This window comes from Acidovorax sp. ACV01 (assembly GCF_014851495.1).
GTDB classification, from domain to species: Bacteria; Pseudomonadota; Gammaproteobacteria; order Burkholderiales; family Burkholderiaceae_C; genus Acidovorax; species Acidovorax radicis.
Genome location: NZ_JACUZT010000002.1, coordinates 791,207 through 848,877 on the forward strand (window position 1 = coordinate 791,207; position 57,671 = coordinate 848,877).

Annotated in this window: 45 protein-coding genes (2 of these 45 running past the window's edge); 23 read left to right on the forward strand and 22 right to left on the reverse strand. The window is 64.8% G+C overall.

The genetic code is table 11. The features are described from left to right. The 4 genes from IB243_RS08175 to IB243_RS08190 all read left to right on the forward strand — a co-directional run. Positions 1 to 201, forward strand: the end of a protein-coding gene (locus IB243_RS08175; RefSeq protein ID WP_192426178.1) for an alpha/beta hydrolase. The gene continues 678 nt to the left of window position 1, outside the view; 201 of the gene's 879 nt are visible here — the last part of the coding sequence; its start codon lies off the left edge, out of view; it ends in the stop codon at positions 199 to 201. Between the two features lie 492 nt (positions 202 to 693). Further along, positions 694 to 1,947, forward strand: coding sequence for an efflux RND transporter periplasmic adaptor subunit (locus IB243_RS08180; protein ID WP_192426180.1), 1,254 nt, complete (start codon positions 694 to 696; stop codon positions 1,945 to 1,947). Positions 1,948 to 1,975: 28 nt separating this feature from the next. Then, positions 1,976 to 5,209 carry an efflux RND transporter permease subunit gene (locus IB243_RS08185; protein ID WP_192426182.1) on the forward strand — a complete coding sequence of 1,078 codons (3,234 nt, stop codon included), beginning with the start codon at positions 1,976 to 1,978 and terminating at the stop codon, positions 5,207 to 5,209. 109 nt (positions 5,210 to 5,318) lie between these two features. Then, the gene (locus IB243_RS08190) at positions 5,319 to 6,815 is read left to right on the forward strand and encodes an efflux transporter outer membrane subunit (protein ID WP_192426184.1); all 1,497 of its coding nucleotides are present in this window, start codon (positions 5,319 to 5,321) and stop codon (positions 6,813 to 6,815) included. 350 nt (positions 6,816 to 7,165) lie between these two features. Here the strand turns inward: IB243_RS08190 and IB243_RS08195 are convergent, their stop codons facing one another. After that, positions 7,166 to 8,338 (reverse strand): pyridoxal phosphate-dependent aminotransferase, encoded by a 1,173-nt coding sequence (locus IB243_RS08195; protein WP_192426186.1) that lies wholly within the window; start codon positions 8,336 to 8,338, stop codon positions 7,166 to 7,168. A 78-nt stretch (positions 8,339 to 8,416) separates the two neighbouring features. Between IB243_RS08195 and IB243_RS08200 the strand changes: the two genes are divergently transcribed. The 3 genes from IB243_RS08200 (at position 8,417) to IB243_RS08210 (ending at position 11,312) form a co-directional block, all read left to right on the forward strand. Continuing rightward, entirely contained in the window at positions 8,417 to 9,853 is a 1,437-nt protein-coding gene (locus IB243_RS08200; protein WP_192426188.1) for an NAD-dependent succinate-semialdehyde dehydrogenase, read from the forward strand. 227 nt (positions 9,854 to 10,080) lie between these two features. Next, on the forward strand, positions 10,081 to 10,635 hold the full coding sequence (locus IB243_RS08205; protein ID WP_010464037.1) for a MarR family winged helix-turn-helix transcriptional regulator: 555 nt from the start codon (positions 10,081 to 10,083) through the stop codon (positions 10,633 to 10,635). Then, positions 10,632 to 11,312, forward strand: coding sequence for a GNAT family N-acetyltransferase (locus IB243_RS08210; protein WP_192426190.1), 681 nt, complete (start codon positions 10,632 to 10,634; stop codon positions 11,310 to 11,312). Before IB243_RS08205 ends, IB243_RS08210 begins: the two co-directional genes overlap by 4 nt. A 304-nt stretch (positions 11,313 to 11,616) precedes the next feature. On the opposite strand, the gene IB243_RS08215 is transcribed toward IB243_RS08210, so the two are convergent. From IB243_RS08215 to IB243_RS08230, 4 genes are all read right to left on the reverse strand, one after another. Continuing rightward, entirely contained in the window at positions 11,617 to 12,585 is a 969-nt protein-coding gene (locus IB243_RS08215; protein ID WP_010464039.1) for a porin, read from the reverse strand. A gap of 283 nt (positions 12,586 to 12,868) precedes the next feature. After that, a complete protein-coding gene (locus IB243_RS08220; RefSeq protein ID WP_192426192.1) occupies positions 12,869 to 13,474 on the reverse strand; it encodes an IPTL-CTERM sorting domain-containing protein in 606 nt (201 codons plus the stop codon). 298 nt (positions 13,475 to 13,772) lie between these two features. Beyond that, positions 13,773 to 14,690 carry a helix-turn-helix transcriptional regulator gene (locus IB243_RS08225; RefSeq protein ID WP_192426194.1) on the reverse strand — a complete coding sequence of 306 codons (918 nt, stop codon included), beginning with the start codon at positions 14,688 to 14,690 and terminating at the stop codon, positions 13,773 to 13,775. Positions 14,691 to 14,747: 57 nt separating this feature from the next. Further along, complete coding sequence (locus IB243_RS08230) at positions 14,748 to 15,047, reverse strand: hypothetical protein (RefSeq protein ID WP_192426196.1); 300 nt, start codon at positions 15,045 to 15,047, stop codon at positions 14,748 to 14,750. 758 nt (positions 15,048 to 15,805) lie between these two features. Between IB243_RS08230 and IB243_RS08235 the strand changes: the two genes are divergently transcribed. Then, positions 15,806 to 19,729, forward strand: coding sequence for an IPTL-CTERM sorting domain-containing protein (locus IB243_RS08235; protein WP_192426198.1), 3,924 nt, complete (start codon positions 15,806 to 15,808; stop codon positions 19,727 to 19,729). Positions 19,730 to 19,941: 212 nt separating this feature from the next. On the opposite strand, the gene IB243_RS08240 is transcribed toward IB243_RS08235, so the two are convergent. The 9 genes from IB243_RS08240 to IB243_RS08280 form a co-directional block, all read right to left on the reverse strand. Then, entirely contained in the window at positions 19,942 to 21,150 is a 1,209-nt protein-coding gene (locus tag IB243_RS08240) for an FAD-dependent oxidoreductase (RefSeq protein WP_192426201.1), read from the reverse strand. Positions 21,151 to 21,155: 5 nt separating this feature from the next. Beyond that, positions 21,156 to 21,569: an FdtA/QdtA family cupin domain-containing protein gene (locus IB243_RS08245; protein ID WP_192426203.1), complete on the reverse strand. Its 414-nt coding sequence runs from the start codon at positions 21,567 to 21,569 to the stop codon at positions 21,156 to 21,158. Beyond that, positions 21,569 to 22,585, reverse strand: coding sequence for a glycosyltransferase family 2 protein (locus IB243_RS08250; RefSeq protein WP_370540323.1), 1,017 nt, complete (start codon positions 22,583 to 22,585; stop codon positions 21,569 to 21,571). The genes IB243_RS08245 and IB243_RS08250 overlap by 1 nt, the downstream gene beginning before the upstream one ends. A gap of 30 nt (positions 22,586 to 22,615) precedes the next feature. After that, on the reverse strand, positions 22,616 to 24,793 hold the full coding sequence (locus IB243_RS08255) for a TonB-dependent siderophore receptor (RefSeq protein ID WP_192426207.1): 2,178 nt from the start codon (positions 24,791 to 24,793) through the stop codon (positions 22,616 to 22,618). Between the two features lie 114 nt (positions 24,794 to 24,907). Beyond that, the gene (locus IB243_RS08260; RefSeq protein ID WP_192426209.1) at positions 24,908 to 27,049 is read right to left on the reverse strand and encodes a TonB-dependent siderophore receptor; all 2,142 of its coding nucleotides are present in this window, start codon (positions 27,047 to 27,049) and stop codon (positions 24,908 to 24,910) included. Positions 27,050 to 27,212: 163 nt separating this feature from the next. After that, positions 27,213 to 27,947 (reverse strand): TonB-dependent receptor, encoded by a 735-nt coding sequence (locus IB243_RS08265; protein ID WP_010464047.1) that lies wholly within the window; start codon positions 27,945 to 27,947, stop codon positions 27,213 to 27,215. A gap of 191 nt (positions 27,948 to 28,138) precedes the next feature. Continuing rightward, positions 28,139 to 30,361 (reverse strand): TonB-dependent siderophore receptor, encoded by a 2,223-nt coding sequence (locus IB243_RS08270; protein WP_192426211.1) that lies wholly within the window; start codon positions 30,359 to 30,361, stop codon positions 28,139 to 28,141. A gap of 31 nt (positions 30,362 to 30,392) precedes the next feature. Further along, positions 30,393 to 30,647: a hypothetical protein gene (locus tag IB243_RS08275; protein WP_192426213.1), complete on the reverse strand. Its 255-nt coding sequence runs from the start codon at positions 30,645 to 30,647 to the stop codon at positions 30,393 to 30,395. After that, positions 30,644 to 31,873, reverse strand: coding sequence for a PepSY domain-containing protein (locus tag IB243_RS08280; RefSeq protein WP_192426214.1), 1,230 nt, complete (start codon positions 31,871 to 31,873; stop codon positions 30,644 to 30,646). The genes IB243_RS08275 and IB243_RS08280 overlap by 4 nt, the downstream gene beginning before the upstream one ends. Positions 31,874 to 32,507: 634 nt before the next feature. On the opposite strand from IB243_RS08280, the gene IB243_RS08285 reads away from it, so the two are divergent. From IB243_RS08285 to IB243_RS08300, 5 genes are all read left to right on the forward strand, one after another. Beyond that, positions 32,508 to 33,278 (forward strand): hypothetical protein, encoded by a 771-nt coding sequence (locus tag IB243_RS08285; RefSeq protein ID WP_192426215.1) that lies wholly within the window; start codon positions 32,508 to 32,510, stop codon positions 33,276 to 33,278. A gap of 122 nt (positions 33,279 to 33,400) precedes the next feature. After that, positions 33,401 to 33,601, forward strand: coding sequence for a hypothetical protein (locus IB243_RS27100; RefSeq protein ID WP_225584800.1), 201 nt, complete (start codon positions 33,401 to 33,403; stop codon positions 33,599 to 33,601). 505 nt (positions 33,602 to 34,106) lie between these two features. Further along, positions 34,107 to 34,640, forward strand: coding sequence for a GNAT family N-acetyltransferase (locus tag IB243_RS08290; RefSeq protein ID WP_192426216.1), 534 nt, complete (start codon positions 34,107 to 34,109; stop codon positions 34,638 to 34,640). 66 nt (positions 34,641 to 34,706) lie between these two features. Continuing rightward, on the forward strand, positions 34,707 to 35,273 hold the full coding sequence (locus tag IB243_RS08295; RefSeq protein WP_192426217.1) for a GNAT family N-acetyltransferase: 567 nt from the start codon (positions 34,707 to 34,709) through the stop codon (positions 35,271 to 35,273). Positions 35,274 to 35,755: 482 nt separating this feature from the next. Next, positions 35,756 to 36,235, forward strand: a complete 480-nt coding sequence (locus IB243_RS08300; protein ID WP_192426218.1) for a helix-turn-helix domain-containing protein — start codon at positions 35,756 to 35,758, stop codon at positions 36,233 to 36,235. Positions 36,236 to 36,469: 234 nt separating this feature from the next. Here the strand turns inward: IB243_RS08300 and IB243_RS08305 are convergent, their stop codons facing one another. The 7 genes from IB243_RS08305 to IB243_RS08335 form a co-directional block, all read right to left on the reverse strand. Continuing rightward, entirely contained in the window at positions 36,470 to 38,629 is a 2,160-nt protein-coding gene (locus IB243_RS08305) for a TonB-dependent siderophore receptor (RefSeq protein WP_192426219.1), read from the reverse strand. Positions 38,630 to 38,854: 225 nt separating this feature from the next. After that, positions 38,855 to 39,187 carry a DUF3325 domain-containing protein gene (locus tag IB243_RS08310; protein WP_056411776.1) on the reverse strand — a complete coding sequence of 111 codons (333 nt, stop codon included), beginning with the start codon at positions 39,185 to 39,187 and terminating at the stop codon, positions 38,855 to 38,857. A gap of 3 nt (positions 39,188 to 39,190) precedes the next feature. After that, positions 39,191 to 40,960 (reverse strand): PepSY domain-containing protein, encoded by a 1,770-nt coding sequence (locus tag IB243_RS08315; RefSeq protein WP_192426220.1) that lies wholly within the window; start codon positions 40,958 to 40,960, stop codon positions 39,191 to 39,193. Further along, complete coding sequence (locus IB243_RS08320; RefSeq protein WP_029414101.1) at positions 40,957 to 41,265, reverse strand: hypothetical protein; 309 nt, start codon at positions 41,263 to 41,265, stop codon at positions 40,957 to 40,959. The genes IB243_RS08315 and IB243_RS08320 overlap by 4 nt, the downstream gene beginning before the upstream one ends. A gap of 443 nt (positions 41,266 to 41,708) precedes the next feature. Continuing rightward, entirely contained in the window at positions 41,709 to 42,185 is a 477-nt protein-coding gene (gene bfr, locus IB243_RS08325) for a bacterioferritin (RefSeq protein ID WP_057227055.1), read from the reverse strand. Positions 42,186 to 42,375: 190 nt separating this feature from the next. After that, positions 42,376 to 44,424: a carbohydrate-binding domain-containing protein gene (locus tag IB243_RS08330; RefSeq protein ID WP_192426222.1), complete on the reverse strand. Its 2,049-nt coding sequence runs from the start codon at positions 44,422 to 44,424 to the stop codon at positions 42,376 to 42,378. A 271-nt stretch (positions 44,425 to 44,695) separates the two neighbouring features. Beyond that, positions 44,696 to 45,496 (reverse strand): FTR1 family protein, encoded by an 801-nt coding sequence (locus IB243_RS08335; RefSeq protein ID WP_192426224.1) that lies wholly within the window; start codon positions 45,494 to 45,496, stop codon positions 44,696 to 44,698. A gap of 414 nt (positions 45,497 to 45,910) precedes the next feature. On the opposite strand from IB243_RS08335, the gene ahpC reads away from it, so the two are divergent. Together ahpC and ahpF are read left to right on the forward strand one after the other, a co-directional pair. Then, positions 45,911 to 46,486 carry an alkyl hydroperoxide reductase subunit C gene (ahpC, locus tag IB243_RS08340; RefSeq protein ID WP_057269860.1) on the forward strand — a complete coding sequence of 192 codons (576 nt, stop codon included), beginning with the start codon at positions 45,911 to 45,913 and terminating at the stop codon, positions 46,484 to 46,486. Positions 46,487 to 46,805: 319 nt separating this feature from the next. Continuing rightward, entirely contained in the window at positions 46,806 to 48,422 is a 1,617-nt protein-coding gene (gene ahpF / locus IB243_RS08345; protein WP_192426226.1) for an alkyl hydroperoxide reductase subunit F, read from the forward strand. Between the two features lie 319 nt (positions 48,423 to 48,741). Here ahpF and IB243_RS08350 read toward each other — a convergent pair whose 3' ends face one another. Beyond that, complete coding sequence (locus IB243_RS08350; protein WP_192426366.1) at positions 48,742 to 49,689, reverse strand: GlxA family transcriptional regulator; 948 nt, start codon at positions 49,687 to 49,689, stop codon at positions 48,742 to 48,744. 106 nt (positions 49,690 to 49,795) lie between these two features. On the opposite strand from IB243_RS08350, the gene IB243_RS08355 reads away from it, so the two are divergent. The 8 genes from IB243_RS08355 to IB243_RS08390 form a co-directional block, all read left to right on the forward strand. After that, entirely contained in the window at positions 49,796 to 50,596 is an 801-nt protein-coding gene (locus IB243_RS08355; protein ID WP_192426228.1) for an SDR family oxidoreductase, read from the forward strand. Between the two features lie 80 nt (positions 50,597 to 50,676). Continuing rightward, a complete protein-coding gene (locus tag IB243_RS08360; RefSeq protein ID WP_192426230.1) occupies positions 50,677 to 51,561 on the forward strand; it encodes an alpha/beta fold hydrolase in 885 nt (294 codons plus the stop codon). Positions 51,562 to 51,611: 50 nt separating this feature from the next. Then, the gene (locus IB243_RS08365) at positions 51,612 to 52,796 is read left to right on the forward strand and encodes an acetyl-CoA C-acetyltransferase (RefSeq protein WP_192426232.1); all 1,185 of its coding nucleotides are present in this window, start codon (positions 51,612 to 51,614) and stop codon (positions 52,794 to 52,796) included. A 232-nt stretch (positions 52,797 to 53,028) separates the two neighbouring features. Continuing rightward, positions 53,029 to 55,263, forward strand: coding sequence for a TonB-dependent hemoglobin/transferrin/lactoferrin family receptor (locus IB243_RS08370; protein ID WP_192426367.1), 2,235 nt, complete (start codon positions 53,029 to 53,031; stop codon positions 55,261 to 55,263). A 42-nt stretch (positions 55,264 to 55,305) separates the two neighbouring features. Continuing rightward, positions 55,306 to 55,653, forward strand: a complete 348-nt coding sequence (locus IB243_RS08375) for a hypothetical protein (protein ID WP_056173802.1) — start codon at positions 55,306 to 55,308, stop codon at positions 55,651 to 55,653. Next, positions 55,650 to 56,786 carry a hemin-degrading factor gene (locus IB243_RS08380; RefSeq protein ID WP_192426234.1) on the forward strand — a complete coding sequence of 379 codons (1,137 nt, stop codon included), beginning with the start codon at positions 55,650 to 55,652 and terminating at the stop codon, positions 56,784 to 56,786. The genes IB243_RS08375 and IB243_RS08380 overlap by 4 nt, the downstream gene beginning before the upstream one ends. Beyond that, on the forward strand, positions 56,776 to 57,660 hold the full coding sequence (locus IB243_RS08385; RefSeq protein ID WP_192426236.1) for a hemin ABC transporter substrate-binding protein: 885 nt from the start codon (positions 56,776 to 56,778) through the stop codon (positions 57,658 to 57,660). Before IB243_RS08380 ends, IB243_RS08385 begins: the two co-directional genes overlap by 11 nt. Positions 57,661 to 57,665: 5 nt before the next feature. Next, on the forward strand, positions 57,666 to 57,671 hold the beginning of the coding sequence (locus tag IB243_RS08390; protein ID WP_225584847.1) for an iron ABC transporter permease. It continues 1,068 nt past the right edge of the window; 6 of the gene's 1,074 nt are visible here — the first part of the coding sequence; its start codon is at positions 57,666 to 57,668; its stop codon lies off the right edge, out of view.

Genomic DNA, 57,671 nt, shown 5'->3' on the forward strand with positions numbered 1-57,671 from the left:
CCGATGCACGACGAAGCGCTGGCCTACGCCACCCGGCTGGAGGCCGCAGGCCTGCAGGTCACCCGCCATGTTTTCTCCAAAACGGCGCAGTGGCCCGATGCCTTGCTGCAGACCGGGCAAAACGAATGCCCTTGCGCAGCGGGTGCGCAGGAGCAATTCCGCCTGTTTTTTGAAGCCACCCGATGTCCGGTGCCTTCCTGAGAGTTTGTTCCCAGCAACCCGGGCCGCAGAAAGTCGTTGACCTCAACTTTGGTTGAGGTTTGATACTGCGGCCTTCCCGCCAACCACCTGGTTTTCAACGCTGATTTTTCCGGCCTCACCGTGCCGGAGGGAGAAGCCTTGCCCACGCCTTTCTGCAAGCCGTGCCCGCCTGGGCCCAGACGGCAGGCAGGGGCGATTGATGTCAACGATAGATACGGAGGAAATCACAGCATGAAAAAACCATGGGGCCACTCGCCGCTCCGCAACCACGGCTGTCACAACACGCAGCGCAGCCACGTCTTCTGACATCGGTATGGACATGGCCCGGTGGTGTGCTGTAGGGGCCTTGACTTTTCCACCGTGTCATTGCCGAGACTGTCCCTCCATCCACGGCCCTGACACCTGTCGGCACAACGCCCACGCACCGGGGCGTGGCAAAAAAACCTCCACCGGCTCGCCCCCACAAGGGAAGCCTTAACGATTGAAACGACCATGAACTCCAATCCTTTCTCCAAGAGCCGCCCGCTGGGCCTGGCCACCATTGCCACCGCAGTGACGGCCACCGTGGCCGCCATCATCCTTGTGTTCCAGGCGCCTGTTGCCCAGGCCGATGGCACCCCTGCTGCGCCACCGGCCATGCCGGTGTCGGTGGCGGCCGTGCTGCAAAAAAACATAGCACTGTGGGACGAGTTCTCGGGCCGCCTCGAAGCCGTGCAGCGTGTGGATGTGCGACCGCGCGTCTCGGGCGCCGTGCAGGCCGTGCACTTTCGCGAAGGCTCGCTGGTCAAGCAGGGCGACCTGCTGGTCACGGTGGACCCCGCTCCTTACGCCGCCGAGGTGGACCGCGCCGAAGCCCAGGTGGTCGCTGCGCAAGCCCGTGTGTCGTACACGCGCAGCGAACTGGAGCGCGCCACACGCCTGCTCGAAGAAAAAGCCATTGCCCAGCGCGAGCACGACGAGCGCCTGAACGCACAGCGCGAAGCCGATGCCAACCTGCGCGCCGCCCAGGCCGCGCTGCAGACCGCCAAGCTCAACCTAGGCTACACCCAGGTGCGCGCCCCTGTCGCGGGCCGCGTAGGCCGCATCGAGGTCACCGTGGGCAACCTGGTAGCCGCTGGCGCGGGCGCACCCGTGCTGACCACGCTGGTGTCCGTGAGCCCTATCTACGCCAGCTTTGATACCGATGAGCAGATCGTGGTGAAGGCCCTGGCCGACCTGCAAAGCGGCCAGCGTGGCAATAGCGCGCGCCAGCTCATCGAGCGCATCCCCGTGCAGATGGGCACCGGCACCACGGGCGGTACGCCGCACGCCGGCCGCTTGCAGCTCATCGACAACCAGGTGGATGCCAAGAGCGGCACGGTGCGTGTGCGCGCCGTGTTCGACAACGAAGACGGTGTCCTGATGCCCGGCCAGTTCGCCCGCATCCGCATGGGCCAGGCCCGCAACACGCAAGCGCTGCTGATCAACGAGCGTGCCGTGGGCACCGACCAGAACAAGAAGTTCGTGATGGTGGTGGGCGAGGGCAACAAGGCCGAATACCGCGAAGTCACCCTGGGCGCGCCGATTGACGGCCTGCGCGTGGTCACCTCAGGCCTCAAGGCTGGCGAGAACATCGTCGTCAACGGCCTGCAGCGCGTGCGCCCCGGTGCCGTGGTGGCGCCCCAGTCCGTTCCCATGACCGCCAAGGCCGAAATTGCGGGCGATCGCAAGGAAGCCAAGAACGCTGCCAAGTCGCCAGCGGCCTGAGCCAGAGCGATTGAAGGAATTTGCATCCATGAATCTATCCCGCTTTTTCATCGACCGCCCCATCTTTGCCGGGGTGCTGTCGGTGCTCATCTTCCTCGGGGGGCTCATCGCATTGCGCGGTCTGCCCATCTCCGAATACCCTGAAGTCGCGCCGCCCTCCGTGGTGGTGCGCGCACAGTACCCAGGCGCCAACCCCAAGGTGATCGCCGAGACCGTGGCCACGCCGCTGGAGGAATCCATCAACGGCGTGGAAGGCATGCTCTACATGGGCAGCCAGGCCACCACCGACGGCGTGATGACGCTGACGGTGACCTTTGCCCTGGGCACTGATCCCGACAAGGCCCAGCAGCTGGTGCAAAACCGCGTCTCTCAGGCCGAGCCGCGCCTGCCCGAGGAAGTGCGCCGCCTGGGCGTCACCACCGTCAAGAGCGCGCCGGACCTGACCATGGTGGTCCACCTGGTCTCGCCCAACAACCGTTACGACATCGACTACCTGCGCAACTACGCGGTGCTCAATGTGAAGGACCGCCTCGCCCGCATCGGCGGCGTGGGCCAGGTGCAGATCTTCGGAGGCGGCGACTACTCCATGCGTGTGTGGCTCGACCCGCAGAAGGTCGCGCAGCGCGGCCTCTCGGCCAGCGACGTGGTGACCGCCATCCGCGGCCAGAACGTGCAGGCTGCCGCCGGCGTGGTGGGCGCATCGCCCGGCCTGCCTGGCGTGGACCTGCAACTGTCCATCAACGCCCAGGGTCGTCTGCAGACCGAAGAAGAGTTCGGCGACATCATCGTCAAGACCGGTGCCGACGGCGCGGTGACGCGCCTGCGCGACATCGCCCGCCTGGAGCTGGGCGCGGCCGACTACTCGCTGCGCTCGCTGCTCAACAACGACCCCGCCGTGGGCATGGGCGTGTTCCAGGCGCCGGGCTCCAACGCGCTCGACATCTCGTCCAACGTGCGCAAGACCATGGACGAGATCCAGAAGAACATGCCCGAAGGCGTGGAGTACCGCATTGCGTACGACCCCACACAGTTCGTGCGCGCATCGATCAAGTCGGTGATCCACACGCTGCTCGAAGCCATCGCCCTCGTGGTGCTGGTGGTGATTTTGTTCCTGCAGACCTGGCGTGCCTCCATCATCCCGCTGCTGGCCGTGCCGGTGTCGGTGGTGGGCACGTTCGCGGTGCTGCACCTGCTGGGCTTTTCGATCAACGCCCTGAGCCTGTTCGGCCTGGTGCTGGCCATCGGCATCGTGGTGGACGATGCCATCGTGGTGGTGGAGAACGTGGAGCGCAACATCGAGGCGGGCCTGACCCCGCGCGAGGCCACCTACCGCGCCATGCGTGAAGTCTCCGGCCCCATCATCGCGATTGCGCTGGTGCTGGTGGCCGTGTTTGTGCCGCTGGCCTTCATCAGCGGGCTCACCGGCCAGTTCTACAAGCAGTTCGCGGTCACGATTGCGATCTCCACGGTGATCTCGGCGATCAATTCGCTGACCCTGTCGCCTGCGCTCAGCGCACTGCTGCTCAAGGGCCACAACGAGCCCAAGGATGCGCTCACGCGCGGCATGGACAAGGTGTTCGGTGGCCTGTTCCGCGGCTTCAACCGCCTGTTCCACCGCGGCTCCGAGGCCTACAGCGGTGGCGTCAAGCGCGTCATCGGCCGCAAGGCACTGATGTTCGTGATCTACCTCGCGCTGGTGGGTGCCACGGTGGGCCTGTTCAAGATCGTGCCCGGCGGCTTCGTGCCCGCGCAGGACAAGCAGTACCTGATCGGCTTTGCGCAGCTGCCCGATGGCGCCACTCTGGACCGCACCGAGAACGTGATCCGCCGCATGGGCGAGATCATGAAGGAGAACCCGAACGTCGAAGACGCGATCGCCTTCCCCGGCCTGTCGATCAACGGCTTCACCAACAGCTCCAACTCCGGCATCGTGTTCGCCACGCTCAAGCCCTTTGCCGAGCGCACCCGTGCCGACCAAAGCGGCGGCGCCGTGGCGGGCCAGCTGAACCAGTCGTTCGGCAGCATCCAGGATGCGTTCATCGCCATGTTCCCGCCGCCACCCGTGGCGGGCCTGGGAACGACCGGCGGCTTCAAGCTGCAGATCGAAGACCGCGCGTCGCTGGGCTTTCAGGCCATGGACGGCGCCGTGAAGGCCTTCATGGCCAAGGCCTACCAGACGCCCGAGCTGGCCGGCCTGTTCACCAGCTGGCAGGTCAACGTGCCGCAGCTGTACGCCAACATCGACCGCACCAAGGCCCGCCAGCTGGGTGTGCCGGTGACGGACATCTTCGACACGCTGCAGATTTACCTGGGCAGCCTGTACGCCAACGACTTCAACCAGTTCGGCCGCACGTACAGCGTGCGTGTGCAGGCCGATGCGGCCTACCGCGCGCGGGCTGAAGACGTGGGCCTGCTCAAGGTGCGCTCTGCCACCGGCGAGATGGTGCCCCTGTCGGCGCTGATGAAGATGGAGCCGAGCTTCGGCCCCGAGCGTGCCATGCGCTACAACGGCTACCTGGCCGCGGACATCAACGGCGGCCCTGCACCCGGCTACTCGTCGGGCCAGGCCCAGGCAGCCATCGAGCGCATTGCCGCCGAGACGCTGCCCCAGGGCATCACCTTCGAGTGGACCGAGCTGACGTACCAGGAAATCCTGGCCGGCAACTCTGCCGTGCTGGTGTTCCCGCTGGCCATCCTGCTGGTGTTCCTGGTGCTGGCCGCGCAGTACGAAAGCCTCACGCTGCCCATTGCCATCATCCTGATCGTGCCTATGGGCATCCTGGCGGCCATGACCGGGGTGTGGCTGAGCAACGGTGACAACAACGTGTTCACGCAGATCGGGCTCATCGTGCTGGTGGGGCTGTCGGCCAAGAACGCGATCCTGATCGTGGAGTTTGCGCGTGAGCTGGAGTTTGCCGGGCGCACCCCTGTGCAGGCCGCCATCGAAGCCAGCCGCCTGCGGCTGCGCCCCATCCTGATGACCTCGCTGGCCTTCGTCATGGGTGTGCTGCCCCTGGTGCTCTCCACTGGTGCCGGCGCCGAGATGCGCAGCGCCATGGGCGTGGCGGTGTTCTCCGGAATGATCGGGGTGACGGCTTTTGGCCTGTTCCTCACGCCCGTGTTCTACGTGCTGCTGCGCAAGCTGGCAGGCAACCGCCCGCTGGTGGAGCACGGCACACATGTGGCGCCCATCTCGCACGCGCCGGGTAGCGGTGGCACCGCCCACCCTGTGCTGGCCGCGCCGCGCAAGGAGCACGAATGATGCCCTTCACCACGGTGACAACAACGACCTTTGTGGCCCTAGACGCTCGCTCCACGATGTCCACGCCGCTGAATGCGGCGGGTGCATCGGACCGGGCAGGAGACCAACCATGACCGATTTGCTATTGAAGAAAAACTCCACCGACGGTGCCCTCGCAACGCGCAAGCGCAGCCTGCTGGCGCCCCTGGCCGCCGCCCTGGTGCTGGCTGGTTGCATGACGCAGCCCGTGGCCCCCGCGCCGCATGCGGGTGTGCCCGTGCCCACCAACTTCACCGCAGGCGGCGACGCACTGCCCACGGCGCCCTGGACGGTAGCCGCCCCCGCCGAAGCGCAGCCGCGCGGCGAGTGGTGGCTCGGTTTTCAAGACCCGGTGCTGGCCGATTTGATCCAGCGCTCGGGCAACGCCAACACCAGCATTCAGCAGGCCGCAGCGCGATTGGCCGAAGCGCGCACGCTGCTGCGCTCGGCAGACGCCGCGCGCTCCGTCCAGGTCGGTGCCTCGGCAGGTGTTTCTCGCCAGGGGGGGGCCAACACCACCGGCAGCGCGGCACCCGCCACGCTGGGCACGGCGGGGCTCAATGCCTCGTACGAACTGGACCTGTTTGGCCGCCTCTCGCAAACCAGTGACGCTGCACGTTTGGACGCCGACACGCGCGAGGCCCTGCTGCAAAGCACGCGCTTGATGGTGCAGGCCGACGTGGCGCAAACCTATCTGCAGCTGCGCGCCGTGCAGGCCGAGCAGGTGCTGGTGCAAGAGAGCTTGTCTGCCTACGAAGGCACGCTGCGCCTCACGCAGCGCCGCCTGCAGGCGGGCGACGTGGCCGAGCTGGATGTGGCCCGCGTGCAGACGGAAGTGGCGGCCACCGAATCCGAAGCATTGGCCCTGCAACGCCAGCAAGCGTTGTTGACCAACGCGCTGGCCGTGCTGGCGGGCGAGGTGGCCAGCGGCTTTGTGCTGCCGCCCGCCACGGGCGACGCCGCGCTGCCCGTGATCCCGCCGGGCGTGCCTGGCACGGTGCTGGCGCGCCGGCCCGATGTGTCGGCCGCGCAAACCGCCGTGCTGGCCGCGCAAGCGCGCGTGGGCGTGGCGCAGAAGGCGTGGTTCCCGGCCGTCACGCTCACGGGCAACGCGGGGCATGCATCGCCGGAGCTGGGTGATTTGTTCAAGTGGTCGGCCCGTGCCTGGGGTGTGAGTGCGCTGCTGTCGCTGCCGATCTTTGACGGCGGCCAGCGCGATGCGCAGATCGAGGGGGCGAAGGCCCGGCTGGAAGCTGCGCTGGCGGACCACCGGGGCCAGGTGCTCAATGCGTTTCGTGACGTGGAGGATCAGTTGACCTCGCTGCGTCTGCTGTCCGGCCAGGCCGAGGCGCAGGGGCGTGCGGTGACTGCGGCGCGGCGGGCGACGCAGTTGTCGGATGCGCGGTATCGCAATGGCTTGGTGAGCCAGCTGGAGTTGCTGGACGCGCGGCGCAGTGAGTTGCGCAATCGGCGGCAGGAGCTGCAGGTGCGAACGGCGCAGTATGTGGCGACGGTGGGGTTGATTCGGGCGCTGGGTGGAGGGTGGGGGGATCAGCCTGCTGTGAAGTTGGCGCAGGTAGCTCAGTAGTTGTATTTTGGGGACTTTCCGAGTGTTTTTGGCTGCTAGCGCTTTTGAAGTAAGCGCTAGCAGCTATTGTTTTTATAGTGCCCCAAACCCAGCTCGCCCCCGCCCGTTCGGGCTGAGCCTGTCGAAGCCTTGGCGCTGATCGTGCCGCGTGCTTGGGTTCAGTGCGGAGGCCGGGCGACTCCCGGCCTCCGCCCTTTTCAAAGGCACGCGGCCAGATCAGCACACGAGCCCAGGCTTCGACAGGCTCAGCCCGAACGGCAGAAGCAAGAACCAATAGCTATAAAAATAATAGCTACTTACGCCATTCCCACAAGCGCTAGCGGCAAAAATCGTTCAAAAATCTCTCTCCATCACCCCTTCAACCATCCCCTCAACCTCCCAACCCCTTCCTCCAACCTCCCCACATCCCGACTCGCAAAACACCACCGCAGCCACCCCGCCGCTTCACCCCCAAACGCGCTGCCCGGCGCCAGCCCCAGCCCCGCCTCCCGCACCAGCCGCTTGGCCAGCGTTAAACACTCGTCATGCCCGTCGATGTGGAAGAACGCATACATTCCCCCACGCGGCGTGGCCACCGACACGCCTGGCACATCGGCCAGCAACGGCACCAGCGTGTCCCGGCAGTTGCGTAGATGGTTCACCAGCGCGGGCGTCACCTCATCCGTGCGCTGCAGCGCCACCGTGGCCCCGCGCTGCACAAACACCGGCGCGCACGAGGTGTTGAACTCGATCAGCTTGCCCACCGCCTGGGTGAGTGACGGCGGCAACACCAGCCACCCAAGGCGCCAGCCGGTCATCAAAAAACTCTTGGAGAAGCTGTGCGTCACGATCAGCCGATCCTCGGGCTCGGCCACGTCCAGAAAGCTGGGGGCCGCGCCATTGGCCGTGTCGCCCGCGTAGTACAGCCGCTCGTACACCTCGTCCGCCAAAATCCACGTGCCCGTGCGGCGGCAGTGCGCCAGGATGGTGGCTTGCTCCTCACGCGTCAGCGTCCAGCCCGTGGGGTTGTTGGGGGCGTTGACGACCAGCAGGCGCGTGCCGGGTGTGATGGCGGCCAGCAGCGCATCCATGTCCAGGCGCCATGCGCCGTGCACGTCGGCCACCAGCGGCACCGTGCGCACCTGTGCACCCAGAATGCGCGGCTGTGCCACCAGGTTGGGCCACACGGGCGTCACCAGCACCACTTCGTCGCCCGCGTCCACCAGGGTCTGCACGGCCACCATCAGGCCGCTCACGCCGCCGGACGTCACTGCGATGCGGTCGAACCACGCATCGGTGTGCTGCTGCGGGTGCAGGCCGTGCATGTAGCCCGCAATCGCGTGGCGCAGTTCGGGCAGGCCCAGGTTGTGGGCGTAAAAGGTCTCGCCCTTTTGCAGCGACGCAATGGCCGCGTCGCGGATGAAATCGGGCGTCACCTCGTCGCTCTCGCCAAACCAGAACTTCAGCACATCGCTGCGCCCCAGGCCCTCGTTGGCCACCTCGCGGATGCGCGACTCTTCGAGGCTTTGGACTACTTCTCGCATGCAATCTCCTTGAAATACACAGCCATCATCGCAGGCGTATAGTCGTTTTTTTTGATTTTTTGGCTGACCCCAACGCTCATGACCTATCCCAACACCCAGCTCTTCATCGCAGGCCAGTGGCAAGACGCCGCCGAAGGCAAAACCCTTGCCGTGTTCAACCCCTCCACCGGCAAAGAAATCGGCCGCGTGGCCTATGCCACCAAGGGGGATCTGGACCGCGCATTGGACGCCGCACAAAAGGGCTTTGAAGCCTGGCGCGACATCCCCGCCGCCGAGCGCGCCAAGACCATGCGGCGCGCCGCTGCACTGATGCGCGAACGCGCCGATGCGATTGCCGCCATCATGGTGCAAGAGCAGGGCAAACCCCTGGCCGAGGCCAAGGTCGAAACCATGGCCTCGGCCGACATCATCGAATGGTTTGCCGACGAATCACTGCGGGTTTATGGCCGCATCGTGCCTTCGCGCAACCTCAAAGCCACGCAGATGGTGCTCAAGGACCCCGTGGGCCCCGTCGCCGCGTTCACGCCGTGGAACTTTCCTATCAACCAGGTGGTGCGCAAGCTGGCCGCCGCGCTGGGTGCGGGCTGCTCCATCCTGGTGAAGGCACCCGAAGAAACCCCCGCCAGCCCGGCCGAGCTGATCCGCGCATTTGCCGATGCCGGCGTGCCCGCTGGCACCGTGGGCCTGGTCTATGGCGACCCGGCTGAAATCTCCAGCTACCTGATCCCGCACCCCATCATCCGCAAGGTTACGTTCACCGGCTCCACGCCCGTGGGTAAGCAGCTGGCCGCGCTGGCGGGCAAGCACATGAAGCGCGTGACCATGGAGCTGGGCGGCCACGCGCCGGTGATCGTGGCGGAGGACGCTGACCTCGAGCTGGCCATCAAGATCTCCAGCGGTTCCAAGTTCCGCAACGCAGGCCAGGTCTGCATCTCGCCCACGCGCTACCTGGTGCACGAAAGCATTCGCGCCGACTTCGTGGCCGCGTTCGCTAAGTACGCCCAGGGCCTGAAGGTGGGCGACGGCCTGACTGCAGGCACGCAGATGGGACCGCTGGCCAACCCCCGCCGCATCACCGCCATGGCCGATCTGATGGCCGACGCCGTGCAGCAGGGCGCCACGCTGGTAACGGGTGGCGAGCGCATTGGCAGCGAAGGCAACTTCTTCCAGCCCACCGTGCTGAACGACGTGCCCCTGTCGGCCCGCATCGTCAACGAAGAACCCTTTGGCCCGGTGGCCGCCGTGCGCGGGTTCACCAAGATCGAAGACGCCATTGCCGAGGCCAACCGCCTGCCGTTTGGCCTGGCCGGCTACGCCTTCACCACCTCGCTGAAAAATGCACACCTGCTGGCGCAGCGTCTGGAAGTGGGCATGTTGTGGATCAACCAGGCCGCTGCACCAGCGGCTGAGCTGCCGTTTGGCGGGTTGAAGGATTCGGGCTACGGCTCGGAAGGGGGCCCGGAAGCCATCGAGGCGCACCTGAACACGCGCCTGGTGTCGATCATGAACGTGTAAGGAGCTGGATGCCCGGCACGCCTGGGCTGCGCGCATCTCCGCAGCCTGGGTAACTCAGTCAGGGCCTGCGGGCGATCTTTTAGGAGCATTCCTGTGAGATCGTCTGCAGGCTTTTGTTTTTGTGCGTTGGAAATCAACCTGGCAGGAAGTGCCAAGGCAGCTGTGAAGAAATCCGTTGACGTAGGCTGTCAAATGCATATCATGATATATATCTAAGGCAATAAACCATGATCGAAGACGTCGTCAAGGAACTCGGATTCCTCACTCTGGGCACGCGCTTCAAGCGCATAGGCGAGGCGCTTCAGGCGCAAACGCAGTCACTGCTGACTGAACATGGCATCGATATGCCCGCAGCGCATTTCCCGCTCTTGGCGGCACTGGACTGGCATGGCGCACTGGGCGTGGGCGAGCTGAGCCAGGCCGTCGGCGTCAGCCAGCCCGTGGTCACCCGTTCCTTGAAAGGGCTGGAAGACAGCGGATTGGTGCAGTCGGAGGCGGTGGAGGGCGATCGGCGTGTGCGCCGCGTAGCGCTCAGCCCGCAAGGCCAGGCACTGGTCCAGCGGGCGCAACGCGATGTCTGGCCCGTGCTGGAAGCCTCGGTCGCCCAGGTTTGTGCATCGCTTGAAGGGCCTTTGCTGGACCAGTTGGCTGCCCTGGAGGCGGGGCTTGCGCGCACGTCGCTCCTGCAGCGCTCGGCGGCCTCCATCGCCACGGAGCAAGCCACCCGCAAGCGCAAAGGCAAAAGCACTCCCCACTACCCAGGAAAGGAAAAAACACGATGACCACGATCAACTCTTTTGACCGCCCCGTCTGGGCATCGCTGACCTTTGCGCCCGATCTGGCCGAAGGCGGCGGCTTGGCCAAACGCTACCGGCGCGATGTCAATCTGTTTGCATCGGCCCGAGATGACGATGGCGCCAGCCTGGCGGCGGTAGCCGACCTGGTGACCGAGGGGGAATCGGTCTTCGTGCTGCAAGCGCAACCCATCCCGGTGCCCAAGGGAATGCAGGCCCTTCGCCGAGCCCGGGGCGTGCAGATGTTGGCGGGCCGGGCCATTGCTGCCGAGTCTGGTGCCGATTCAGTCGTGGCGCTTGGCGATGCCGACGCTGCCGAGATGCTGGCCTTGGCGCGGCTGACCGAGCCCGGTCCGTTCCTTGCGCGCACCCACATCATGGGCCGCTTCGTGGGTATCCGGTCTGACGGCGTTCTGGTGGCCATGGCGGGGGAACGCATGCGTTTTGAAGGCGGTACGGAGGTCAGCGGTGTGTGTGTCCATCCTGATTTTCGGGGGCGCGGCTTTGCCCGTCGGCTTTCATCGGTGGTCGCCCACGCCATTCAGCAACGCGGGGACCAACCTTTTCTGCATGCCTGGACCACCAACGAAGCGGCCATTGCCTTGTACGAAAGCCTGGGGTTTGAGATTCGCACCGAAATGCAGGTGGCCGTGCTGGGTCGGTGATCGCTTGATCCGCGAGGCATGTGGCCGATCGCGGGCGGACTGCGCCAAGTGGGGGCGTTTGGCGGGCATCGAGAGGTTTTTGGCACTTTATCGTGCAAGCTTGGCAGTCTGCCGGTTCCAGCGCAGTTCGCGTTGCACGGTGTGAGAGGGGGGGCGCAAGGCAATCCCCCACATTCCCCGTGGCAACTGTCCGTCCATGCACTTTCGCCGGGCGCAAAAAAACCCGCACTCCCAAAAGAAGTGCGGGGTAAATAGCTGTGTCTCTGCCCTCCCACCAGTTAGGGCAGCAGCGGGTGTGGGGCCATCAGAAGTTGTGGCGCACGCCCATGGCGAAGGAGCTGAAGTCGTTGCCCGCAGTGGCCACGCCGTAGCTGGCGTTGTGGTTGTTGTTGATGCGGGTGTAGTAGGTGTAGATCTTGGTGCGCTTGCTCAGGTTGTAGTTGTAGCCCACCGTGTATTGGGTGGCAGCGCTGTCGGCCACGTGGGAGTACTTGCCGGCACGGCCCACATTCAGGTGGAACTCGGACACGCCCATGATGTAGGCGCCCGACAGGCGCACGTTGGTGCGGTTGCCGCCGTTGGCGATGAACACGTTCTTGTCGCGTTGCACGTAGGCGCCGACCACGAAGGGACCGGTCGAGTACGAAGCACGCACTGCGAACTGGTTCTGGTCGTCCAGCTTGGAGTAGCCAGCGCCCAAGCCCAGCTTGCCGATTTCGTAGTTGGCGGCCAGGTCGAGGCTGTTCTTGCCGCCGGTGCCGTTGGCCTGCTCGTGCATGGCCCAGCCGGCTTCTACCGTTGCGCCGCCAAAGCTGGGGGTGCGGTAGGCGATCTTGTTGACGTCGCGTGCAGGGTAGGCGTACAGCGCATCCGACGACGAACCGGTGTCGTGGTTGTGGTTGCTGATGAAGTCAGCGGTGGCGTAGTAGGACTCCGAAGTGAAGTTGCCCAGACGCACCATGCCGAAGCCGCCAGCCAGGTTCACTTCGCTCTGGCGCGCGAAGATGCCGCGGGAGTCCGAAGCGCCGCTGCTGGAGTCAAAGCCGCTTTCCAGCTGGAAGCCTGCCATCAAACCGCCGCCCAGATCTTCCTGGCCCTTGAAGCCGAAGCGGGAGGAGTTGTTGAACAGGCCGGTCTTGGAGACATTGCCTTCTTTTTGGTGCTCGAACGTGGTGTTGATCCGGCCGTACAGGGTGACGCTGCTCTGGGCAAGCGCAGCAGATGTCCCAACCAAGGCCAGCGCGGCCACGGCGCAGCGGTTAATCGTTTTCATTAGCAAGGTTTCCTTTATCAAATTTTGTTTGATGACAAATCATCACGGGCCAAAACACATGGGGTACATGCCTTCGGGCCGTCGCTACAAGCAAGCTTTATGCCTGTGGTGATGTGAGTTGCACGTTGCAACGGAGAAGGATGCTACTGGGCGGAAATAGGCGGCGCCACAGGGGTAAACACCTTTTGGCCTGCGGATGTGGGTGGCAAACAACAAGCCGCGCCGGAAACAGGGGCTCCGCTGGTTTCACAACACAGGAGCACGCCGCAAAAGTATGTTCGAGCTAACCGCGGATTTGCTTCGGATGCCCAGTTTCACCAGTTTGCCGGGAATGGCGGCGCAGGCGGCGAGCGCCGACGACTGCTGTCGCTAAACCCAGCAGCGCCATGGTCCACTCGCCCAGGGTGGGAACAGCAGTTGCAGCTTCGGGGCTGGCGAACGCGGAACACGGCCCACTGAACGGCTGGGGGGCGCTCCAGTTGGCGATGTTCATCTGTACGCCACCAATACCAGTGGGGTCGCGAAAACTGGGGGGGCCTCCCCCTGTGCTGTCAGAGAAAACTGGGTTTGCGCTGTTGGCAAACCAATGTACGGGTGCAGTCAGCGCAATGCCGTTTGACGTATAGGCGCTAGTGGGAATATTGGAATCTCGAACCTCTGAAAAGAGCGAGGTCAACGCGCCCACTGCGTTGGTCGTAGTGGTGCCCACGACTGTGGGTGGCCGAGCCACGAGGTCTTGCGCGAACACCACATTGCCCGTGTTGTTCATGCGCCAGATGGTGCAAGTCAGGTGCGCGCCTATCCAGAGCTGGTTGATGGCCGTGTTGTCGTCGCGGTTGTCGAAAACGAGGGTGACGGTGTAGTTTTGGCCGTTGATGATTTCCGGCATCAAAGAGTCGCTGATGGTGCCGGTGTAGGTGATGGCAAAAGGCGTGGCTCCCGCGCAGGCGCAGGCGCCTGCGAGCGCAACGGCGGTAGGCGTATTGGCGGAGGCGGCGCAAGGGCGCTCCGGGAGCGGTGGATGTTCGTGTAAGAGATGGCATGGAACACGCAAAAAATGCTGGAAGGAATTCCCGTCACACAATGTGCCCGGGGCTCCAGCGATTCTTGGGAACACGCCATGCCGTGTCATGGACGGCAGCGACAATCGTTGTGCCCAATGCGACATGGGCACTGCGTAGAGCCGCTCAGCCCGTCAGTCCGCGCGCCTCGCTCGGTGTCATGCCGAAGTGGCGGCGAAACGCCCGACTGAAGGCGGAGAAGTCGTCAAAACCGCTATCCAGCGCAATCTCCAGCACGCGGCGGTGGCGCTGCGCGGGGTCGCTCAGCATGTCCCGCGCCCGCTGTAGTCGCGCCTGCCGCACGAAATCGGAAAAACAAGTGTCCTCGCGCGCAAACAGGCGCTGCACCTGGCGCGGCGTGAGATGGTGCTGGCGCGCGATCTGTTCCAGGCTCAGTTCGGGTCGGTCGATGCGGGCCAGGATGTCGCGCCGGATCAGCGCCAGGCGCGGCACATCGATCGCATCATGCTGGCGCGGTTGTATGCCTCGGGCCATAGGCACAAGCACGTCCGCGATCAGCATGGCACGCGGTGTATCGCCAAAAGCGCCCATTGTTTCCGAAGGCCGCAGCGCCCATGTGCACGCGGGAATCGGGCGACCTTGCACATCCTGCAGTGCAAAGGACCGGCGGTCCACGCGCTCTGGGGTTTGCGGATACTCCCCCTCCGCCAGTTTCAGCCCGTGGAGAGCCCGCAAAAGCGCCTCTTCCGCTTGCGCACTGGGGCAACCGATATAGCCGCTACGCGCAACGATCACCTCAGTTTCGCTCAACAACTGCTGCGCGGCAGCATTGGCATGCACCACAAAGCGATCCGGTCCCAGAAGCAAAATGGGGCGCTCTGCCTGCTCAATCATCAGCTGGCCAGTGCTCGCTCGGCGCCCGTTGGCAGAGCTCCGGTATTCTGCGAAAGCTTTCTTGATATGCACGAACAGGCTTGCCAGGCTCGCGTCTGCCGCGGTGTCGAACCGCCCCTGCGCGGGGCTGCGGAGCAACCCGAAAAAGACGACAAAATCCTCGTCCTCCGCCACCTTTCCGCCCGACATGTAGCGCACACCGTAAACCGACCAGAAGTTTCGGTAGTACGGATGAACCTGCGCCTCTCAGGCTGGAATTAAGTCGTCAGAGTTGAACACGGTGCCCGGAGGTTGCACCGCGACATGGGCCAAGTGTGGATCCAGGCGGTGGTATTCGCACATGTAATCCAGCACGCCCTCCATGGGTGAGCCGGATGAGTGCAGCGTCAGCGCCATGCGGCCCGTGCGGCGATCCACTGCCACCAGTTTGCAAAAGCGTCCCTTGAACTGATCGACCAACACTTGCAGCACTTCGTGCCAAGGCTGCGTGCCCGTGGCTGCTTGGTACAGGTTGTGGACCAGTCCCTCATATTGCGCAGATGTCACAAAGCCCCTCTATTCTTTTGCTGTCCGATAGCTCACAAACCCACATCGGCATGCCGTGCGTGTGTGTGTGCCAAAAAGGGTTCGCGGCCGAAAGGGCGCGGCTCACAGGATTATTCTCCGGCCTTGAATGCAAATTCTTCCGCTCGTCAGATTGGCTTTGTGCTGCTTCCAGCAGCCGCCGCACCATCCCACACACTCTCATCACCTCGGTTGCTAAAGCCGACGCCGGACGAGATTTGAGCCTCGGGCAGCGGCAGGTGCGAGAAATTCCGCGAAGCGATGGTATGAAAAGGCCGAGAACCTGTTCAAGGCCTTTCACCGCATCTGCTTTGCAGCAAGTCAGCACGAGAAGACGATTTTGAACAGGCTCTTAAGGCCTGCGTCGAGGAACATCGGCGTTGGGCTTTTTTACTTGTGCTCCCAATATCTCGGAGAGACCAGCGTCTTGATCGGGCAGCTGTTCGCTATTGGTGTGAATCCTGAGCCGACCTCGCAGCGAAACAGCGCACCCGGGTTGGTGGTGCCGCAGCGCGGGAAAAAAGAGCGGCGTATCGCACCCACTCGCTTTCATTGAAGCGATCAATTAAAAGATAGTTGTTTATTGAAAATCATGATTTACTGCGTGCACTTATAAATATCAGGGAGTGGGCGCAGTGAAGAAACTAACCAGAAAATTCGCCTTTTTGCAGGCGCTTTGTTGCATCGGCCTGGCGTGGATTTTTCTCACTGCGGCTTCCTCGGCCCTCGCTGGGGCTCCCTTGGCACCCGCCTTCCAGCCCCCCGGTATCTTGTTCATCGAGAGCAATGTGGCCGACTACCAGCAGTTGATGGCTGAGGCCGGGGAGGATTTCGAGGTTGTGTTGCTGGATGCCCAGGCTGACGGCTTGCGCCAGATGGCCGATGTGTTGGCCGAGCGAAAGAATCTTGCAGCTGTGCATTTGATTTCGCACGGCACCAAGGGTGCATTGGGTTTGGGTTCCCTGACACTTGACCGCCAGGCGCTGCGGGAGCGGGGAGTGGACTTGGCGCGCATTCGTGCGGCCCTTGATAGCGGGGCCGATCTGCTGTTGTACGGTTGTGAGGTAGCCCATGGCGCTGAGGGCCAGGAGTTCATAGCCATGTTGGCCGATGCCACCGGCGCGCGGGTGGCGGCGTCTACCAATTTCACTGGGGATGCCGCGCAAGGCGGCGACTGGCTGCTGGAGCGGCGTACTGGTCCGCTGCGCAGTGCGGTGCTGGCCTTTCCCTCCTATCGCCACGTGCTGCCTGCCGTAGCCGGCACCTTGTCGATCAATCCGACCCTCGCGGACAACACGTTCACGGTCTCCAAGTTCCTCGACAGCAATCTCTCGGCCCAGATCCATTTTCCCAACATCGAATACGAGATCTACTTCGCCAACGTCGGCAATACGCTCAGCGGCAGTGTCACGAACTTCGACCTGACCAGCAGCGGCAGCAACTCCATGCTGATCTTCAGCACCTTGAACCCGGTCGGCGCGCTTGTCATCAAAAGCCAGTTGAACCGTCTGTTCGGCATCACCAGTTTCGTCATCCAGGACGTGCAGGCGCTGGGAGCGACCTATACCGCCACCGGCTACCGCAACGGCGTGGCAACGGGTGCCGGCCATCCCTTTGTTGCCGATGCGGGCGGCTCCAACGTCACCGTCAATCTGCTGGCGGACTTCGGAAATGTCGACGAGGTCCGGATCACCACCACTGGCAGCGCCGGAGCGCCCAACCAGCTGTGGCAGGAAGGTTTCAACAACTTCGTGTTCACCGAGCCCACCGGCAATGCCGACTTGAGTGCCCTGTCGGCGTCGTCCGGCGGCTTTTCATTCTTGGCCGCCACAACCAGCTACGGCTTCACGGTCGCCAACGCAATAACCAGCACGACTGTCACGCCAACGGTCGACACTCCGGGCGCAACCGTCGCCGTTAACGGTGTGACCGTTGCCAGCGGCACCGCCTCCGGGGCAATTGCGCTGAACGTCGGCTCCAACACCATCACCACCGTCGTCACGGCCCTCGACGGGAGCACTACCAAGACCTACACCATCACCGTCACGCGCGACGCTCCACCCTCGAGCAATGCCGACCTGAGCAACCTAGCGCTCTCGGCAGGTACTTTGAACCCCGTGTTCGCCTCGGGCACCACGTCCTACACGGCCAGCGTGCCCTTCACTACAACGTCGCTCACCGCCACGCCCACCGTGGCCGACGCCACTGCCAGCGTCACCGTCAACGGGGTCGCTGTCACCAGCGGCAATGCGTCGGGGGCCATTGCGTTGGCAGTGGGCTCCAACACGATTACCACCGTCGTGACCGCCCAGGACGGCACCACGACCAGCACCTACACCGCCACGGTCACCCGCGCCGCCGCGTCGGGCAACAACCAACTGGGCTCGCTGTCGCTTTCAAGCGGCACCCTGGCCCCGGTGTTTGCCTCGGGCACCACCGGCTACACGGCCAGCGTGGGCAATGCCACCACGTCGCTGACCGTCACTCCGACCGTGGCCGACGCCACTGCGAGCGTTACCGTCAATAGCGTGGCCACCACCAGCGGCAACGCCTCGGGCGCGATTGCGCTGAACGTCGGCAGCAACACCATCACCGTCACCGTCACCGCGCAGAACGGCACGCCGCTGAGCTACACCGTGTCCGTGACCCGGGCCGGGTCGTCCAATGCCGACTTGTCTGCGCTGTCGCTGTCCAGCGGCACCTTGGCGCCTGTGTTTGCAGCTGGCACCACCAGCTACACGGCCAGCGTCAGCAACGCCACCACCTCGCTCACCGTGACCCCGACCGTGGCCGCCGGTACCTCCAGCATCGCCGTGAACGGTGTGGCCACGACCAGCGGCAATGCCTCGGGCGCGATTGCGCTGAATGTGGGCAGCAACACCCTGACCACGGTCGTTACGGCCCAGGACGGCACCACGACCAAGACGTATACCGTCACCGTGACCCGTGCCGCGTCGTCCAACGCTGACTTGTCTGCGCTGAGCCTCTCTAACGGCACCCTGAGCCCGGTGTTCGCGTCGGGCACGACGGGCTATGACGCCTCCATCGCGGCCGGCACCTCCAGCCTTACCGTCACCCCCACCGCGGCCGCGGGCACCTCCAGCATCACCGTCAACGGGGTGGCTGTCACCAGCGGGGCCGCCTCGGGTGCCATCGCGATGAACCCGGGCAGTAACACGGTCACCATCGTCGTCACCGCCCAGAACAGCGCGACCAAAAGCTACACCGTGACCATCACGCGCGCGCTGCCTTCGAGTGACGCTGATCTGTCTGCGCTGTCCCTGTCCAGTGGCACCTTGGCGCCTGCTTTTGCCGCTGGCACCATCAGCTACACGGCCAGCGTCGGCAACGCCACCACCTCACTCACCGTGACGCCCACCGTGGCCGATGCCACTGCCAGCGTCACAGTGAACGGGGTGGCCACCACCAGCGGCAATGCCTCGGGCGCGATTGCGCTGGCGGTGGGTGCCAACACCATTACCACCGTCGTGACAGCGCAGGATGGCACCACCACCAAGACCTACACCGTGACGGTGACGCGGGCGGGATCGGGCGACGCCAACCTGTCGGCCCTGGCGTTGCCGGGCGGCAGCATCAGCCCGGCGTTTGCGCCGAGCACCACGGGCTACACGATGTCGATCGCGGCCGCGACCACCAGCATCACCGTCACGCCGACGGTCAATGAACCGAACGCCACGGTGACGGTCAACGGCGTTGCCGTGGCCAGCGGCAATGCCTCCGGCGCCATCGCAATGAACACCGGTGCGAACACCGTCACGGTCGTGGTCACCGCGCAGAATGGCACCACCAAGACCTACACGGTCACCGTGACGCGTGCGGTCTCGTCGAATAACGACCTGGGCGCATTGTTGTTGTCGAGCGGCACCCTGAGCCCGGTATTCAGCGCGGCCCAGCAGAACTACACCGCTACCGTGCCCGACAGCTCCATCACCGTCACCCCGACCGTGGCCGATGGCAGTGCGAGTGTCATGGTCAACGGCGTTGCCACGCCCAGCGGCAACGCGTCGGCCCCCATTGCGCTGAACGTCGGCAACAACGTGGTCACCGTGCAAGTGACCGCCCAGAGCGGCTCCACCAAAAACTACACGGTCACCGTGACGCGTTCGCGACCCACCACGGCGACGGGCATCAGCCCCACCGGAGGCGGCACGGTGAATGCCAGCCTGTCGGGGTCGGCGGGCTGCGGGTTTGACCAGGCGAATTTCATCCCTCGCACCGGAGGCGCGGGCTCGCCGCCTTCCGGGGGCACGGCCGGGTATGTGTTTCCCCAAGGCTTGTTCGATGTGATCGTCGGAGGTTGCCCCAATGGTGCCGCCGTGACCATCACGCTGACCTATCCACAGCCGTTCCCATCCGGTGCCGTGTACATGAAATACGGCCCTACGCCGAGCCAGGGCGCTTCCCACTGGTACCCGTTCCCCGGAGCGAAGATCACCGGCAACACAGTCACGCTGGTACTTACGGATGGCGGCTTGGGGGATGATGATCTAGCGCTGAATGGCGCTATCCCGGATCCGGGTGGTGTGGCATTAGCCGCGGCCTCTACAGGGATTCCAACGCTTTCCCAGTGGGGTGTGCTGTTGTTGTCCTTGATGCTGGCTGCAATAGCCGTTCTGTGGACTGGTGCCCCGTCTCGTAAATAACTGGTACTTGTCGCGCGTACCAGTGAGGTATCTTTGAAACGGAGATACCGCGATGAGGACAGGCAGACCGAAGACTGAACTGGTGCTGTCGGATGAGGAGCGTTCGCAGCGGCTGTCGTTTGCTCGACGCCGCTCGCTGCCTGCGGTGGTAAGCAATCAAGGAGATTTTTGGAAACTATCAATCACACCGAAATGTGATAGTTATTCCACGTTTATATGATATTTTCTACCAGTGCCTGAGCCAGGGCGGGCGCCGTTGAGTATTTTCCAGTATCGATGGAAATATAGTTTCCAAATTTTGTGGTTCCATAATCAGAACGGCGGTGCAGCGTTGATTTTCGATCCGAAAGTGCTCCTTGGCCGGCGGCAAAAACCCATCCGCCTTCAAGGGTGGAACGCTCTGCTTGCTCGCGAATTTGCGCTACCCATGGCAATAAGGCTTGAAGATGGTTGAGAATGGAGTTCGATATGTCCTCAGCATTTTTGGAAGCTAAATGAGGCTCCGGTGGTGAAATGTCAGGGCTGTCTACACACAAACCGTCGGGATACCAGGAGAGGTAAAAATCACGCCCGTTGTAGTTTTTTATGTCTCCGAATGGCCCGGTGGCGATGACAGCGCAAGGGGTATGAACCGGTTCTGCAGTGCGCAAGAAAAGCGATTGACGGTATCTGTTCGACCAAACTCCTGTCGGCTCTAGTCCCGCAGTTCGATCTATCGCCAAACGGCCTTGCCAGAGCGAGTTTATTACGTAATCGTATGGGCCAAATATGCCTGCGGAAGTCTCTATTTTCCACGTGCCGTTGATGCCCATCTCTGCGGGCCGTGCAGCCACGACACGGGTTCCCATAAATTGTTGAATCAATTTTTCAGCGCCCATCGCGGGTATAAACCGCTCGGCGACCCAATTGGTATCAACGGATCTTTCTGGAACCCGGAAACCTGCAACAATGTCTGGCGACGATGTGAAGCCAGCCAGTTCAGAAGAGCTCAGCTGGTGAACCCGACTTTCAGACGCATCTGCTAGATATCGCGCTGCATCCGGGTGAGATCGCACGCGTTCAACGACTTTCTCCATGTACGTCTTCATTTCCGATGCAGAAGTCACGGATTTGCGATGGCAAAAAAACAGGTCGTCTTCGGAGGTAATGGCTGGAGCGAGGGACGTGCCGATCAATTCCTCTATCAATGGACGAAATCTGAGACCGCCGGGAATGACGTGATCCGCCGTGCTGAGTGACGGATCTGCGCTGTAGAGGCATCCTAAGTGGATTTTTCCTTCGTTCCATCGACTCGCCGCACTGAACGGTTGTTCCGCCATATCGAAGATGGATACTTCGATCCCTTTGCGCGAAAAAAAAAGCGCTGCAGAGCAGCCCATGATTCCAGCGCCAAGGATGGCAATTCGGGGGGGATTTCGCATATGTATTAATTCCAGGTCGAGACATATGATCCGGGATCATAAGGTTCGCTGGCCAATACCAAAAGCGCGGAATTCGAGACCAAATAAGTCTGGCGGCACCACACGCCAGCACCTAACAGGAGGCCTGGTCCCGCCGCCGCTAGCACAGTATCAACTTCTTCGTGCCCCTTTCTTAGCAAGAGGCCGATCTTTCCATGCAAGCAAATGAGCAGTTGTTCCCCGCTGCGGTGGCCATGCTCCCCCCGAATGGATCCGGTTGGGGCGTCTGTCACCGTGAATGCTCGGCGTGGCTTGAAGGGTAGGCTATCAAAATCGAGCGGCAGCAGATTGCCTCGCTCATCAGTGTGGGTGGGGAGATCAATGAAGCGGACTCGCCCTTCAAACCAGGTGGAACAGAGGGGTGAAGCGATGGTGTTCATCACTTTTCCTCTTTTTTCAGATCTGGATTGTTTTGGTAGAGCCATCTCGCCAAAGGGCTGGCGAGCGTCATTTTTTGCTCAGTAGTGAGGTCGGAAATCCAAATTTCGCGCATTATGGCGGCGTAGACTTCATAGAGTTGGCGTTTGGAAAATTCCCAGCCGCGGGATAAACTGCCCGGCTTATAATACTTATAACACAGAGTTTGGGGAACGCGTGCGAATTCTCCCAGCAAGCTCATATGGAACAGCCAAGGCCAATCTGCGGAAAATTCTCCTGCGCGATGGGTTTTAAGGCCGTTGATTTGTCGCGCTTGTTTGAGGCGAAATAGCCCTCGATTGGGCACCCACCATTTGTTATTTCCACTCATCATGAGTGCACCCCGTTGGGCCGGGTCACGAACACCCTCAAGCTCAGTGAATACCCAGTGCTCTTGAGTTCCGTTGGTATTTGTAAGATGCACGTCCGAATAACTCATGACAACCTCTGGCCGCATGTCCAGCACTTCTGCCAGCAGCCTGATGTATTCGGGTTTTAGGATGTCATCGTGAAACGCAAAAAGTACATAATCCGCGTCGGTCTGATTCAATAAAAAGTTGCAGTTGCCCACATACCCTAGCCGATGCGGTTGCAAGATCACCCTGAAGCGTGAGTCTTTCTGAGCATGCGCCATGCAAATCTCATAAGTTGAATCACTGCATTCATCGACAGAGACGACAACTTCCAGGTGAGGGTAAGTCTGCGCGGAGAGACAGTCGAGGGTTGCTTGGATGAATGCCGCAGACTGCCACGCCGGGACAAGCGCGGCCACTTTCGAGGGCTTTGGACTAGGTTGCATGGGCTTGGTAAAGTGAACTCCAATTCCCAGTGTAGTAGACCTAGATGGGGTCGTTGAGGGGTCGGCAAGCCCACGTCGCGTTGGCCGCTTGCGTGCATGCCACAGCAGAGTCGGGTGGGCAAATTCGGGATGTAGCGCGATATGCCAACAGCCTGAATACCTCCCGGAAACCGCTTGCATCCGCTGCTAGCGGTCTCCCCTTCCTGGCCATCAAAACCGGTACGTCGAAGTCAACGTATACGTCCGCGCCTGCCCGTAGAAGCAATCGCCCCGCGCCAGGCACTGGGTGATGTGCACCTTGTCCGCCAGGTTGACCACGTTGAAGGCCACGCGCCAGTCGCCGGCGTCGTACGCCACCATGGCATCGGCCAGGGTGGCGGCCGGGGTGCTGATGGCGCTGGTGCCGCTCCACTGCGAGCCGGTGTAGCGCACGCCGGCGCCCACTGTCCAGCCGCCGCGGCCTTCGCTGGCGAAACGGTGGCTCAGCCAGGTCGAAGCCGTGTGGCGAGGGGTGCTCGCCACGGGCAGGCCCTGGTCGCCGGTGTTGCTGCGGCTGATCTTGGCATCAGTGAAGGCATAGCCCACGGTCCAGTCCCAGTTGCGCGCCAGGCTTGCCTGCACTTCGGCTTCGAAGCCCTTGACCTTCACTTCGCCGATCTGCAGGCTGTTGAGCGGGTTGGTCGGGTCGGTGGTCTTGCGGTTCTTCTCCCGCAACTGGTAGACGGCGGCAAAGGCGCTGATGCCCTGGCCCGGGGGCTGCCATTTCACGCCGGCCTCCCATTGTTCGCCGCGCTGGGGCTTGAAGGGGACGCCGTAAAGGTTGGCGCCACCCAGGGGCTGGAAGGATTCGGAATAGCCCGCATAGGGTGCCCATCCGCCGTCCATCTGGTAGGTGACGCCTGCGCGCTTGGTCCAGGCCTTGTCGTCGGCGGCAGCGGCGGGGCGGCCTTCGGTGTCGCTCTTGGCGTTGTCGTGGCGCAGGCCCAGCGTAGCGGTCCAGCGGCCCCACTTGATCTGGTCCTGGGCATAGAAGCCCAGCTGGCGCTGCGCCACGCTGGGCACGCGTGCGAGGGCCGATGCCGACGGCGCCGTGAAGTTGCCATACACGGGGTTGTAGACGTCGATGGCGGGCGCCACGGCGCGCCAGCTTTGCTGGCCCCAGTGGTTGCGCTGCACGTCCAGCCCGCCGAGTACGGTGTGCTCCGTATCACCCCAGCGAAGTTTGCCTTCGACCTGGGTGTCGACCAGCAGCATGCGTGCGGTGCCCAGCGTCCACGATGCGTCGCGCAGCACGGTGCGGTTATCGGCGTTGAACACGGGGCGTGCGGGGCGGCCCAGCGCGGCGTTGGCGGCAAAGCTGGTGTACAGCGTGCGGTAGTCCACCTCGCTCACGCTGCGGCGCAGGTTCTGGCGCACGGTCCAGGCGCTGTCGATTTGGTGGCTGAACAGGTAGCCCCAGGAGGTGCTTTCGGAGTTGTAGCGGTCCCAGCCCGGCTCGCTGATGAAGGTGGAGGTGGGGATCTGGCCGTAACGGTTGGGCAACTGCGTGCCCTGCCAGGGGAAGAAGCCGATCAGCGATCCGCTCTTGTCCTTCTGGTGCGTGAACTGCAGCGTGAGCGAGGTGGCGGCGCTGGGCTTCCAGGTCACGGTGGGGGCGATCACCAGGCGGTCATCGCGCACGTGGTCCACCTGTGTGTCGCTGTCGCGGCCCACGGCCACCAGGCGGTAGAGCCACTGGCCGTCTTCGGTGAGCTTGCCGGTCATGTCGGCGGCGATCTGCTTGCGCGCATGGTTGCCCAGCTGCACCTGCACCTCGCGCAGCGGCTCGGCCTGCGGGCGTTTGCTGGTGAGGTTGAGTACGCCACCCACACTGCCCTGGCCGTACAGCACCGACGAGGGGCCGCGCAAGAACTCCACGCGCTCCAGCGTGTATGGATCGGGCCGCGTGTCGTTCCAGTAGCCGATGAAGCGCACCATGCCGTCCAGGTACTGCGTCACGTCGCCGCCGCGCGCCTTGAAGGTGTCCTGGCGACTGTCGAAGTAGTTGGACACGGCACCTGCCGTGTAAGCCGTCACCTGGCGCAGCGTTTGCACACCCTGGGCCTCCATCTGGTCGCGGGTGATCACGCTGATGGCCTGCGGCGTCTCGACGAGCGGCGTGTCGGTCTTGGTGGCGCTGAGCGCACGTTTTGCGACAAAGCCCGTGACGGGCGCCGTGGGGCTTTGCTGTTCAGCGCCCGCATTGACGGTGACAGGGGCAAGCGCCTTTTCCGCAGTGGGTTCGGTGGTGCCAGGGGCCGTGGCCTGCTGCGCGTGGGCGGCGCCACACAGGGCCAGCAAGGCCGCGTGCGCGATGGCGGTGCGGCAGGCGGTGATGCCAGGTTTCATGGTGCTGTTTCTCCGATCGTTGAAAAAGTATTCAGGCCCGCAGGCGACAGGCCGTGGTCATCACGCGCCCGGCTTCGGGCTCTTGGGTGGTGGTGGGGTGGTGGCGCGTGGCCGTCAGAACGTGTAGTCCAGCGACACCTGCAGGCTGCGTGGCGTGCCCGGCACGACGGCGCCAAAGCCGGCCGTGGTGGTCGTTCCGTCCAGGTAGTAGCGGCGGTTGCCCGCGTTCTTCAGGTTGGCCTGCAGCCGCACGCCGCCCGCAAACTGGTAGCCCACGGCCAGGTCGACCACGGTGTAGCCCGGCAGGCGCCACTTGTTGTCGTTGGCGATGAACTTGTCGCCCTGGTGCACCAGGCCGCCGCCGACCCACAGGCCGGGCAGTTGCGGCAGGCGGTACTGCGTCCACAGCGATGCGTTGCGGCGCGTGGCCAGCGCGACGCGGTTGCCCACGTTGGCCCCGGCGGTGGTGTCGGCCAGCACCTTGGGGTTTTGGAAGCTGGCCTGGGCCGTCACCGTCCAGCCGGGGGTGATGCGGCCTTGCAGCTCCAGCTCCACGCCCTTGATGCGCTGGCGCGCGGTCAGCACCGAGTAGCCGGGGTGCAGCGGGTCGGTGGCGGGCGCGTTGGTCAACTCCAGGTCGAAAGCCGACACCGTGGTCATCAGGCGCTGGTCCAGCCACTCCTGCTTCCAGCCCACTTCCAGCTGTTTGCCTTCGGAGGGCGGCGCGGCGCGGTCGCCCCAGATCAGCGTGCCCGAGTTGGCCTGGAACGAGCGTGCGTAGCTGGTGTACACCATGCTGCCCGGGCGCACTTCCCAGCTCAGCGCGGCGCTGGGCTGGGTCTGGCTCAGGTCGGTGACGGGCGTGGTGTAGGCGTCTTTGAACTTGTCATGGCGCAGGCCCAGCAGCAGGCCGAAATCGCCCAGCACCATGCGGTCCTGCACGAACACGCCGGTGTTGCGGGCGTCGGAGGAGAGCTTGCCCACGCCGGTGGAGGCCACGGGTGGCACCAGGCCTGCGACGGGGTTGTAGAGATCGATGGCGCCCAGGTTGCCCGTGGTGCGCGCGCCATAGAAGCCCGCAATGGCGCGCCAGTCCAACCCCGCCAGCATCGTGTGTTTGACCGCGCCGGTTTGCAGCTGCGCGCGCAGTTCGGCCAGCGCGGTGTCCGACGTGTATTTTTGTCCCGGCGCCATCCAGTAGGTGCGCGCCACGCGGCCGTTGGTCACCGGGCCCATGGGCGACACGATGTTCACGTTGCGAAAGGTCTCGTTGCGCGACAGGTGCACGCGGGCTTCCAGCTGGTCCGTCAAACGGTGCTGCAACTCGGTGGAATAAAAGCGCAGATGGCCGTCGGTCTTCAACCAGGGCTCGCCGTAAAACGCGCCCACTGGCAGCACGTCGGCGCTGCGTGGGTTCTTGGGGTCTGGCACTGCCAGACCGGAGGTGGACGTCCCGTCGATGCTTTGGGTCTCCGCCTGCGCGCGCCAGACGGTGTTGGGCGCGATCTGCCATTCCAGGCTGCCGGCGATGCCCTGCTTGCGCGGGGTGTTGCCATCCACAAAGCTGCCGCCCCGGCTGGCGCCGCCGTCGAGCCTGTAGCGCAGCGTGCCGTCGGCATTGAGCGGGCCGGTCAGGTCGAACTCGGCGCTGCGCCAGCCATGGCTGCCTGCGCCGATCTTCACGGTGCGCAGTGGGTCGGCCTGGGGCCGCTTGCTCACGTAGTTGACCAGGCCGCCAGGCGCGACCTGGCCGAACTCCAGCGCGGCGGGGCCCTTGATCACCTCGACACGTTCGATGTTGAACAGCGGCGGGTCCAGCAGGTGGACGAACTTGGCGCCATCGCGCAGGAAGTTGTAGGTGTTGTTGGCCCACAGCCCGCGGATGGAGAACTGCGAGTACGAGCCGTAGTACTCGCTGCGCGTGGAGACGCCCGAGGCATTGCGCAGCACGTCGCGCTCGGTGGTGGCCATCTGCTGCTCCAGCAGCGCGTTGTCGATCACGCTGACCGAGCGCGGCGTCTCCAGCACCGACAGGCCCAGGCGCGAGCTGCTTTGCGCGCGCCGTGCGGGCGTGGCGGCGGCGCCTGCCGTGGAGTCGATGACATCGACCTGGCGCAAGGAGGGAGCGGCTGTTGGAGCGTCGGCGGGTATGGGGGCCGGTGCGGGTGCTGTGCTGTTCTGCGCGAACGCGGTGCCGCACACAGCCAGCAGCGCGGCGTGCGCTACAGCGGTGCGCAAGAGATTGGGGTGAATCATGGCGCTATCGGATTAGTAGCTGTCAGCGCTTTTACATAAAGCGCTACAGCCTATTTTTAGTGATATGAATGCCAGCCGCCCGAGCGTGCCAAGGCAGTACCACGCGCCGCGAGAGGGCGGTGGTTTGTGCGGCTAGCGAATCGGCGGTGGCGTCAGCCGGGGCTCAGTGGGCCTTGGGCGGCTCGGGCAGGGCGGGCGACGCCATACCATCGGCCAGCACAAAGGTCAGCGTGGTCACGTAGCTGGCTTCGCCGTACTGCCCGCCCTGGGCTTCGCCGGGGGTCTTGTCGCTGTGCTTCACCTCGGCCACGTACTGGCCCTTCCAGGGGGTGACGAAGGTCACGGTGCCGTCTTCACCCGCCTCGGCTTCGCGCGTCCAGCCGGAGGGTGCTGCCAACTGCACCTTGGCCTTGGGCAGCGGCGCACCCTTGTAGACAACCTTCAGCTGACCGGGCTTGCCGGTGGGCACCAGGTCGAGCGGGGCGGTGGGCGCCACGGGCTGTGCCAGGCCGGCCACCCAGCGGGCCGAGGGCTGCCAGAACATCGCGGGCAGGTTGCGCTTGCTGCGGTCGATCAGCGGGTAGGTGGCGGCGGCGAACAGCGTGTCTGGCGTGCCGGTGGTGGTGTAGACAAAAGCGTCCTTGCCCAGCTGGCCTTCCGCGCGCTGGGTCGTGCTGCCCGTGCGTTGTTCCAGTGCGGGCACGCCCTTGAACTGGTCCAGCCGGCCGGGCGAGGTCTCGCGCAGGTTCTCGTTGAACTCGCCAAAGTGCAGGCGCGCCTGGCCCCCGGCGTTTTCGAGCCAGACCTGGTGGGCATGGGCGGTGCTCACCGCAGTGAGGGCGGCGCAGGCCAGCAGGGCGGCCAGCAGCGGGGCTTGGAGGCGTTGGTTCGAGGACATGGACGATTTCCTTTCGGTGGTTTCAGTAACAACAAAAACAGCGGAGCGCAGGGCACCACGCCCCTGCGATGCAGGGGTGATAAACACTCATTTTTTGATAGCTGCCTGCGCTTGTTGGATAAGCGCTGGGTGGCTTTTTGACCTTAAATTTTGTCTGAACAGGGCCTGGGCGGCGTGGCGGCGGTGCCGCTTTAGAAGTCCACGCCTACGCTCAGCGACAACGTGCGCGGTGCACCCACCACCAGATAGCCCGAGCCGGGGTAGCCGCCCACCGAGGCCCAGTGGTTGCGGTTGGTCAGGTTGTCGATGCGGGCGCGCAGCGTGACGAGGCGGCCCTGCACTTCGGTGAGGTAGCGGGCACCCACGTCAAGCCGGTTCCAGCCAGGCACGCGCAGGGTGTTGGTGGCGTTGGCATAGCTGGCGCCGGTGTGCACCCAGCGGCCATCCACGGCCAGGCCCGGCACGCCGGGCACGTCCCACTCTGCACCCAGGTTGGCCTGCAGCTTGGGCACACCGATGACGCGCTGGCCGTCGGTGGCGGCAGCGCCGGTGGTCAGCTGCTTGGCGTCCAGCCAGGTCAGGCCGCCAAGCACGCGCAGGCCCTTGGTGGCCTCGCCCTGCAGTGCCAGTTCCACGCCCTGGTGGCGGTCTTTGCCGCTGGTGCTGAAGAGGTTGGCCGCGCTCAAAAACGCGCGGGGCTTGGTGGTGGAAAACAGCGCCACGCTGCCGCCCACGCGGCCCGCGTCAAACTTCACGCCCACTTCCTTTTGTTTGGAGACATAGGGCGCCAGCATCTCGCCCCGGTTGGCCGCCGTGCTGGGCGCGGTCTGGCCCTGGCTCAGGCCTTCCACATAGTTGGCATACACCGACAGGCCCTTGTCCACCTTGTAGATGGCCGCGAGCAGCGGGCTGGTGCGGCTCTGGTCATAGCGGTCGGTCTGCACGGCGGTGCCGTAGGCGTAGTTGGCGATTTCGATTTTCTGGTGGCGCAGGCCGGCCGTGAGCAGCAGGCGGCTGTCCAGCAGCTGCACCGTGTCGCCCAGCGCAAAGCTGGTCAGGCGGGTGCTACCCGTGCGCTGCGGGTGGGCCAGGTCGCCGCCGAAGAGGGTGTCGGCGCTAAAAGCCGGCAGGCCGGTGGCCACGGGGTTGTAGAGGTTGGTCGCCTGGGTGTTGCGCCAGTCCATGGCATAGGCGTTTTTCTTGTCGGCGCTGAAGTGCGACGCCACCGCCACCCATTCGTGGCCCACGCTGCCGGTCTGCAGCTTGCCGCGCAAGCCCAGCTCGCCAGTGTTCACGCTGTCCTTGCGGGTGTTGTCAAAACGGTAGGTGGTGGCCGCGCCGCTGGCGGCGTTGGTCACTGTGAGGTTGGCCAGTGAATTGGCTTCTTCGCCACGGCGCGCGCCCGCCGCGGCCCAGGCCGTGGTGGTGGGCGACAGGTCCCACTCGCCGCGCAGCGTGCCGAAGGTGTCGCGTTCGTTCGAATAGCTCCAGGGCTGGGCAAAGTTGGCCTGGTTGTCGGGGGCACCCGGCACCGCCGTCACCGCAGCACCCAGCGTGACATTGGTGCGGGTGTTCTTGAGCTGGTGGTCTTGCCAGCCGATGTCGCCGGACAGGCGCACGTCGCGGCTGCGCCAGTCCAGGCCCACGGCCAGCAGGCCGAGCTGGACGTCTTCGCCATCGACCGCCGTCCCACCGTTGCGGGCCGCCGCATTCACGCGGATGCCGGTGTTGCCATCCGGCCCAAAGCGGCGGGCAATGTCGGCCGCGATCTGTGTCTGGCCGCCGCTGGCCACACCAAACGTCACGCGGTTCAAGGGCTCGTTGGGCGCCCGCTTGGGCAGCAGGTTGATGCTGCCGCCCAGACCGCCGCCATTGGGGCTGGCGCCGTTCAAAAAGGCCGATGCGCCGCGCAGCACCTCCACGCGTTCGAACAGCTCAGTCGCAATGTATTGGCGCGGCAGCAGGCTGTACAGGCCGTTGTAGGCCGTGTCGTCCGAATCGAGGATGAAGCCCCGGATGAAGAACGCTTCCTGAAAATTGCCAAAGCCGCGTGCCACGCGCACCGTGGGGTCGTTTTGCAGCACATCGCCTACGCTGCGGGCATGGCGGTCCTGGATCAGTTCGTTGGTGTAGCTGGTGATGGAAAATGGCGTGTCCATCGCGTCCTTGGTGCCCAGGATGCCGGCACGCCCACCGCGCGCCACCTGGCCGCCGGGGTAGGCGGGCGACAGGCCCTGCGCCGATGCGTCGGCACTGGCGTTGACCGTGACGGTGGACAGGGTTTTGCCGTCGGGCTCGGTGCCGCTGGCCGTCGCTTGCGCCCAAGCGGTGGGCGCGCTCAGTGTGAAGAGCAGGGCGGCGGCCAGTGCGGCTGAGGTCAGGGCAGGGCGGCGAGGGGAATGGGGATTGCGCATGGCGTGCTGAAGGTGCGGGGAATGTTCAGAGTTACGTGGCGTTGGCGTTGGCGCCCGCTTCGTCGGCATCGGTGTGGGGTTTGTCATGGGCGCGTTGCGCAGTGGCCTTTGGCGTGGTGCGCGGCCAGCAGGTCCAGCCCATCACCGCCACCGGAATGCCCAGACCCACCCACGACCACCAGTCGCCCCAGGTGTCAGACACCAGTGCCGTGATGAGGCCGGTGGTGGTCACCACACCCATCACGATGGGCCAGCCCCACAGCGACCAGAAAGGGCTCGCCTTCATGCGCGGCCCCCCGTGTGGGGCAGAGGGCTGCCGGTGCGCGCTGCAGCCGTTGTCGGCAGGCTGGTGTGACCTTGCACGGTGGCTGCCGCGGTGGTGGTGCTGGTAGTGGCGTTGCTGGCGCTGCCCGCCTGCACGCCCTTGCGCAGCCACAGGTACAGCCCGCTGCCCAGCACCACGATGGTGGCAATGTCGAGCAGCGCCCACAGGATCTTCATCGGCATGCCGCCGTAGTCGCCAAAGTGCAGCGGCTGCGAGACCAGCAGCGCAGTCAGGTACCACGGCAGCTGGGGCGCTGCTGTGACCTGCGCCGTGCGCGCATCCACCAGCACGGGCTTGAGCAGGCGCGAGGTGAGCGGCTCGTTGCCCCGCAGGAAGAACGTGTTGTGATGCGGGCTGGAAAACGCCGTGCCCGGGAACGCAATGAACGACAGCTTGGTGCCCGGCGCCTGGGCCTGCGCCACCTCCAGCGCTTGTTGCAGCGGCCCGCGCTCTGCGGCGGGCACGATGGGCTGGCCCTCATAGGGCTTGAGCAGCACCGAGAGCTGGTCGTACTGCCAGTACTTGATGAGCAGGTCCGCCCACGTGTTGATCATGCCCGTGCCGCCCACCACAAACGCCCACACCAGCGTGACGATGCCCAGCAGGTTGTGCAGGTCCAGCCACTTCACGCGCGTGGAGCGCTCGCGCCGCACCTCGCCAAACGCGAGCTTGCGCATGAACGGTGCATACAACACTACCCCGGTGACGATGGCCACCAGCAGCAGGAAGCCCATGAAGCCCAGAAACAGCTTGCCCGGCAGGCCCGCGAACAGGTCCACATGCAGCTTGAACATCACGTACATGAAGCCCTCGTCAAAACGCGGCTGCGCCAGCACCTGGGCCGTGCGCGCATCCACCGCCACGGATCGGAAATCATCGGTGGGCGCCGGTGTGGGCGTGAGCGTGACGAACCAGACGTTGTCATCGTCCTCCGCATGTGATGCGAACTGCACCACACGATCCGGGTGCAATGCGTGCGCGGTGGCCAGCACCTTGTCGAGGCTGGCGCGCGGCGTGCTGGCGGGCATGGCGGGCGCCTCGACCTCGGTGCCCAGCAGGTGGCCAATTTCGTGGTGAAAGATCAGCGGCAGGCCCGTGATGCACAGCAGCAGCATGAAGACGGTGCACACCAGGCTGGACCACTTGTGGGTCCAGCTCCAGCGGCGCAGGGCGGTGGGGCTCAGCATGGTCCAGGGGTGGGGCGGCAGGGGCTGGGCTGGCACACACCTGTACGGCCGCCCCGCAGCGCAGGGGCAGCAATGGCAGCAGTAGGAGGAGCGAAGAGGTGGTTCAAGCCAGACAACCCGAAAACATCGAAGGACGGTGGGTGCTGGCTGCAGCCTTAGAGCAGGTCTAAGGGGGAGGCTGTGGCTTGCGTATACCTAATTTTACATTGCAAATAGGAATTGTTTGTATTCGTAATGGTGGTCGGGCTGCGTGTGTTGGGAAAAAGCCCGATCCCGTGGTGCGGGGAATGGTCTGTTTGGGGCCGGGCATCGCGCGGAGAATGCGCGGGGTTCAGGGCAGGGGGCTTGTGGAAGAAGCCCTTGGCAGTGGCGGCCGCCGGTATCGTGTTTGCAGATTCGGGAGCTGCATGGGGCCACAGGCGGCGATGGCCATCGCATTCCCAGGCCGTATCGGTTCCATTCGTTCGGCCAGCGGGCAGCCCGCAAGTGGGCCCTCCAGCGCGCAACCTGCGCCCGCTGGCAGGCTATAGTCCCTTGGACCCAGCGTGCCGGTTTTGCAGGATCTTTGTGCCTGGGCATTGAACCAGTGCATTGGCTGCGAAGCCAAGCTGCGAGCCGCTTTCAGGAGAGCTCCGTGTCCACGATATCCCGCGCCGTTCAGCCTGTCGCGCACGCATCTGCGGTATGCATGGGTGCCCTGCGTCGAGCGCTGCACATGGCTGCCTTGCCAGGGCTCGCTGTTCTGGCCATTCTGTGTATGGGCAATGCATATGCCGCAGACGGAAACACATCCGCGGAGCAGAAGGCCAGGCTCGCAATAGCCCCCGAGTTTCGGCATCTCGACTTTGTCTTGGCCGCCGCAGAGGGCGACTTGAACGGCGACGGCGTTCCCGACCTGGCCATGCTGCTGATGGGGCGCAAAGGAGAAGGCCAAAAAGAGGAGAGGCTGTTCGTCCTGGCCGGAAGGGCAGATGGCAGCTATCAGGTGCTCTCGGTCTCCGGCGAGTTCTGCCACCCCGGCAAGTTCTACAACCTGGACATCAAGAACAACGCGTTGTTCGTCCAGGCGGTTTTCTATGCAGACGCCGCCCGGTTCTCGGGCTTCACGCTGCAGTTCCGCTACAACGCCAAGACCAAAGACCTGGAACACATCGGCGAGCAGCAGGACGACGAAGACTACTCCAGCAACTCCTCCTACCGAGTGAGCCTCAACTACCTGACCAACGCCGCCATTCATTCGCGGCGTGTTGGAAAGAAGTACAAGGAGGCGAGAGGCCGGATCACCGATGCTCCGGGCGTGCTGCCTTTGAACGGGTTTGTCTGCGAAGGCTATGGCATGACGAGTTCTTCTGTCTACCTTGATGACAATTTCAAGGTGCACAAGAAGGGAGGTACGCAGCCATGATGCGGAGCGGGTTTGTCGTATGGACCCGCAATGGCGGTCAGGATGACCGCGGTTCTTCAATGGCGAGTGCGCTGCCGCGGCCCATTCACGGCCAACGTCAGACACCTACAGTTTCAGCTCCCATGCTTGCCTCCGGTCGCTTCCAGCTCCGCCCCTTCGTTGAATCCGATCTCGCCTCTTTCGTCGAGGCGGTTCTGGAGTCCACCGCCACTGTTGGCAAGTGGATGTCCTGGGCCCATGCCGACTACACAACCGCCGATGCTGCATCCTGGTTTGCGCATTGCGAGGCCGAGCGGGAGACTCACTCAACCAATCCAGTCTGAGCGCATATCAATGTCGAAACCACGCTTACTACTCGTTCTTTGGCTAGGTCTCTCGGTGTGCGCTGGAGTTTTCCTGTGGCTAGGGCATCCCGAGGGTCTACTCCGCTGGCTACTCCTTGCAATGTTTGCTCCACCGGCCTATCTCCTGCTTAGCGCGGCCGGAGAGCTCCTAGGACTTGCCTACTCCCGTTTGCCAGGTATCCGCCATGGGAACGAGTTTGTTGAGCAAAGAACCAGGCAGCGGTCGATCTCGGGGCTTCGTGTGTTGTGGTATTCCGTTTCTACGCTTGTTTTCATTGCATTGGTTGCCGCAGTCACATGGGTTGTCCGCGCGCATTCCTAGCCAAAAGTGAATGCCACACAACAATCCATCTGTCGGTAAAGAGCGGCTTTTCCCCTTCAAGGCCAGGGGTCGCCCAGAAGCGCCGCCTCTCCCCTCCTTCAAGCCGAAGCGACTTAGCGGCTTGGCTTAATTGACGCGGTAGACACCTACAGCTTCAGCCCTATGCTTGCTTCCGGTCGCTTCCAGCTACGCCCCTTCGTTGAACTCGATCTCCCTGCCTTCGTTGAGGCAGTTCTGGAGTCCACCGCCACCGTCGGGAAGTGGATGCCCTGGGCCCATGCCAGCTACACAACCGCCGATGCTGCATCCTGGTTTGCGCATTGCGAAGCCGAGCGGGAGCGAGGTTCCAGCTACGAGTTCGGGATTTTCGACGCCGGGTCCAATACCCTTGTGGGTGGCTGCGGCCTCAATCAATTCAACCCGGTCAACGGTTTCTGCAACCTGGGCTACTGGGTCCGCCAATCCTGGCAGCGCCAAGGCGCAGCGCTCGCCGCCGTTCAGGCACTCAGTCAGTTCGCCTTTGCCGAACTCAAGCTGGGCCGCGTTGAAATCGTCGTGGCCCAGCACAACACGCCCAGTCTCAGCCTGGCCGAGCGGTCGGGGGCGGTGCGAGAGTGCCTCGCGCGAAATCGGCTCAAGGTGCATGGCTGCTTTACGGATGCCTATGTCTTTTCCCTCGTCCCTCCAGGCGTCTGACACCGCCGTCAAAGGAATGTCTTGCGCCAAAGCGCAGGCCACCCTGTCCGTCGAACGCTTTGCCCTATGAGCCAAATTGCACAGCCAGTGGAGGTCCGCCGTCTTGGTGCCGATGACGCTGCGGCGTTTTCGGCTTTGCGACGAGAGGTCACACGAGCAGACCCCGTGCCCATGGGTTTGACGTTCGAGGAAGAACTCACGCGCACGTTGGAAGGCTTTCGAGCGCAGCTCTCTGCACCTCTTCCAAACGCTGTGTTCGGTTGTTTTATTCAGGGTGAGCTTGCCGCGACAGCTGCCGTCAGCCGCACAGGCCAATTTCCGTCCTCGCACCACAAAATGGTGATGTGGGGCGTGTTTACGTCCCCTCAGCACCGTCGCCGGGGACTAAGCCGGCAGGTCGTGGAAACCGCCCTTCAACACGCCTTCGACAACGGTGTGCATCGTGTGAACCTGCAGGTGTACGTGCCCAACGAACCGGCCATCGTGCTTTACAAATCAATGGGCTTTGTAGAGTACGGCGTCGAGTCTGAAGCAGTGTGCCTCGATGGCCGGTATCACGATGGCGTTCACATGACGCTTGTGAAAGACCGGCATGACAAGCCGCGGCATCCGAACGCCTTCGGCGTCAGCTGAGCGGCGATTTTCTCCTGCAGGACCGTCGTTGTGGACCGGGCAGCACCTGCCGATCTGGGGCCCGAGACCGGTACGCGCCCGCCATGCCAACTAACTTGTCGCGCAGCCGCACCCCTGCGCCTCAGCAGTCACAACGCAGCTACTTGCGCTGGACGACTCATTGGCGCATGGCTTTGTGCGGTGGTGATGTGTCCACGCTCTTGCGCTCCACACGAGCACTGCGATGGACGCGATCCCCAGCAGAACCATCAGTTCCAGACTGATCCCGAGTGTCGCCACCAGCCAGGAGGTCACTCCAAGCGCCGCAGCCCCACCCAGCAGGGGGATCGCCAAGGGGATGGTGCAGCACGCCACGCAGGCTCCCGCTATGCCCAGTGCGGCCAATACAGGTTTTTTCACGAATTTTCTCCAATGGGTCCATGCGGGTCGATTCCCGTAAGCCCACTTTAAAATCTCAAGTTACTTGAGGTGCAAGGACTATTGTGAAAAAGCCGACAAACCCCGCTGACCCCACACCAGAGCTGCTCTCCATTGGCGCCCTGGCCAAGCGGGTTGGCTTTGCGGTATCTGCCCTGAGGTACTACGAAGAAGTGGGCTTGATACCCGCCGCGATGCGGCGCGACAGCGGCCATCGTGTCTATCCAGACTCGGTGCAAGACGTGCTCATCCTCATCCGGCACTGCCGCGATCTGGGGTTTTCGATTGATGAGACGCGCGAGCTGGTCGCGTTGTCGACCAGCGCCGAGCGCGACTGCGTGGAGGCGCGCGCAATAGCCCAGGCGCACCTCACCGCCGTGCGGGCCAAGATGGCAGAGCTGCGTCGCTTGGACCGCAGCCTGTCGCGTTTTGTCCAGGCTTGCAGCGCGGGCTGTGCTGGTGGTCCTGCGCCGGATTGCACCATCCTGGCCGACCTGCGCCAAGGCGAGCTGAAAGCCACGGCGGGCTCAGGATGCTGCTCATGAACAGCCCGCGTGCCCTCTTGCGATCAGCGTGACAGCGGTCCCGCGATCCGGTGCCATTTTCAAGCGCACACGTGCGCAGCGGCTGCGCGCACCGGTTTCGCCGTGGCGCGTGGCCATGGTGAGCCACGCGCTGAATGATTTTTGCTATTATTTTGGTAGCTTATAGCGCTTATCCAGAAAGCGCTAGGAGCCTAAAAGGCTTTGAATCTGTACGCCGCGCCTGTATGCGCTGCATTAGAACCGTGTGCGCAATGTCACCTGCAGCGCGCGCGGCGAGCCGGGCAGGATCAGGTTGTCGTTGCTGCCGTGGGACGACACGTAGTACTTGCGGTTGGCCAGGTTCTTGATGTTCACGTCCACATCCCACTGGCCCAGCGTGTACTGCAGCGCGGCGTCCAGCGTGGTGTAGCCGGGCAGGGTCACCAGGTTGGTCAGCGAGGTGAAGCGCGCACCCACGTAGTTCACGCCGCCGCCCGCGCGCAGGCCGTGGCCCAGGTCCTTCATGGCCCACAAAAATGCCGAGTTGCGCGGCGTGAGTGCAGCCACCTTGCCCTGCGCCGCGATGGCCGCCGTGGGCAGCTGCAGCGAGCCGGTGGTGGCCAGCGACTTGGTCATGCGGCCATCAAGCCACGCGTAGCCCGCGCTCACGTCCCAGCGGTCGGGCAGGCGGCCATTGGCGGTCAGCTCCAGGCCGTTGGTGCGCTGCGTGCCCACATTGATCTGGCGCGATGGGTTGGTCGGGTCGGTGTTCTTGATGTTGGTGCGCTCCAGGTTGAAGAGCGCGCCGGTGAAGTTCAGGCGGCCGTCCAGCACGTCGAGCTTCACGCCGATTTCCTTGTTCTCGGTGATCTCGGGCTCGGCGCCGGTGTTGTTGGCCGCCAGCGCAAAGGTCTCGGCCGAGGGCTGGAACGACTTGCTGTACGACACGTAGTACGACAGCGCATCGCTGGGCTGCCACACCAGGCCCGCGCGGGGACTGAACTTCTTGTCGGTGCGCGACAGGCCCGCGAGCTTGCGGTCGAACGTGGTCTCCTGCCCGAACACGTCGTAACGGGCGCCCACCAGCGCCTTCCACTGGGGCGCCAGCGTGATCTGGTTTTGCCAGTACAGCGCGGCCGTGTCCTGCGTGGTGTGGCTGGGGATGGCGCCGTCGGCCGCAAAGCTGGCGGCCGGGATGGCGGGGGCGGGGCGGTTGCCGGGGTTGAAGATCGGCACGCGGTCCGCGCCGCCCGAGACGGACTCGGCGCGCTTCTTTTGCTGGCCCAGCTCCACGCCCATCAGCCATTCCTGCTGGAAGCCGCCCAGCCGGTTGCGCCAGGTGACGTCGGTCTGGTTGAAGAAGCCTTTTTCGTCGCGCAGGACGAACGAGCGCGTGCGGCCCACCGTCAGGTTCACCGGGTCGGTGGTGCCGCCGGGCAGGGTGTTGTAGCGGTCGAGCGCGTAGTCGTACAGGCGCGTGACGTTGCGCACCGACCAGTCGTCGTTGAAGCGGTGGTTCAGCGTGGCCGCGAACGATTGCATGGTGCTGGTGGTGGTGTCGTCCTGCGCGGCGTTGCTGGAGCCGTAGTACGTGCGCGGCGACACGTTGACGGGGCGGCCGTTGAGCGCCGGAATGCCGAAGTCCGTCAGGCGCTGGTCGCGGGCGTTGGCGTACTGCAGCAGCAGGTCGGTCTGCGCCGCGAGCTTGAGCGCAAGCGACGGCGCGAAGTTGTGGCGCTTGACGAACTGCTGGTCGCGGTAGCTGCCCGAGTCCTCCACCGCGGCGTTGATGCGAAAGGCCGCGGTGTCGCTGATGCCCACATTCACATCGGCCGTGGCGCGGCGGTAATCGAAGCTGCCCAGGCCCAGCGACGCCTCGCCCGAGGTCTCGCCGAACTTGGGCTTCTTGGTCACGCGGTTGATCAGGCCGCCCGACGATCCGCGCCCGTACAGCACGGCGGCGGGGCCCTTGAGGACTTCCACCCGCTCGATGTCGGCCAGGTCGCGGAAGTACAGCGCATCGTCGCGCACGCCGTCGACAAACTGGTCGGCGATGGCCGTGAAGCCGCGGATCACCACCTGGTCGCGCTGGCCGTCGCCGTGGCTCATGGCCACGCCGGGCACGTTGCGCAGCACGTCTTCCATCGACCGCGCTCCCTGGTCGCGCATGAGCTGCTCGGGCACCACGTTCACGGCCTGGGGCACGTCGCGCAGCGGCGCGCTGCCCTTGGTGGTCGAGGTGCTGGCGGCGGGCGAGTAGCCATCGTCGCCCGTGGTGGACTGCACCGTGACCTCACCCAGCGTCTGCGGTGCGGTGGCCGGCGGGCTCTGCTGCGCCCACGCAGCGCTGCAAAGCGCGGCGAGCAGGGCGGCCGACAGGGGCCTGAGCGTGTGGGACTGGCGGAATGCGTGCATGGTTTTTCCTTGGGTGTGTGCGCAGCGCAGGTGAAGACAACCCGCACACCGGGCCTGGCGCGGGCCGGTGGTCGGCCCTGGCTGGGAGGTGTGCGAAGCGGTGAAGCGAAACGAATGCGTTGGGGTGGACGGGGCAGGGGGCAGGACGCGGTGTGGCCCGGGCGTGCGCAGCGCTGCGGCTGCGCCGCAGCGGCGTTCAGCCAGCCCGTGCGGCGCTGGGCGCCATCACCAGCCGCCGGCCCACGCCAGCAGCCCGGCAGCCAGCGCGACGCCGGCCGCGACCGGTGTGCGCCGCGGCTGCCAGGTCACCATGGCGGTCACCGCCAGGGCCGCGACCGACAGGGCGACCGTCCAGGCCGTCACGCCCAGCGATGCAGGCACCTCGCCCGACGGCCGCGCCGCTAGCCACAGCGAGAGCGCCAGCACCAGCCAGCCGGCGCGGCGCAGGTGCATCTGGCGCCGCGCCGTACCCTCGCGGCCCAGCGCGTCTTCGTGGTGGCGGTCCATGCCCAGCGCAATGGCCGACCATGCGGCAAAACACAGCAGAAAAGCGGACATGGATCAGGCTCCCGAAGTGGAGACGTCGGGCGTGGCCGACAGCGCCGGTGCCGCGGGCTGCGGGGCGGTTGCGTTGGCGGTTGCGGCGTGGCGCGGTGCCTGGGACACCGCCGCCCGGCCCTTGGGCACGCGCCCCGGGCGCAGCCGCCAGGACAGCCAGCACAGCAGCAGGCCCGTGGCCAGGAACGACAGGTCCATGCTGGCCCAGATCCATTCGCCCGCGGGCAGCGTGACGCCCAGGTGGGTGTGGGTGGTCAGCGCATTGATCAGCGGCAGGGCCGTCCACACGGCACCCGCAGCACCCAGCGGTACCGACCAGCCCATGCGGCTGGGCCGCACCACGGCGCACGCCAGCGCCCACAGCAGCGCGATGCCCCATGCGCTGAAGAACCAGGCCAGCTCGGCATCGGCCCGGCCCTCGATGCCCACGGGGATCAGGCGGTTGGAGGCCACATACACGCCACAGGCCAGCGGCAGGCCCGCCAGCGTGGCGATGTTGATGGCGGCCACCAGGCGCTCGCCAAAGGGCGCCTGGGTGCGCGCTGCAGGGGCGGCAGCGCCCTGGCGGCCGGCTTTGGTTTGCGACAGGGCGCTGCGCTTGACGGTCCACAGCACCATGCCCGTGGCGATCATCAGGCTGCCCAGCACGCCAAAGCCGAACAGGGCCCAGCGCATGCCAGCATCGGCAAAGCGCGCCAGGTGCATCCCGTACAGCACGCCATAGGTCTTGGCGGCGGGGCCGGTGGGGTCGGCCTGGTCCAGCCACTGGCCGGTGGTGGCGTCGAACAAAAGGCGCGGCGGGCGGTACTGCAGGCGGTCGCCCTCGTGGCGCGTGACCTCGACCACGGCGCGGCCCTTGGCATCGCGGCGCGCCTGCAGGCTGCCGATGCGCCCGCCGTCCCAGCGGGTGCGTGCTTCATTCAGGATGGGCTGCAGCGCGATGGCGGGCAGGGGCTCCACTTTGTCGTTTGCGCCGCGGCGGGGACGGCTCTCGGCCTTTTCGCCCTGCAGGTCGGCAAAGTACGCGTTGGAGTCCACGCCCTTTTCATTCTTGTACGTGGTGGCGATGCCGGCGGGCATGTACAGCGTGTGGAAGATCATCAGCCCGCTGAAGGTGATCATCAAATAGAACGGCAGCACCAGCACGCCGGTGACGTTGTGCGCATCCAGCCAGGCGCGCTGCCCGCCCTTGGTGGGGCGGAAGGTGAAGAAGTCCTTGAAGATGCGGCGGTGCGTGATCACGCCCGTGATCAGCGCCACAAACATCAGCATCGTCGCCACACCCACCACCCAGCGGCCTTCGAGGGTCCAGCGGCCCTTCTGGGCGGTACGCAGCTCGAAGTGAAAGCGGTAGAAGAAATCGCCGCCCATGGTCTGGCGTGCCTCGATGGGCTCTCCGGTCTGCGGGTTCATGCGTAGGGTTTCAAACCGGCCGTTGCCGGTGCCGCGCCACAGCAGGTTGACAGCAGGGTCGCGCTCGTCGGGCGGGTGCAGGATCCACTGCGTGACCTCGGGCGACTTGCGCACCAGGGCGTCCAGCGACTTCTGGGCCACCTGCGCATCCGCCACTTCGATGCTTGGCAGGCCGTGCATCTCGGGGCGCATCCACAGGTTGAACTCGTTCTTGAAGAACGACAGCGTGCCAGTGAGGAAGATCGCGAACAGCAACCAGCCCAGGATCAGCCCGGCCCAGGTGTGCAGCCACGACATCGCCTGGCGGAAGCCCTCGCGGTCGGCGCTCTTGCGGGCGGTGGTGGTGTGTGCGGCGGTCATGGCGTGGCTCCCATCCATTGCGGCGCCATGGCGCAGGCGCCCAGCGCCAGGGCGGGCAGCAGCGTGCCGCCCCAGGCGCCCCAGGCCGTGCGCGCATAAAACGCCCAGCCAGCGGCGATGGCATAGGCCAGCCAGGCCAGCATGGTGGCGGTCAGCACGGCCTCCACACGGGGCATGAACTGCGCCAGGCCCAGCGAAAAAGCAGCTGTGAACCCGGCGGCCAGCGCATAGCCGCCCGCGATGGCCGCCACGGAACGGGAGGTGACGCCCAAGCGGTAGCGCCAGTCCAAGCGAACGGCCTTCATGGCTGGGCTGTGGCGGCGCGAGAGGCGGCGCAGCAGTGAGAAAACGAGAGGAACAGAGACCCCGCAATGCAGGGGCTGGCGGTGCTGCGCAGCATCAGAGAGGCTCCAGGCAGGGTTGTCGTACGGCAAACGTACAAACGCTGGCTGCAGCGGCGGCGAGGCCCGGCTGACTGGCTGGCTAGGTGTGGAAGAAAATCACGGGATCGGGCGCAACGCCAATAGGGCTGCAAAGGGGTTGGCACCGGTCGTAAGAATGCATTCTACTTTTGTTGAGAAGCATTCGCATTCATTGGTGTGCAACTTGAGCTGTTTTGATGTGCATTTGCAACAGCTTGTGACGAGCAGCGCGGGGCGTCGCGGGCACAAAAAAACGGGCCGAAGCCCGTTTTCTTGATTTCTTCTTTGCTTTTTTCGTGGAGCGCTCTGAGAAACTGAAGTCTTGCTTACTCTGCCTCACCCATCTGGGATTGCAGGTAGTTCTGCAGGCCGACCTTGTCGATCAGGTCGATCTGGGTTTCGAGGAAGTCGATGTGCTCTTCCGTGTCGTCCAGGATCTTTTGCAGCAGATCCCGCGAGACATAGTCGCGCACCGTCTCGCAGTGGGCAATGCCTTCCTTGATGGTCGCCTGGGCACCTTGTTCGGAGCTCAGGTCGCAGGCCAGGATCTCTGGCACGTCTTCGCCGACCTGGAGCTTGGCCAGGTCCTGCAGGTTGGGCAGGCCGTCGAGCGTGAAGATGCGGTCCATGAGCCAGTCGGCATGCTTCATCTCGCCGATGGATTCCGAATACTCCTTCTTGGCCAGCTTGTCGAAGCCCCAGTGCTTGAGCATGCGGTAGTGCAGGAAGTACTGGTTGATGGCCGTTAGTTCGTTCTTGAGCTGGGCCTGCAGATGGCCAATGACTTGTGCGTCGCCTTTCATGGGGACTCCTTGTTTGTTCTGTGGATTCGGGCCCGATTGTCGTGACCTCGATCAATCACTGCAAGCCAAACCCCTGTTGAGCCGCTCTGTCTGCGTGTGATCCTGAGTTGTGTTCGCATCTGGACCTGCAAAAAAAGGGGCTGGCCGCCCATAGGCTGCCAGCCCCCTTTTGGTGCGCGGTCAGCGCGGGTCAGGGAAGCAGGATCGCGACTTCCTTCTCGGCCCCAGTGGCGGTGGCCTTGCACACGGCATACACCGTCTGCGCACCGGTGCTGCCCAGCGACAGCGATTTGGTGTGCGTGAGGCCGTTGGCGCTGGCCGCAATGTCGTCATACAGAGCGTCGTAGGCATTGCTTGTGCTCCACGATGCCCGGCAAGCCGCTGCCTGGTTGGTGGTCAGCACGTAGCTGGCGTTGTAGCCGGCGTGGGTGACCGAACCCACGGCAACCGTCAGGGGCTCGGTGGGTGGGGGTGTGCCCGGGGTGCCGGGCAGGCCGGTGGACTTGAGCACGCCAGGCGGGATCTGCACCATGTACGCGTCCACGTCGGTCGCGCTGCCCGTGTTCCAGTTGGAGTTGAACAGCACCTTGGTGAAGTCGCGGTTGACGGATGCGTGGGGTTCCGACCAGTACTCGTTGGAGGTCACGCGCGTGAACGCCAGGGTGTGGACCTGCGGGTTGGCCTTGAGCTCCACGGCCATGAGCTTGCGGTGGAACCACTGGCGGTTCACGGTGTCGGCGTAGGTGCTCAACAGCACCCAACCCGGCTTGTTGAAGCCCTTGCCCGACAGGTGCAGCGCCGTGGTCGATCCGTTCAGGTAGCTGGGCAGCAGGAAGGTACGAACGCCCGTGCGCAGGTTGACCAGGAAGATGTCGCCCACGTTGGCCTGGTAGTCCACCGACACATACACATCGTCGCCATTGGCATCGATCGCCAGGTCCGAGTGCTCGGACTTGTGCAGCAGCTTCTTGGACTGGCTGAAGTCGCGCGAGTACGCCACGGTGCCGCTGGCATCGTCACCCGAGACCACGCAGTAGTTGCCGCTCGGGCTCATGCTCACGTGGTCGGGGCGCACGCCGTTGGTGTTCTTGGTGCCGACGATGGTGTCGGTGTCGCGGTCCCAGGTGATCACGCCCAGGCTGTTCCAGTTGGCGTCGTCCACCATCAGGCACCAGTAGCGGCCGTCCTTGGACGGTGAGCCTTCAGAGCGTGTCCATGCCGCGTTGGCGCCGGGCCAGCGGGTTTTCAGGCGCGCAGACAGGTTGGTGACCACGCGCGTGGCACCGGTGGCGGTGTTGAGCTCGTGAATCTGCATGCCTACACCGTTGGTGGGCAGGTAGTACAGCAGATCGGGGTTGCTCGCGTGCCACTGTGGCTCGGCATCGGCTGCCAGGTACGGCAAAACCTTCAGCCGTGCGTGCGTGTGTGCGTCGTACAGATGCCAGTGGCCGTCGAGCGCATAGATCAGGTGGCGGGTGCTGTCTGCGTTGAAAGCCTGGCGGCGCGCATAGTCGTTGCGTGCAAAGGTCGCCACGCCGTCGGCCGCGTGGTTGGTGGCGCGCGTAAAGCAGGTCCCGTAGTCGGGTTCTGCCAGCACTGTGCCCTTGGCAGGCTTGGCCAGTGTGGCCGCGGTCACCAGGGTGCGTGCGGTGCTCAATGCAAAGCCGGGGCGCGCTTCGTAAAAGGCCTTGCAACCGGGGCTCAGGGTGGACGCGATCACGGTGCTGCCAGGGGCGGTAAAGCGCAGTGCGCCGTTCCACAGCACGGAGCGTTGGCCGGGGATCACGTCCAGCCCGTCAAACGCCTTGTCGCCGATGCCACGGTCCAGGGTCACGCCCTCGGCGGTGGCGGCGACGGTGGTGCCGTTGACGGTGATGGACTCCACGTACAGGTTGCGGTCTTCGCCGTTGGCGTTGGCGTCATTGGTGAACACCACGTCCACCTTGTCGCCGCCCGCAATCGAAGGCACCGAGAAACTGTAGTTCTGGTAGCTGGTCTCGCGCACCTCGGTGTCTGCCACGGCAATGCCGTTGACGCGCAACTGCATGAGCGCGCCCGCATTGGCCAACAGGCTGGCGCGGGCACGCACCACCAGGTTCGCGGCGTCGGCCTTGCTTGTATTGGTGGATTCTTTGCTGGCGGCTGTGGTCGCCGTTTCAATGCCTCCGCCCCCGCAGGCGGTCAGTGCCAGTACGGCCATCCCGCTGGCAACCGCATGGGTTAAAGATCTGGTGCTCATGGAAACTACCCTCTCGTTCAGTTGATGACATCTGCAGCCATGGCGACACCTGTGGGTCAGGTTACCGGCATGGTTCTGTAAAAAGCGGAAAGGACGGCACCCACGGCTCATTTGGTTTCAATCAGAAACACAATGGTGGATTGGTGGGGGGCCGTGGCCGTTGGCGGTGCCCCACCCTGGGCGCTGAGCGGGCGACAAAAAAGAAGGCCCTGGGTATTGCTACCCAGGGCCTGGCAAAACTGCGGCCTGCGCCGCACGGCGGACTTCGGGTTTACAGCGCCTTGGCCGATACACCTGGCTGGGCGGCGTGGGCGGTCACGGCCTGCTGGTCACGCCAGTGCGCTACGCCCAACCACACGGTGGGCACCAGCACCAGGGCCAGCGAGATGGCCTGGGCAATGGTTCCTTCGGCCAGGTCTTCCGTGGCCGCATGCCAGTAGGCGTTGTCGATGCCGGGCAGTACGCCGCCTTCCGTGAACTCGTGGAACGCGTAGACCACCAGCTGCACGGCAAACACCGCCATGAACCATGAGGTGACGCGGAAGAACCGCGAGAGGTTCACTGCGCGGCCGTAGCGCGTCCAGGCCCAGGCAATGGCAATGGCCAGCGCCAGGCCTGCCAGGCCGCCCCAGGCCATGTAAGCCAGCTCCGCGCTGCGGGCCAGGGCGGCGAGCATGGTGGCGGTTTCCACGCCTTCGCGGCCCACCATGAACAGGGCAAACAAGAACACGGCCATCCAGGCGCGCGGGCCCTCCAGCACGCTGGCGTGGTCCATGCGCTGGGCGATCTCCTGGCCCATGCCTTTTCCCGCGCTGCGCATGTGCACCACACACCAGGCCACGGTGGCAGCCGCCACCAGCGCCATGCCGCCCTCGGCTGCGGGCGACAACGCGCCCACCTGCGACAGCACCCAGCCCAGCACCAGCGAGAGCAGGGCGGCCACGCCCACGCCTGCGCGCAGCGGCAGCAGCAGGTGCAAGCGCCCGGTCTTGCGCAGGTACAGGGTGGCAATCGCCACCACCAGCAGGGCTTCCAGCCCTTCGCGGAAACAGATCAGCAGTGTTTGGAACATGGTGAAGTCAGGTCTTGCTATAAATTAATGAGCTGCTTGCGCTTATTTGTAAAGCGCTACAGGCCTTTTTGACCAATATTTTGAGAATGGCGTAAGTGCACGGCCTTCCCGCTGCAATGCGCCGCCCGAGCGGCTTTGCTGCAGTGCGGCAGATGATATGACTAAATACGAATCAGTTGTATTTGAATGTTTGACATGCCACAAGGGTTGGCTGTATCGGCGTGCTTGCCTTGCAGGCTGCCAACGCTGGTTTCTGGGGTTGAAAGGGGCAAAATGCCGATCCCCGGACCGAGGGTAGGGTGTCGATGTATAGTCACAGACAATTGATTCAATCAAATCAATTAATTGGATTGATGGCCGTGAACGGCCTAGACTTCAGTCCTGTTCAGTCAACCAACCACTAAGGAAACAGCAATGTCCCTGATCAATACGCAAGTTCAGCCCTTCAAGACCACCGCTTTCGTCAACCGCGCTGGCAAGGGTGAATTCATCGAAGTGACCGAACAGTCCCTCAAGGGCAAGTGGTCCGTGCTGATCTTCATGCCCGCAGCTTTCACCTTCAACTGCCCCACCGAAATCGAAGACGCTGCCGACAACTACGCTGCTTTCCAGGCTGCCGGTGCAGAGGTCTACATCGTGACCACCGACACGCACTTCTCGCACAAGGTCTGGCACGAAACCTCGGACGCCGTGGGCAAGGCCAAATTCCCCCTGGTCGGCGACCCAACGCACCAGCTGACCAATGCTTTCGGCGTGCACATCGCTGAAGAAGGCCTGGCACTGCGCGGCACGTTCGTCATCAACCCCGATGGCGTGATCAAGACCCTGGAAATCCACTCCAACGAAATCGCCCGCGACGTGTCGGAAACCCTGCGCAAGCTCAAGGCTGCCCAGTTCACCGCCGCCAACCCTGGCCAAGTCTGCCCCGCCAAGTGGAAGGAAGGCGCCAAGACGCTGACGCCTTCGCTGGACCTGGTTGGCAAGATCTAAGAAGGTGTGAAAGAGCCCGCCATGCCCGCTCGTCCCGCAAAAGCGCGCACCCTCGTCGTTGCAAATGCTCGCCATAGCCCAAGCTATGCCTGCGCTTTGCGCCTAGACGGAGCACGTTTGTGCGGCCCGCTCTGGCACGCCGGGCCCCTTCCCACCTTCTAGCCGCTTTTTTCGGCCGCCCAAAGCCGGACAGCGTCATGGCGCCTGTGCGCCATGCCGTCCGGCTTTTTTACGCCCGGAGTTTGACCCGCAGGCTTGATCCAAACCGCGCTTGCCATCACGCTCCCCACATACAACTCCAAATTCAAAGGACACCACCATGCTCGACGAACAACTCAAGACCCAACTCGCCGCCTACCTGGAGCGCGTGCAGCAGCCGTTTGAGCTGGTGGCTTCCCTGGACGACAGCGAGACGGCGCGCGACATGCGCGAGCTGCTGACGACCATTCAATCGCTGCGCAGCGACAAGATCACCCTGCGCACCGATGGCAACGATGCGCGCAAGCCTTCGTTCAGCCTGCAGCGCGTCGGCGCTACCAACTCCTTGCGCTTTGCTGGCCTGCCTCTGGGCCACGAGTTCACCTCGCTGGTGCTGGCCTTGCTGTGGACCGGCGGCCACCCGCCCAAGGTCGAGCAGGACGTGATCGATTCGATCAAGGCGCTGGACGGAGACTTCAACTTCGAGGTCTACATGAGCCTGACCTGCCACAACTGCCCGGACGTGGTGCAGGCGCTGTCGCTCATGGCCATCGTCAACCCCCACATCAAGACCACTGTGATCGAAGGCGGCGCCTTCCAGCAGGAAGTGACCGACCGGGAAATCATGGCCGTGCCCATGGTGTTCATGAACGGGCAGGTCTTCGGCTCGGGCCGCATGACCATCGAAGAAATCGTGGCCAAGCTCGATACCGGCGCCGCCGCCCGTGACGCGGCCAAGCTGTCGGCCAAGGCGCCTTACGACGTGCTCATCGTCGGCGGCGGCCCCGCCGGCGCCGCAGCCGCCGTGTACGCTGCCCGCAAAGGCATCCGCACCGGCGTGGCGGCCGAGCGTTTTGGCGGCCAGGTCAACGACACGCTCGCCATCGAGAACTACATCTCCGTGCTCGAAACCGACGGACCCAAGTTCGCCGCAGCGCTTGAAGCCCACACCCGCGCCTACGACGTGGACATCATGAACCTGCAGCGCGCCGACCAGCTGATCCCCGCGGCCCAGCCCGGCGGCCTGATCGGTGTGCAACTGGCCAACGGGGCCACGCTGCAGTCGAAGACGGTGATTCTGTCCACCGGTGCGCGCTGGCGCAATGTCAACGTGCCCGGCGAAGCCGAGTACAAGAACAAGGGCGTGGCCTACTGCCCGCACTGCGACGGCCCGTTGTTCAAGGGCAAGCGCACCGCGGTGATTGGCGGCGGCAACTCGGGTGTCGAGGCCGCCATCGACCTGGCCGGCATCGTGGCCCATGTCACGCTGGTGGAGTTTGCCGACCAGCTCAAGGCCGACGCCGTGCTGGTCAACAAGCTCAAGAGCCTGCACAACGTGACCATCCACACCAACGCCCAGACCACCGAGATCACCGGTGCCGACGGCAAGGTCAACGGCCTGAAATACAAGGACCGCGCGACCAACGTGGAGCACCTGGTGCAGCTCGAAGGCGTGTTCGTGCAGATCGGCCTGGTGCCCAACACCGAATGGCTCAAAGGCACGGTGGAGCTGTCCAGGTTCGGCGAGGTCATCGTCGACTCGCACGGCCGCACCAACATCCCCGGCGTGTTCGCGGCGGGCGACTGCACCACCGTGCCGTTCAAGCAGATCGTGATCGCGGCGGGCGACGGATCGAAGGCCGCGCTGAGCGCGTTTGACCACCTGATCCGCATGCCCGTGGTGGTGGCTGCGCCGGCAGGGGCTCCGGCCGACGAGCCTGTGGCAGAAGTTGCCTGATTTTTTGGTGAAAATGGCCGCTAGCGCTTTATGGTAAAGCGCTGGTAGCTATCAAAAAAGGAGCGAATGGTTGTCTTGTGCAGCCGGTCGCTTTTGTTTGGACCGTAGGGCGCCACCGAGCTTGTGCTCCATTGCGATTTGCTCGACGGTTGAGACTCCGTTCTGGGCACTCCGCAGTCCTTCATTCGTGCGAGAAGCCGTCGCCCTTGGCCCGTGGCCAACGCGCGACAGCTTGAGGTGTCGCACTTCCTAGAACGCACATGTCCAACGCCAATCCAGACGTCGCATGGCAAGACTTTCACCGTCATCTCGGCACGCTTCAGGACCCCGGGCGGGCGTCGCGCCGTAGTGACTGAGGCGGCTTGCCGAAGCCCCGCATGAACGCCTCGCGAAGATGGCGCCGATCGCGAAAGCCCGTTTCCCGGGCAACCACCTCCAGCGGATGGCGGCTGCGCTCGATCATCAAGCGCGCTGCCTCCACGCGCAGACGCTCTACCGCCTTGGCTGGCGACTGGCCGGTCTCGGCCGTGAACACACGGCTGAACTGGCGCGGGCTGAGGTTTGCGGCAGCAGCGAGTTCTTCCACGTTCAGCGACTGCGCCAGATGGCTGCGGGCATGCTCCAGCGCCCGTGCGATGCGGTCCGAGCGTGGTGCGAGATTCAGGATCTCCGAATGCTGCGACTGGCCGCCCGAGCGGCGCTGATGCATGACCAGCCGGTGCGCCACCGATCGCGCCACCTCGTCGCCCATGTCCTTCTCGACGAGGCCGAGCGCCAGATCCAGTTCCGCCGTCATGCCGGCCGAGGTCCAGATCGGGTCATCGGCGATGAAGATGCGGTCCGGCTCGACCTGGACATCGGGATGGCGCTGCTGCAGTGCGTCCGCATAGGCCCAGTGTGTCGTGGCGCGTCGCCCTGTTAGCAAGCCCGCCTCGGCCAGCACGAAGGCTCCGGTGCAAAGCCCCACGGTCCGACGCGCCCGAGCACTGCACTTTCGCAGCGCATGCAGCAGGTCGGACGGCGAGGGCGTGGCCAACGGGTCGAGCACGCCGACCACCATCCAGGTGTCGGCCGCGCTGCGGGCGGTAAAGGGACGCGTCTGCAGGGCCGTGCCCAGAGACGATTTCACGCTGCCCCCTGCCAGCGAGTAACAGGCCACCTCGTAGAAGGGCTCGCCCGCCACAACGTTGGCGAACTCGAACACCGCCTGCGTGGCCAGCGCCATCACCTGAAAGCCGGCCGGCAGGACGTAGCCGATTTTGTGCATTTTTTCTCCGAAGCTGATGGCATAAAAAGTGACTATAAGCGTCATTTACGCCAGACACCAGACGGCACAAAATTCGCTCCATCGCAACCACAAACGGAAAACCACCATGACGCAGACGAACCTGGGCACCGCCCTCATCACCGGCGCCTCCTCCGGCATCGGGGCCCTCTACGCCGACCGCCTCGCGCAGCGCGGCTACGACCTCATCCTCGTTGCCCGCAACCGCGAGCGTTTGAACCCGCTGGCTGCGGAGATCACCAGCCGCCACGGACGCGCAGTGGAAGTCTTCCCCGCCGACCTGAACGATCCGGTGGCGCTGCGCAGCGTGGAGAACAAGCTCAAGCGCGATGCCAGCATCACCCTGCTGGTCAACAACGCCGGCATCGGCACGCACACGCCGCTTCTGGAGAGCGACGTGGACCAGATGGCGCGCATGATCGACCTCAACGTCACGGCGCTCACGCGGCTGAGCTACGCGGCGGTGCCCGGCTTCGTGGCACGCGGCAACGGTGCGTTGATCAACATCGCCTCCGTCGTGGCCGTCTCGCCAGAAGCCTTGAATGGCGTGTATGGCGGCAGCAAGGCTTTCGTGTTGGCTTTCAGCCAATCGCTGCAGCACGAGCTGGCCGGCAAGGGCGTGCGGGTGCAAGCCGTGCTGCCGGGGGCGACGGCCACCGATTTCTGGGCACGCGGTGGCCTTCCCGTGGAGCACCTGCCGGCGCAGATCGTGATGCGTGCCGAAGACCTCGTGGACGCAGCCTTGCAGGGCTTCGCGCGCGGCGAGTCGGTGACGCTTCCTGCGCTGCATGACGGTGCCCTCTGGGATGCCTTTGAGGGCGCGCGCAAGTCGATGGCGCCCCACCTGTCAAGCAACGAAGTGGCGCCGCGCTACCAGCCCTTGCGCTGAGTGAAGGCGCATTGATTGCGCCAGTAAGTATCCATCCATGGCCCCTGGGCCACGTCCCCCCAAATTCAAGGAAACCCACCGTGCCAACAACCCGCAATGATCCACTCTCCGACATCAAGATCCCCGGGACCGAGGAACACTTTCTCGATCCGCTCAGCTCAAAGAAGGGAAGCCCGGGGCGATTGCGCTATCTTTCGGGCGGAAAGGGGCCAGCGTTGGTCCTGCTGCACACCGTGCGTACCCAGGCCGAGCACTTCCGCCACCTCATCCCGCTGGTCCAGGATCGGTACACGGTGTATGCCCTTGATCTCCCTGGAATGGGTTACTCGGAGATCGTGCCGGGCGCTTCCTACGAGGAGCCGGCCATGCGCGAGGCTGTCAAGAGCCTCATCACCCGACTCGACTTGCGCGACGTCACGCTGCTTGGCGAATCGATGGGTGCCACGCTCGCCCTCACCACCGCAGCCGATCTGCCCGAGAGAGTGCGGCGGGTCGTGGCGATCAATGCCTATGACTACGCAGGCGGCATCAAGCGGTCCAGCCTGCTGGCCCGGTTCGTCGTGACCGGCGTGCTGACGCCCGTTGTCGGCACGACGATCGCTGGAGTCCAACCCAAGCCGATCGTGCGCGCCGTGCTCCATGGGGGTCTCGGCGACACGGCCGCGCTGCGCGATGACTATCTCGATGAACTGTTGAAGGTTGGACGTCGGCCCGGCTATCCGGTCGTCGCCCGCGCGGTGTACGCCAACCTGCCCAGTCTTATCGCGGCCCGCGCCCGTTACCCCGAGGTCAAGGCACCCATCCACCTCATCTACGGAGAGAAGGATTGGTCGAGGCCCTCGGACCGGCAAGCCAACAAGCAACTTCTTCCCGCGGCCGAGTTTGTCCAGGTGCCTGGCGCCGGCCACTTCATTGTTCTTGAGCGGCCGGATGTGGTTGCCAAGGTGCTGAACAACGCGCTGTGAGTTCATAGCGTGATCTTTCGATTCACCCGCAACAACCCTGAGGTGCTCTCATGCCCAACCCTGACATCGTTCTCTGCGCGCCGGTCCGAACCCCCATCGGAAGCTATGGCGGCACACTGAAGGAAACGCCCGCCTCCGCACTGGGTGCCGCGGTGATCCGCGAGACCCTTCATCGCTCAGGTCTGGCCGCGCAAGCCGTCGACACCGTGGTGATGGGAAATGTGATCCAGGCCGGTACGCAGATGAATCCAGCGCGACAAGCTGCCATCGGCGGCGGGCTGCCTGTGCAGGTGCCCGCCCTGACGGTGAATCGGGTGTGCGGATCGGGTGCACAAGCGATCGCCACGGCGGCACTCGAGATCGCGGCGGGTTATGCCTCGGCTGCGGTTGCCGGCGGCATGGAGAACATGGACCAGGCCCCCTATCTGGTGCCCGGCGCGCGCTGGGGACAGCGCATGGGGGACGCTCAGATGCTGGACAGCATGCTGCGGGACGGTCTCCATGATGCGTTCAGCGGTCAACACTCAGGCTGGCATACCGAGGATCTCGTCGCTCGGTACGGCATCACGCGCGAGGACCAGGATCGCTGGGCCGCGCGTTCACAGCAACGGTTCAGTGCGGCTCAGGCTGCCGGCAAGTTCGCGGAAGAGATCGTCGCCATCGAACTCTCCAGCCGCAAGGGACCGGAGAGCTTCTCCAGGGACGAAGCCCATCGGCCCGACACCACGGTCGAATCACTGGCCAAGCTCAAGCCAGCGTTCCGAAAGGACGGCACGATCACTGCCGGCAACGCGCCAGGGCTTAATAGCGGCGCAGCGGCGATGATCGTTGCGGAGCGAGGTTTTGCGGAGAAGCACGGGCTGCAGCCATGGGCGCGCCTCGTCTCTCACGGCGTCGCGGCGGTTGAGCCGGGCATGTTCGGCATCGGGCCGGTGCCGGCGGTCAAGCTGGCCCTGGAACGCGCCGGCTGGAAGCACACGGACATCCAATGCATCGAGATCAACGAGGCATTCGCCGCGATCACGCTGGCCTGCCTGCGTGAGCTGGACCTGCCGGAAGACATCGTCAACGTCGAGGGCGGCGCCATCGCCCACGGCCACGCCATCGGCGCAACGGGCGCCGTGCTGACCACGCGCTTGCTGCATTCGATGCGGCGCGACGGCGTGAAGCGGGGCATCGTGACCCTGTGCATCGGCGGCGGCCAGGGCATCGCGCTGGCGCTCGAAATGCTCTGATGGAAAGGATGGCAATGGGCCAGTACTCCCTGGATCCTGGTACATCAGTTTACGTATTGAGAATTATTCTCATATAATTGCGCATCAGCCAGCCACAACGGCCCGTTCTTCTGCCCCGCAGAAGCCTGGGCCGTTTGCATGGAGCCAGCTCTGTATTCGTTGTCGTTTCAGAGAAGGATCTCCGTCCGTGGCGCAGCCATTTCATTCCCCTCCGTTTTCCTCCCGGCGCGCCCTGGCGCAGCCATCCAATCCTTCGCTGCAAAGCCACCTGCGGCCGCTGGCCTGGCTGGTGGCCTGTGCATGTGCTGCCATCGGCAGCGCGCATGCGCAGGATGTGGCTCAGCTCGTGGCCGCAGGCCCGGCGCTCAGGGAGGTCGTCATCAGCGGCTCGCGCAGCGAGCAGGACCCGGGCGAGCTGCCCATGAGCATCGACGTGATCAACGCGCAGGCCATCGAAGAAGGGCAGGTGCGCGACATCCGCGACGTGGCGCGCGAGCTGCCCAATGTGTCGGTCACGCGCTCGCCCGCACGCTTCACGCTGGCCAGCGGCTCCACCGGGCGCGAGCAGAACGCTGGCTTCAACATCCGCGGCCTGGACGGCAACCGCGTGCTGATGATGGTGGACGGCATCCGCCTGCCGCGCAGCTACGTCTTCAGTGCCAACGCCTTTGGGCGCGACTATCTGGACATCGGCCTGCTGCAGCGCATCGAGGTCGTGCGTGGGGCCACGTCGGCGCTGTACGGGTCGGACGGCATGGCGGGCCTGGTCAACTTCATCACGGCCGAACCATCGGCCTTCCTCGACGGCGACAAGCGCATCGGCGGGCGTGTGAGCCTGGGCTACGACGGCGACGACCACGGCAAGCGCGTGGGCGCCACGGTGGCGGGCAAGGCGGGCGACACGGTGCAGTGGCTGCTGGGCGGCAACGTCACGCGCGCCAGCGAACTGGACAACATGGGCACCAACAGCGCGGCCAATGCCGACCGCACCCGCCCCAATCCGCAAAAGGACCAAAGCGGCGCGCTGCTGGGCAAGGTCATCCTCACGCCGGGCGGCGGCCAGCGCCATGTGTTCACGCTGGAGCATGTGGACAAGACCTCCGACTACGAGCTGCTGACGGCGCGGTCCAAGCCGCCGCTGGCCGCCACGTCCGTGCTGGGCTCCACCTCGTTCACCGACATGCAGCGCAGCCGCGCGACGTGGGAGGGCGCGTGGCGCGTGAACTCGGCGCTGGCCGACGACCTGAAGGCAACGCTGAGTTTTCAGGACTCCCACTCGCGCGAATACGTCACCGAAGACCGCAACACCGCTGCCGACCGTGTGCGCGACGTGACCTACGACGAGCGCACCTGGCAGGCCAACCTGCAGGGCAGCAAGGTGCTGCGCGCGGGCGCTGGCGGCCTGGTGCAGAAGATCACCTACGGTTTTGACTACACGTCCGCCAAGGTCGAGAACCTGCAGACCGGTGTGACCCCGCCGGTGGGCGAGACCTTCCCGCTCAAGCGCTTTCCGGACACCACCGAGACCAGCGCCGCGCTGTACGTGCAGGACGAGTTCGTGACCGGCCCCTGGAGCATCACCCCGGGCGTGCGCTTCGACACCTTCCGCATCAAGGCCGACCAGGCGGGCTTCGGCGCGCAGGCCGTGTCCCTCTCGGGCAACGCCACCTCGCCCAAGTTCGGCGTGCTCTACCGCGCCAGCGAGCAGTGGAGCGTGTTCGGCAACTACGCGGCGGGCTTCCGTGCGCCCAACGCGGGCCAGGTCAACGCCTTCTTCGAGAACCCGGTCAGCAACTACCGCACGGTGCCCAACGCCCACCTCAAGCCCGAAAAGAGCCAGAACTTCGAGCTGGGCGTGCGCGGCCGGCTGGACGCGCTGTCGGTCGAGGCTGCAGCGTTCACGGGCCGCTACAAGGACTTCATCGAAGACCTGCGCCAGGTCGGCGGCACCGGTGCGCCGGGCAACCCGCTGGTGTTCCAGTCGGTCAACATCGGCCGCGTCAAGCTCAACGGCTTCGAGGTCAAGGGCGACATGCGCTGGGGCCAGTGGGCAGGCGGGCAATGGACATCGCCCTTCAGCTACGGCCAGACGCGCGGGCGCGACACCGCCACCGGCAGGCCGGTGAACACGGTGGACCCATCGCGCCTGTCGGCCGGCCTGCGCTACGACACCGGCGGCTGGATGGCGCGCCTGGATGCCACCCACGCCGCCGCCAAGAAGCCGAGCGACGTGGCTTTGGCCACGGGCAGCACGCAGTACCTCACGCCGTCGTACACGGTGCTCGACCTGTCGGGCCAGTGGCGCATCCGCAAGGACCTGCGCCTGAACCTCGGCATCTACAACCTGACCGACAAGAAGCACTGGCGCTGGGCCGACGTGCGCGGCCTGGCCGCCAACGCCAACTTCATCGACGCCTACAGCCAGCCCGGCCGCTCCGTGCGCGTGTCGCTGGTGGCCGATTTCTGAGTTCCGCTTTCATCCCCCAGGCACCCACCCCAGGAGACCACCATGAGCCACGCTCCCGACCTGCCCGATGCCGGCAGCCACACCGATGAGGAATACAGCCTGCCGTGCGCCGAGGCGCTGCTGGCCGGCACGCTCGCCCTGATGACGGGCTACGTGCAGGCCTGCTGCGACAGCCACCGCGACGCCATGGGCCGCAAGATATCGGCCAACCTGCAGATGCTGGCCGATGCCGACGGCTTCACCGCACACTTCCGCACGGTGGTCTGGAGCCTGCAAGGCCGCTGGGAAGAGCAGTGCAAGGCCCGCCAGGACACCGCTGCCACGGCGGCCATGGTGGCCGCCGAGCAGCGCCGCGTGCTGTGGCACACCGCGCCGGAGGCCATGCAATGATCGCCGCCGTGACGACCGCGCAAGGCGTTGGGGCAGCCGCTGCGCCGATCGCTGCGCCGGACATTCGCACGCAGTTCGCTGCGGCCCGCGCAGCCGGCAAGCGCGCCAAGGATGCGGCCGAGAGCATCGGGCTCTCGGAAGGCGCCGCTGTCGCTGCCCACGCGGGCGAGCACGACCACCCGCTCAAGGTGGTACCGCTGCAGGGATCGTGGCTGCACCTTCTGCAGGAGCTCGAAGCCTGCGGCCCCTTGATGGCGCTGACGCGCAACGAAGGTACGGTGCACGAGAAGACCGGTGTGTACACGCACGTGTCGGCCACCGGGCCGGTGGGCATTGCGCTGGGCGAAGACATCGACCTGCGCCTTTTCTTTGCGCAGTGGCATGCGGGCTTTGCGGTGACGGAGCTGGCCAACGACGCCGCCAAGCCGCCGTCGCGCAGCCTGCAGTTCTACAACGCGCAGGGCCGCGCAGTGCACAAGATCTTCACGCGCGATGCCACCGACCTGGCCGCCTTCGACGCGGTGGTGAGCCGCTTTGCACAGCCGAGCGCCGGCTACGTGTTCGGCAAGGCGCCCGCGCCGGAGGCGGTGCGGCCCGATGCCGATGTCGACGCCGACGGCCTGCGTGAGGCCTGGGGTGCCATGAAAGACACGCACGAATTCTTCGGCATCACCAAGAAATTCGGCGTGGAGCGCCAGCAGAGCTTTCGCCTGGTCGAGGGCCAGTTCGCCTGGCGTGCCACACCCCAGGCCGTGCCGCGCCTGCTGGACGAGGCCGCGGTGGACGGCCTGCCCATCATGGTGTTCGTGGGCAGCGGCGGCTGCATCCAGATCCACACCGGGCCGGTGCGCAACATCAAGCCGCTCGACACGCCCCACGCCCAATGGATCAACGTGCTGGACGAAGGCTTCAACCTGCACCTGCGCACCGACATGGTGGCCAGCGTGTGGGTGGTGGAAAAACCCACCGCCGATGGCGTGGTCACCTCTGTCGAGGCGTTCGACCACGCGGGCGAGCTGATGGCCATGTTCTTCGGCGCGCGCAAGCCCGGCAAGCCCGAGCTGCAAGGCTGGCGCGACCTGGTGGCGCGGCTGCCGCAGGCGCGGCAGGACGAGGTGGCCCATGCTGCGTGATGGCCTGACCGACACCGCGCGCAGGCAGTTGCTGCGCGGCCTGGCCGCACTGCCACTGCTGTCCGCCCTGGGTGCCGAGCGCGCACTGGCAGCCAGCCCGGCGCGCATCGTCTCGCTGGGCGGCGCGCTGACCGAGGTGGTCTACCTGCTGGGCGCGCAGGGCCAGCTGGTGGGCACCGACACCACCAGCCTGTTCCCCGAGGCCGCGCTCAAGACTGCCAAGGTCGGCTACATGCGCCAGCTCTCGGCCGAGGGGCTGCTGTCCCTCCAGCCCGACGCCGTGGTGGGCACCACCGAAGCCGGCCCGCCGGTGGTGCTGGACCAGGTGCGCAGCGCCGGGGTGCGGGTGGAGCTCGTCAAGGCCGACCACACCTGGGACGAGGTGCAGCGTAAGGTCGCCACCGTGGGCCGCGTGGCCGGCCGCGAGCGCGAGGCGCAGGCCTTGCAGGCCGACCTGGATGCGCAGTGGGCAGCGGTGCAAAAGCTGGTGGACTCGTCCACGCGGCGCCCGCGCGCGATCTTCATCCTGTCGCACGGCGGCAGCCCCATGGTGGCGGGCACCGGCACGGCGGCCGATGCGCTGATGCGCTTTGCGGGCGCGACCAATGCCATCACCCAGTTCGCAGGCTACCGGCCGCTCACGGCCGAAGCCATGGCCAGCGCGGCGCCGGAGGTGCTGCTCAACAGCACGCAGGGTATCGAGGCGCTGGGTGGCGAGACAGCCTTCTGGCAGCGGCCTGAACTTGCACTCACGCCCGCGTTCCGCCGCAAGGCGCTGGTCGCCATGGAGGCCAGCCACCTGCTGGGCTTTGGCCCGCGCCTGCCCGGGGCCGTGCGCGAGCTGCACACCCGCACGCAGGCGATCACGGCGTGACAGATATGTCG

Excerpts from the sequence above, each read along its gene's own strand:
- IB243_RS08180 (WP_192426180.1), top strand. The coding sequence starts at position 694 with ATGAACTCCAATCCTTTCTCCAAGAGCCGCCCGCTGGGCCTGGCCACC.
- IB243_RS08185 (WP_192426182.1), top strand. The coding sequence starts at position 1,976 with ATGAATCTATCCCGCTTTTTCATCGACCGCCCCATCTTTGCCGGGGTG.
- IB243_RS08190 (WP_192426184.1), top strand. The coding sequence starts at position 5,319 with ATGACCGATTTGCTATTGAAGAAAAACTCCACCGACGGTGCCCTCGCA.
- IB243_RS08195 (WP_192426186.1), bottom strand. The coding sequence starts at position 8,338 with ATGCGAGAAGTAGTCCAAAGCCTCGAAGAGTCGCGCATCCGCGAGGTG.
- IB243_RS08200 (WP_192426188.1), top strand. The coding sequence starts at position 8,417 with ATGACCTATCCCAACACCCAGCTCTTCATCGCAGGCCAGTGGCAAGAC.
- IB243_RS08205 (WP_010464037.1), top strand. The coding sequence starts at position 10,081 with ATGATCGAAGACGTCGTCAAGGAACTCGGATTCCTCACTCTGGGCACG.
- IB243_RS08210 (WP_192426190.1), top strand. The coding sequence starts at position 10,632 with ATGACCACGATCAACTCTTTTGACCGCCCCGTCTGGGCATCGCTGACC.
- IB243_RS08215 (WP_010464039.1), bottom strand. The coding sequence starts at position 12,585 with ATGAAAACGATTAACCGCTGCGCCGTGGCCGCGCTGGCCTTGGTTGGG.
- IB243_RS08220 (WP_192426192.1), bottom strand. The coding sequence starts at position 13,474 with ATGCCGGAAATCATCAACGGCCAAAACTACACCGTCACCCTCGTTTTC.
- IB243_RS08225 (WP_192426194.1), bottom strand. The coding sequence starts at position 14,690 with ATGTCGGGCGGAAAGGTGGCGGAGGACGAGGATTTTGTCGTCTTTTTC.
- IB243_RS08240 (WP_192426201.1), bottom strand. The coding sequence starts at position 21,150 with ATGCGAAATCCCCCCCGAATTGCCATCCTTGGCGCTGGAATCATGGGC.
- IB243_RS08245 (WP_192426203.1), bottom strand. The coding sequence starts at position 21,569 with ATGAACACCATCGCTTCACCCCTCTGTTCCACCTGGTTTGAAGGGCGA.
- IB243_RS08250 (WP_370540323.1), bottom strand. The coding sequence starts at position 22,585 with ATGCAAGCGGTTTCCGGGAGGTATTCAGGCTGTTGGCATATCGCGCTA.
- IB243_RS08255 (WP_192426207.1), bottom strand. The coding sequence starts at position 24,793 with ATGAAACCTGGCATCACCGCCTGCCGCACCGCCATCGCGCACGCGGCC.
- IB243_RS08260 (WP_192426209.1), bottom strand. The coding sequence starts at position 27,049 with ATGATTCACCCCAATCTCTTGCGCACCGCTGTAGCGCACGCCGCGCTG.
- IB243_RS08265 (WP_010464047.1), bottom strand. The coding sequence starts at position 27,947 with ATGTCCTCGAACCAACGCCTCCAAGCCCCGCTGCTGGCCGCCCTGCTG.
- IB243_RS08270 (WP_192426211.1), bottom strand. The coding sequence starts at position 30,361 with ATGCGCAATCCCCATTCCCCTCGCCGCCCTGCCCTGACCTCAGCCGCA.
- IB243_RS08275 (WP_192426213.1), bottom strand. The coding sequence starts at position 30,647 with ATGAAGGCGAGCCCTTTCTGGTCGCTGTGGGGCTGGCCCATCGTGATG.
- IB243_RS08280 (WP_192426214.1), bottom strand. The coding sequence starts at position 31,873 with ATGCTGAGCCCCACCGCCCTGCGCCGCTGGAGCTGGACCCACAAGTGG.
- IB243_RS27100 (WP_225584800.1), top strand. The coding sequence starts at position 33,401 with ATGCTTGCCTCCGGTCGCTTCCAGCTCCGCCCCTTCGTTGAATCCGAT.
- IB243_RS08290 (WP_192426216.1), top strand. The coding sequence starts at position 34,107 with ATGCTTGCTTCCGGTCGCTTCCAGCTACGCCCCTTCGTTGAACTCGAT.
- IB243_RS08295 (WP_192426217.1), top strand. The coding sequence starts at position 34,707 with ATGAGCCAAATTGCACAGCCAGTGGAGGTCCGCCGTCTTGGTGCCGAT.
- IB243_RS08305 (WP_192426219.1), bottom strand. The coding sequence starts at position 38,629 with ATGCACGCATTCCGCCAGTCCCACACGCTCAGGCCCCTGTCGGCCGCC.
- IB243_RS08310 (WP_056411776.1), bottom strand. The coding sequence starts at position 39,187 with ATGTCCGCTTTTCTGCTGTGTTTTGCCGCATGGTCGGCCATTGCGCTG.
- IB243_RS08315 (WP_192426220.1), bottom strand. The coding sequence starts at position 40,960 with ATGACCGCCGCACACACCACCACCGCCCGCAAGAGCGCCGACCGCGAG.
- IB243_RS08320 (WP_029414101.1), bottom strand. The coding sequence starts at position 41,265 with ATGAAGGCCGTTCGCTTGGACTGGCGCTACCGCTTGGGCGTCACCTCC.
- bfr (WP_057227055.1), bottom strand. The coding sequence starts at position 42,185 with ATGAAAGGCGACGCACAAGTCATTGGCCATCTGCAGGCCCAGCTCAAG.
- IB243_RS08330 (WP_192426222.1), bottom strand. The coding sequence starts at position 44,424 with ATGAGCACCAGATCTTTAACCCATGCGGTTGCCAGCGGGATGGCCGTA.
- IB243_RS08335 (WP_192426224.1), bottom strand. The coding sequence starts at position 45,496 with ATGTTCCAAACACTGCTGATCTGTTTCCGCGAAGGGCTGGAAGCCCTG.
- ahpC (WP_057269860.1), top strand. The coding sequence starts at position 45,911 with ATGTCCCTGATCAATACGCAAGTTCAGCCCTTCAAGACCACCGCTTTC.
- ahpF (WP_192426226.1), top strand. The coding sequence starts at position 46,806 with ATGCTCGACGAACAACTCAAGACCCAACTCGCCGCCTACCTGGAGCGC.
- IB243_RS08350 (WP_192426366.1), bottom strand. The coding sequence starts at position 49,689 with ATGCACAAAATCGGCTACGTCCTGCCGGCCGGCTTTCAGGTGATGGCG.
- IB243_RS08355 (WP_192426228.1), top strand. The coding sequence starts at position 49,796 with ATGACGCAGACGAACCTGGGCACCGCCCTCATCACCGGCGCCTCCTCC.
- IB243_RS08365 (WP_192426232.1), top strand. The coding sequence starts at position 51,612 with ATGCCCAACCCTGACATCGTTCTCTGCGCGCCGGTCCGAACCCCCATC.
- IB243_RS08375 (WP_056173802.1), top strand. The coding sequence starts at position 55,306 with ATGAGCCACGCTCCCGACCTGCCCGATGCCGGCAGCCACACCGATGAG.
- IB243_RS08380 (WP_192426234.1), top strand. The coding sequence starts at position 55,650 with ATGATCGCCGCCGTGACGACCGCGCAAGGCGTTGGGGCAGCCGCTGCG.
- IB243_RS08385 (WP_192426236.1), top strand. The coding sequence starts at position 56,776 with ATGCTGCGTGATGGCCTGACCGACACCGCGCGCAGGCAGTTGCTGCGC.